Source organism: Pseudomonas allokribbensis, from assembly GCF_014863605.1.
GTDB classification, from domain to species: Bacteria; Pseudomonadota; Gammaproteobacteria; order Pseudomonadales; family Pseudomonadaceae; genus Aquipseudomonas; species Aquipseudomonas allokribbensis.
Map to the genome: position 1 here is coordinate 5,488,133 of NZ_CP062252.1, position 56,120 is coordinate 5,544,252.

General features: G+C 60.7%; 60 protein-coding genes, 2 tRNA genes and 1 pseudogene (2 of these 63 running past the window's edge). 39 read left to right on the forward strand and 24 right to left on the reverse strand.

Going from position 1 to position 56,120, the window contains the following annotated elements; genetic code table 11:
- Positions 1-185: the final stretch of a 1-acyl-sn-glycerol-3-phosphate acyltransferase gene (locus tag IF199_RS25120; protein ID WP_170929378.1), read on the forward strand. Its footprint begins 979 nt before the window's first position; the window shows 185 of its 1,164 coding nt (coding positions 980-1,164); its start codon lies beyond the left edge, outside the window; it ends in the stop codon at positions 183-185.
- A gap of 49 nt (positions 186-234) precedes the next feature.
- Here IF199_RS25120 and IF199_RS25125 read toward each other — a convergent pair whose 3' ends face one another.
- Positions 235-513, reverse strand: a complete 279-nt coding sequence (locus IF199_RS25125) for a hypothetical protein (protein WP_096822775.1) — start codon at positions 511-513, stop codon at positions 235-237.
- A 193-nt stretch (positions 514-706) separates the two neighbouring features.
- On the opposite strand from IF199_RS25125, the gene IF199_RS25130 reads away from it, so the two are divergent.
- On the forward strand, positions 707-913 hold the full coding sequence (locus IF199_RS25130) for a hypothetical protein (RefSeq protein ID WP_039766399.1): 207 nt from the start codon (positions 707-709) through the stop codon (positions 911-913).
- A 56-nt stretch (positions 914-969) separates the two neighbouring features.
- Here the strand turns inward: IF199_RS25130 and IF199_RS25135 are convergent, their stop codons facing one another.
- Positions 970-1,554 (reverse strand): YajG family lipoprotein, encoded by a 585-nt coding sequence (locus IF199_RS25135; RefSeq protein WP_096822774.1) that lies wholly within the window; start codon positions 1,552-1,554, stop codon positions 970-972.
- A gap of 191 nt (positions 1,555-1,745) precedes the next feature.
- On the opposite strand from IF199_RS25135, the gene IF199_RS25140 reads away from it, so the two are divergent.
- A complete protein-coding gene (locus tag IF199_RS25140) occupies positions 1,746-1,979 on the forward strand; it encodes a hypothetical protein (protein WP_085733640.1) in 234 nt (77 codons plus the stop codon).
- 737 nt (positions 1,980-2,716) lie between these two features.
- Positions 2,717-4,225, forward strand: coding sequence for a malate dehydrogenase (quinone) (gene mqo, locus IF199_RS25145; protein WP_192558968.1), 1,509 nt, complete (start codon positions 2,717-2,719; stop codon positions 4,223-4,225).
- A 75-nt stretch (positions 4,226-4,300) separates the two neighbouring features.
- Here mqo and IF199_RS25150 read toward each other — a convergent pair whose 3' ends face one another.
- The 3 genes from IF199_RS25150 to IF199_RS25160 all read right to left on the reverse strand — a co-directional run bounded on the left by IF199_RS25150 (position 4,301) and on the right by IF199_RS25160 (position 5,777).
- Positions 4,301-4,588, reverse strand: coding sequence for a PA4642 family protein (locus IF199_RS25150; protein ID WP_007951679.1), 288 nt, complete (start codon positions 4,586-4,588; stop codon positions 4,301-4,303).
- 63 nt (positions 4,589-4,651) lie between these two features.
- Complete coding sequence (locus IF199_RS25155) at positions 4,652-5,131, reverse strand: hypothetical protein (RefSeq protein ID WP_102621231.1); 480 nt, start codon at positions 5,129-5,131, stop codon at positions 4,652-4,654.
- Positions 5,132-5,219: 88 nt separating this feature from the next.
- Entirely contained in the window at positions 5,220-5,777 is a 558-nt protein-coding gene (locus IF199_RS25160; protein WP_096822770.1) for a hypoxanthine-guanine phosphoribosyltransferase, read from the reverse strand.
- A 165-nt stretch (positions 5,778-5,942) separates the two neighbouring features.
- On the opposite strand from IF199_RS25160, the gene upp reads away from it, so the two are divergent.
- Complete coding sequence (gene upp / locus IF199_RS25165; protein WP_007951682.1) at positions 5,943-6,581, forward strand: uracil phosphoribosyltransferase; 639 nt, start codon at positions 5,943-5,945, stop codon at positions 6,579-6,581.
- Positions 6,582-6,583: 2 nt separating this feature from the next.
- Positions 6,584-7,858 (forward strand): uracil-xanthine permease family protein, encoded by a 1,275-nt coding sequence (locus IF199_RS25170; RefSeq protein WP_096822768.1) that lies wholly within the window; start codon positions 6,584-6,586, stop codon positions 7,856-7,858.
- 47 nt (positions 7,859-7,905) lie between these two features.
- Here IF199_RS25170 and hemH read toward each other — a convergent pair whose 3' ends face one another.
- Together hemH and IF199_RS25180 are read right to left on the reverse strand one after the other, a co-directional pair.
- Positions 7,906-8,928, reverse strand: a complete 1,023-nt coding sequence (hemH, locus tag IF199_RS25175) for a ferrochelatase (protein WP_192558969.1) — start codon at positions 8,926-8,928, stop codon at positions 7,906-7,908.
- Between the two features lie 13 nt (positions 8,929-8,941).
- On the reverse strand, positions 8,942-9,844 hold the full coding sequence (locus IF199_RS25180) for a TIGR01777 family oxidoreductase (protein ID WP_096822765.1): 903 nt from the start codon (positions 9,842-9,844) through the stop codon (positions 8,942-8,944).
- A gap of 197 nt (positions 9,845-10,041) precedes the next feature.
- On the opposite strand from IF199_RS25180, the gene IF199_RS25185 reads away from it, so the two are divergent.
- The 12 genes from IF199_RS25185 to IF199_RS25240 all read left to right on the forward strand — a co-directional run bounded on the left by IF199_RS25185 (position 10,042) and on the right by IF199_RS25240 (position 20,063).
- A complete protein-coding gene (locus tag IF199_RS25185) occupies positions 10,042-11,028 on the forward strand; it encodes an NAD(P)/FAD-dependent oxidoreductase (protein ID WP_192558970.1) in 987 nt (328 codons plus the stop codon).
- Positions 11,025-11,240 (forward strand): TIGR02450 family Trp-rich protein, encoded by a 216-nt coding sequence (locus IF199_RS25190; protein WP_192558971.1) that lies wholly within the window; start codon positions 11,025-11,027, stop codon positions 11,238-11,240. Before IF199_RS25185 ends, IF199_RS25190 begins: the two co-directional genes overlap by 4 nt.
- A 111-nt stretch (positions 11,241-11,351) precedes the next feature.
- The gene (locus IF199_RS25195; RefSeq protein ID WP_192558972.1) at positions 11,352-12,305 is read left to right on the forward strand and encodes a YbgA family protein; all 954 of its coding nucleotides are present in this window, start codon (positions 11,352-11,354) and stop codon (positions 12,303-12,305) included.
- Entirely contained in the window at positions 12,305-13,246 is a 942-nt protein-coding gene (locus IF199_RS25200; RefSeq protein WP_192558973.1) for a MerR family transcriptional regulator, read from the forward strand. Before IF199_RS25195 ends, IF199_RS25200 begins: the two co-directional genes overlap by 1 nt.
- Positions 13,247-13,266: 20 nt before the next feature.
- Positions 13,267-14,712 carry a deoxyribodipyrimidine photo-lyase gene (gene phrB, locus IF199_RS25205; protein WP_192561006.1) on the forward strand — a complete coding sequence of 482 codons (1,446 nt, stop codon included), beginning with the start codon at positions 13,267-13,269 and terminating at the stop codon, positions 14,710-14,712.
- Positions 14,705-15,127 carry a nuclear transport factor 2 family protein gene (locus IF199_RS25210; protein ID WP_096822755.1) on the forward strand — a complete coding sequence of 141 codons (423 nt, stop codon included), beginning with the start codon at positions 14,705-14,707 and terminating at the stop codon, positions 15,125-15,127. Before phrB ends, IF199_RS25210 begins: the two co-directional genes overlap by 8 nt.
- Positions 15,124-15,906, forward strand: coding sequence for an SDR family NAD(P)-dependent oxidoreductase (locus tag IF199_RS25215; protein ID WP_192558974.1), 783 nt, complete (start codon positions 15,124-15,126; stop codon positions 15,904-15,906). Before IF199_RS25210 ends, IF199_RS25215 begins: the two co-directional genes overlap by 4 nt.
- The gene (locus IF199_RS25220) at positions 15,903-17,150 is read left to right on the forward strand and encodes an NAD(P)/FAD-dependent oxidoreductase (protein ID WP_192558975.1); all 1,248 of its coding nucleotides are present in this window, start codon (positions 15,903-15,905) and stop codon (positions 17,148-17,150) included. Before IF199_RS25215 ends, IF199_RS25220 begins: the two co-directional genes overlap by 4 nt.
- On the forward strand, positions 17,147-17,962 hold the full coding sequence (locus tag IF199_RS25225; protein WP_192558976.1) for a DUF1365 domain-containing protein: 816 nt from the start codon (positions 17,147-17,149) through the stop codon (positions 17,960-17,962). Before IF199_RS25220 ends, IF199_RS25225 begins: the two co-directional genes overlap by 4 nt.
- Complete coding sequence (locus tag IF199_RS25230) at positions 17,949-19,220, forward strand: SAM-dependent methyltransferase (protein ID WP_192558977.1); 1,272 nt, start codon at positions 17,949-17,951, stop codon at positions 19,218-19,220. Before IF199_RS25225 ends, IF199_RS25230 begins: the two co-directional genes overlap by 14 nt.
- Positions 19,213-19,704: a DUF2878 domain-containing protein gene (locus tag IF199_RS25235; RefSeq protein WP_102621221.1), complete on the forward strand. Its 492-nt coding sequence runs from the start codon at positions 19,213-19,215 to the stop codon at positions 19,702-19,704. The genes IF199_RS25230 and IF199_RS25235 overlap by 8 nt, the downstream gene beginning before the upstream one ends.
- Before the next feature lie 53 nt (positions 19,705-19,757).
- On the forward strand, positions 19,758-20,063 hold the full coding sequence (locus IF199_RS25240; RefSeq protein WP_192558978.1) for a YkgJ family cysteine cluster protein: 306 nt from the start codon (positions 19,758-19,760) through the stop codon (positions 20,061-20,063).
- A gap of 40 nt (positions 20,064-20,103) precedes the next feature.
- On the opposite strand, the gene IF199_RS25245 is transcribed toward IF199_RS25240, so the two are convergent.
- The 6 genes from IF199_RS25245 to hemA form a co-directional block, all read right to left on the reverse strand.
- Positions 20,104-20,622, reverse strand: coding sequence for an acyloxyacyl hydrolase (locus IF199_RS25245; protein WP_102621220.1), 519 nt, complete (start codon positions 20,620-20,622; stop codon positions 20,104-20,106).
- A 109-nt stretch (positions 20,623-20,731) separates the two neighbouring features.
- On the reverse strand, positions 20,732-21,523 hold the full coding sequence (gene murI, locus IF199_RS25250; RefSeq protein WP_096822741.1) for a glutamate racemase: 792 nt from the start codon (positions 21,521-21,523) through the stop codon (positions 20,732-20,734).
- Positions 21,516-22,271: a molybdopterin-synthase adenylyltransferase MoeB gene (locus IF199_RS25255; protein ID WP_192558979.1), complete on the reverse strand. Its 756-nt coding sequence runs from the start codon at positions 22,269-22,271 to the stop codon at positions 21,516-21,518. The genes murI and IF199_RS25255 overlap by 8 nt, the downstream gene beginning before the upstream one ends.
- Positions 22,265-23,095 carry a peptide chain release factor N(5)-glutamine methyltransferase gene (gene prmC / locus IF199_RS25260; protein WP_192558980.1) on the reverse strand — a complete coding sequence of 277 codons (831 nt, stop codon included), beginning with the start codon at positions 23,093-23,095 and terminating at the stop codon, positions 22,265-22,267. The genes IF199_RS25255 and prmC overlap by 7 nt, the downstream gene beginning before the upstream one ends.
- Positions 23,096-24,178: a peptide chain release factor 1 gene (gene prfA, locus IF199_RS25265; protein WP_096822736.1), complete on the reverse strand. Its 1,083-nt coding sequence runs from the start codon at positions 24,176-24,178 to the stop codon at positions 23,096-23,098.
- On the reverse strand, positions 24,175-25,461 hold the full coding sequence (hemA, locus tag IF199_RS25270; protein ID WP_007951716.1) for a glutamyl-tRNA reductase: 1,287 nt from the start codon (positions 25,459-25,461) through the stop codon (positions 24,175-24,177). Before hemA ends, prfA begins: the two co-directional genes overlap by 4 nt.
- Positions 25,462-25,643: 182 nt before the next feature.
- Here hemA and IF199_RS25275 point away from each other — a divergent pair, with 182 nt between their 5' ends.
- The 8 genes from IF199_RS25275 to ychF all read left to right on the forward strand — a co-directional run bounded on the left by IF199_RS25275 (position 25,644) and on the right by ychF (position 32,564).
- Complete coding sequence (locus IF199_RS25275; protein WP_192558981.1) at positions 25,644-27,368, forward strand: tetratricopeptide repeat protein; 1,725 nt, start codon at positions 25,644-25,646, stop codon at positions 27,366-27,368.
- A 3-nt stretch (positions 27,369-27,371) separates the two neighbouring features.
- Positions 27,372-27,989, forward strand: coding sequence for a lipoprotein insertase outer membrane protein LolB (gene lolB / locus IF199_RS25280; protein ID WP_096822732.1), 618 nt, complete (start codon positions 27,372-27,374; stop codon positions 27,987-27,989).
- A 2-nt stretch (positions 27,990-27,991) separates the two neighbouring features.
- Positions 27,992-28,843, forward strand: coding sequence for a 4-(cytidine 5'-diphospho)-2-C-methyl-D-erythritol kinase (gene ispE / locus IF199_RS25285; protein ID WP_096822731.1), 852 nt, complete (start codon positions 27,992-27,994; stop codon positions 28,841-28,843).
- A 37-nt stretch (positions 28,844-28,880) separates the two neighbouring features.
- A tRNA-Gln gene (locus tag IF199_RS25290) sits at positions 28,881-28,955 on the forward strand.
- Positions 28,956-29,002: 47 nt separating this feature from the next.
- Positions 29,003-29,944, forward strand: coding sequence for a ribose-phosphate pyrophosphokinase (locus IF199_RS25295; protein ID WP_003171603.1), 942 nt, complete (start codon positions 29,003-29,005; stop codon positions 29,942-29,944).
- Positions 29,945-30,085: 141 nt separating this feature from the next.
- Entirely contained in the window at positions 30,086-30,685 is a 600-nt protein-coding gene (locus IF199_RS25300) for a 50S ribosomal protein L25/general stress protein Ctc (protein WP_096822729.1), read from the forward strand.
- Positions 30,686-30,856: 171 nt separating this feature from the next.
- Positions 30,857-31,441 carry an aminoacyl-tRNA hydrolase gene (pth, locus tag IF199_RS25305; protein WP_007951726.1) on the forward strand — a complete coding sequence of 195 codons (585 nt, stop codon included), beginning with the start codon at positions 30,857-30,859 and terminating at the stop codon, positions 31,439-31,441.
- A gap of 22 nt (positions 31,442-31,463) precedes the next feature.
- Positions 31,464-32,564 (forward strand): redox-regulated ATPase YchF, encoded by a 1,101-nt coding sequence (gene ychF / locus IF199_RS25310; protein ID WP_096822727.1) that lies wholly within the window; start codon positions 31,464-31,466, stop codon positions 32,562-32,564.
- A gap of 63 nt (positions 32,565-32,627) precedes the next feature.
- Here the strand turns inward: ychF and IF199_RS25315 are convergent, their stop codons facing one another.
- Positions 32,628-33,845, reverse strand: coding sequence for an MFS transporter (locus IF199_RS25315; RefSeq protein WP_192558982.1), 1,218 nt, complete (start codon positions 33,843-33,845; stop codon positions 32,628-32,630).
- Positions 33,846-34,178: 333 nt separating this feature from the next.
- On the opposite strand from IF199_RS25315, the gene IF199_RS25320 reads away from it, so the two are divergent.
- From IF199_RS25320 to IF199_RS25340, 5 genes are all read left to right on the forward strand, one after another.
- Positions 34,179-36,236 (forward strand): methyl-accepting chemotaxis protein, encoded by a 2,058-nt coding sequence (locus tag IF199_RS25320; protein WP_192558983.1) that lies wholly within the window; start codon positions 34,179-34,181, stop codon positions 36,234-36,236.
- Between the two features lie 115 nt (positions 36,237-36,351).
- Positions 36,352-36,428 (forward strand) — tRNA-Met (locus IF199_RS25325).
- Between the two features lie 225 nt (positions 36,429-36,653).
- Positions 36,654-37,901, forward strand: a complete 1,248-nt coding sequence (locus IF199_RS25330) for an S-type pyocin domain-containing protein (RefSeq protein WP_192558984.1) — start codon at positions 36,654-36,656, stop codon at positions 37,899-37,901.
- 9 nt (positions 37,902-37,910) lie between these two features.
- A complete protein-coding gene (locus tag IF199_RS25335) occupies positions 37,911-38,180 on the forward strand; it encodes a bacteriocin immunity protein (RefSeq protein WP_011335930.1) in 270 nt (89 codons plus the stop codon).
- On the forward strand, positions 38,177-38,443 hold the full coding sequence (locus IF199_RS25340) for a bacteriocin immunity protein (protein WP_192558985.1): 267 nt from the start codon (positions 38,177-38,179) through the stop codon (positions 38,441-38,443). Before IF199_RS25335 ends, IF199_RS25340 begins: the two co-directional genes overlap by 4 nt.
- A gap of 75 nt (positions 38,444-38,518) precedes the next feature.
- On the opposite strand, the gene IF199_RS25345 is transcribed toward IF199_RS25340, so the two are convergent.
- Positions 38,519-39,625, reverse strand: a complete 1,107-nt coding sequence (locus IF199_RS25345; protein WP_192558986.1) for a DUF2817 domain-containing protein — start codon at positions 39,623-39,625, stop codon at positions 38,519-38,521.
- Between the two features lie 155 nt (positions 39,626-39,780).
- Between IF199_RS25345 and ggt the strand changes: the two genes are divergently transcribed.
- Both ggt and IF199_RS25355 read left to right on the forward strand, forming a co-directional pair.
- Positions 39,781-41,613, forward strand: a complete 1,833-nt coding sequence (ggt, locus tag IF199_RS25350; protein WP_192558987.1) for a gamma-glutamyltransferase — start codon at positions 39,781-39,783, stop codon at positions 41,611-41,613.
- A gap of 56 nt (positions 41,614-41,669) precedes the next feature.
- Positions 41,670-42,488, forward strand: coding sequence for a MerR family transcriptional regulator (locus IF199_RS25355; RefSeq protein ID WP_192558988.1), 819 nt, complete (start codon positions 41,670-41,672; stop codon positions 42,486-42,488).
- 79 nt (positions 42,489-42,567) lie between these two features.
- Here IF199_RS25355 and IF199_RS25360 read toward each other — a convergent pair whose 3' ends face one another.
- The 6 genes and pseudogenes from IF199_RS25360 to IF199_RS25380 all read right to left on the reverse strand — a co-directional run bounded on the left by IF199_RS25360 (position 42,568) and on the right by IF199_RS25380 (position 46,885).
- Complete coding sequence (locus IF199_RS25360; RefSeq protein ID WP_102621208.1) at positions 42,568-42,789, reverse strand: helix-turn-helix domain-containing protein; 222 nt, start codon at positions 42,787-42,789, stop codon at positions 42,568-42,570.
- Between the two features lie 7 nt (positions 42,790-42,796).
- The gene (locus IF199_RS25365; protein WP_192558989.1) at positions 42,797-43,357 is read right to left on the reverse strand and encodes a DUF2975 domain-containing protein; all 561 of its coding nucleotides are present in this window, start codon (positions 43,355-43,357) and stop codon (positions 42,797-42,799) included.
- A gap of 93 nt (positions 43,358-43,450) precedes the next feature.
- On the reverse strand, positions 43,451-44,050 hold the full coding sequence (locus IF199_RS25370; RefSeq protein WP_192558990.1) for a flavin reductase family protein: 600 nt from the start codon (positions 44,048-44,050) through the stop codon (positions 43,451-43,453).
- An 87-nt stretch (positions 44,051-44,137) separates the two neighbouring features.
- On the reverse strand, positions 44,138-44,569 hold the full coding sequence (locus IF199_RS30705) for a methyl-accepting chemotaxis protein (RefSeq protein WP_371858594.1): 432 nt from the start codon (positions 44,567-44,569) through the stop codon (positions 44,138-44,140).
- Between the two features lie 108 nt (positions 44,570-44,677).
- Positions 44,678-45,454 (reverse strand): annotated as a pseudogene (locus tag IF199_RS30710) (PAS domain-containing protein); the annotation flags it as partial.
- 117 nt (positions 45,455-45,571) lie between these two features.
- A complete protein-coding gene (locus IF199_RS25380) occupies positions 45,572-46,885 on the reverse strand; it encodes an MFS transporter (RefSeq protein ID WP_192558992.1) in 1,314 nt (437 codons plus the stop codon).
- Between the two features lie 200 nt (positions 46,886-47,085).
- Between IF199_RS25380 and IF199_RS25385 the strand changes: the two genes are divergently transcribed.
- The 4 genes from IF199_RS25385 to IF199_RS25400 all read left to right on the forward strand — a co-directional run bounded on the left by IF199_RS25385 (position 47,086) and on the right by IF199_RS25400 (position 52,357).
- Positions 47,086-48,504 (forward strand): short-chain fatty acid transporter, encoded by a 1,419-nt coding sequence (locus tag IF199_RS25385; RefSeq protein ID WP_096822678.1) that lies wholly within the window; start codon positions 47,086-47,088, stop codon positions 48,502-48,504.
- 155 nt (positions 48,505-48,659) lie between these two features.
- The gene (locus IF199_RS25390) at positions 48,660-50,360 is read left to right on the forward strand and encodes an acid phosphatase (RefSeq protein WP_192558993.1); all 1,701 of its coding nucleotides are present in this window, start codon (positions 48,660-48,662) and stop codon (positions 50,358-50,360) included.
- A gap of 119 nt (positions 50,361-50,479) precedes the next feature.
- Entirely contained in the window at positions 50,480-51,652 is a 1,173-nt protein-coding gene (locus IF199_RS25395) for a hypothetical protein (RefSeq protein ID WP_192558994.1), read from the forward strand.
- Between the two features lie 180 nt (positions 51,653-51,832).
- Positions 51,833-52,357 (forward strand): SET domain-containing protein-lysine N-methyltransferase, encoded by a 525-nt coding sequence (locus IF199_RS25400; RefSeq protein WP_096822673.1) that lies wholly within the window; start codon positions 51,833-51,835, stop codon positions 52,355-52,357.
- An 8-nt stretch (positions 52,358-52,365) separates the two neighbouring features.
- Here IF199_RS25400 and can read toward each other — a convergent pair whose 3' ends face one another.
- Positions 52,366-53,010: a carbonate dehydratase gene (can, locus tag IF199_RS25405; protein ID WP_096822671.1), complete on the reverse strand. Its 645-nt coding sequence runs from the start codon at positions 53,008-53,010 to the stop codon at positions 52,366-52,368.
- A gap of 141 nt (positions 53,011-53,151) precedes the next feature.
- Here can and IF199_RS25410 point away from each other — a divergent pair, with 141 nt between their 5' ends.
- Entirely contained in the window at positions 53,152-53,559 is a 408-nt protein-coding gene (locus tag IF199_RS25410; RefSeq protein WP_096822670.1) for a serine kinase/phosphatase, read from the forward strand.
- 46 nt (positions 53,560-53,605) lie between these two features.
- Here the strand turns inward: IF199_RS25410 and rimI are convergent, their stop codons facing one another.
- Together rimI and IF199_RS25420 are read right to left on the reverse strand one after the other, a co-directional pair.
- Positions 53,606-54,058 carry a ribosomal protein S18-alanine N-acetyltransferase gene (gene rimI, locus IF199_RS25415; protein WP_192558995.1) on the reverse strand — a complete coding sequence of 151 codons (453 nt, stop codon included), beginning with the start codon at positions 54,056-54,058 and terminating at the stop codon, positions 53,606-53,608.
- On the reverse strand, positions 54,051-54,803 hold the full coding sequence (locus IF199_RS25420; RefSeq protein ID WP_192561007.1) for an energy transducer TonB: 753 nt from the start codon (positions 54,801-54,803) through the stop codon (positions 54,051-54,053). Before IF199_RS25420 ends, rimI begins: the two co-directional genes overlap by 8 nt.
- 231 nt (positions 54,804-55,034) lie before the next feature.
- Here IF199_RS25420 and mksB point away from each other — a divergent pair, with 231 nt between their 5' ends.
- On the forward strand, positions 55,035-56,120 hold the 5' portion of the coding sequence (gene mksB, locus IF199_RS25425; RefSeq protein WP_192558996.1) for an Mks condensin complex protein MksB. It continues 192 nt past the right edge of the window; 1,086 of the gene's 1,278 nt are visible here — the first part of the coding sequence; it begins with the start codon at positions 55,035-55,037; the stop codon falls past the right edge of the window.

Consider the following 56,120-nt stretch of genomic DNA (forward strand, 5'->3'; position numbering starts at 1 on the left):
CTGATCCGCAACTGAATGTGCCGAAGGCTGCCGAGGTGTTCGGCGCCGAGGAACTGGCCAAGGCCCAGGAAGAATGGCAGAACCGGTTGGACGCCTGCCCTGAGGAGCACCGTCCATATCTGGTGCTGCAATACGCGACGCCGGTGCGCAATCAGTACCGGGTCAAGGCTGGTTTGCCGCTGTAAGCGGTTTCGGCCGGATACAAGAACGGCGCCTTCGGGCGCCGTTTTTCGTTCAGTAGCGGGTACTGATCCAGGACACCAGCAACGCCAGGCCCAGACAGGCAAAGCCGAAGCGGTAAAAGAAGCGATTCATGCGCAGGGTCGCCCAATCCAGCACCGGCTCCTGATCGGGTCGGCTTTGACGCTGGGCCGCGATACTGGCCATCGCTCGTTGTTCACGGCGCCGGGTCGCGTGCAGCAGCCAACTGCCCGGGAAAGCCAACAGCAGGGCCAGCAGGTTGATCAGTTTGGCGGGATGGGCGGTAAACAGCGTCATCAAGTGCAGCGACATCACAGACCTCAATCTAAACCGGAATGGCGAACGCCAGACCGACGACCGCGGCGCGGATTCTACCGAAACCCTCCCCCGCAGCCCTACCCTTTACGACAAATAACGCAGCAATCGACCGATGGCTGTCCTGTGTCACGGCATCGTCATTTGTTTCGGCCACCCTGCGCGCCTCGAAACGTAAACGGAATGCGACATGCTTCACGCGGAAAACCAGGATCGCCTGTACCTCATCTCCCCGTCCGACGAACAACAGACCCTCGTCGGCAGCCTGGCCTTCAATGTTCAGGACCGTCACTGGCTGGTGTATTGCGCCCTCGGCGGGCACCAGCATGCGGACTTGCCCGAGACCGACCTGCTGACCGGCGTCAGCGTTCTCGACTTCTATTCGCAAGCCGCCTGAACGAAAAAAGCCCGGGGCCATCAATGGCCCCGGGCTTTTTCACATCAACCGAAAACTTATTCGGCTAGGATCTGACCCACGGTCGGATCCTTGAACAGACGGGTCAGCGCATCGCTCAGCACATCGCTGACCAGTTTGGTGTTGGTTTCCTGATTCGGCGCCATGCCGAAACGCTGGTCCAGCGACGCGCCGTAACGGCCGCTGTAGCGACGGTTGCCGCTCTGCACGTCGGAACGGAAGGTCGCACCGATGGTGGCCTCGGTCACGTACATGCCTTCTTTCGGCGACTGGTATTTCAGTTCAGTCAGGGTCACGGTCAGTTGTGGAGCATTCATCGCACCGTTGGACGGGGTGAAGCCCAGCAGACGCACGGCCGCTTCGGCCTGAGCCTGCAACTTCGGCAGGATCTGCTCGCGCTGTACGGTGATGGCGCTGGTTTCCGGGTACAGGCCACCGCGGGTGCCCAGGGTTGGCGACGGACGACCGTCGACCACGCGGACCACGACAGGCTGGCCGTGGCCGACCGGTGCCAGCTGAGTGGTCAGCTTCGGTTCCGGGCTCAGTTGTTGCGGGCTGTGGGCGCAGCCAACCAGGGTCAAACTGGTCACAGTGATCAAACCGAACAACAGGCGTTGCAACATGCTCTTCTCTCCAGAATCAGGCACAGACAGGCCCGCAGTATAGCGGTGGGCCACGGCGGGTCACCAGCACTGAAATCTCTGACAAACCCCGGTGCACGCGGTTCCTGTCACAGATTGTTCACCGCCCTTACATGTTCGCTTCACGGTCTTTTGACAATCTTCGTCACAGATCTCCAGAAGGAACACACACCATGCGCTATCTGATCTCGTTGTTCGCTCCACGTCCGCTGCACCGCAGCTTCGCCCTGCTCGACCACAACGGCCATTGCCAGGCTTTCAAACAGTGCAGCCTGCAGCCAATGGGTGACGGTTGGGTCGAAATCGAGGAAATCCGCCTCAACTGGTTGCACCAGCCTCTGCCTGCCAGCGCCCGGGTCGAACAGCACCGCCCTCGCGCACGCGCCCAGGCGATGTTGAGCATCTGACCGGATGCCTAATAAAAGTCATTAAACTCGACCAACTCCCCGCATTTCTTCGATACAATCTCCCCCCGATTATAAGGACGTCTCCTGATCGGGCCCCGCAACAGCGTCAATGCGCGTGCATTGGCATCAAAATCGCCCACAGAGAGCCGCCCACACAGATCGAGTGAAGCTGGCGTGCTTGCTGTTTCCCTGGCAAATCCCCGCTTTTCGCGAATCTGCAGAGCTGTCATGACGCTCGGTCACTGAGTTGTTTGCCCGTTTTGCCTGCCCATGTATCGCGTGGCGGCAATCCTTCCGGGCACGGTGCCAGGCCCGGACAGCCCTTTTTTGAGGTTCACGTCTTCAAAAGAGCGTGAAAAAAACGGGTTTTCACAACTTCACAAGAGTGTGGCGAGCAAATGAATAGTTTTGCGTCTGAACATGCACCATTAGCGTCTGAAACAGCCCAACGACACAGGAACGGGTACGCCTCGAATACCGGAGCCTGAAGCCTGTCCGCTACGGATTTGGTTGCACAAACGGATGTCTCGACCATAAGTCGAATTGCCAGCCCCGTGCTGAAATGAGTTCATGTGACTCTTGAAGCCAGGCCGCACGCATCCGTCGAAGTTGCGAAAAATTGCGAAGATTCGGACATGGCAAACCTGGCCATGGGTTCCTGGGGCGCAACTGACCTGCCCCGGATACCTGGCAGCCATGCCGACAATTTGGTGCTGCAGATTTTGGAGACGCGTTAAATGGCGCATAACGAAGCAGTCGACGTAGTTCTGGTTGGGGCCGGCATCATGAGTGCCACCCTTGCAGTCCTGCTCAAAGAGCTCGACCCGGCGATCAAGCTGGAAGTCGTCGAGCTGATGGATTCCGGTGCCGCGGAAAGTTCCAACCCGTGGAACAACGCCGGTACCGGCCACGCCGGCCTGTGCGAGCTGAACTACACGCCGCAGGCTGCCGACGGCACCGTCGACATCAAGAAAGCCGTGCACATCAACACCCAGTTCGAGGTGTCGAAGCAGTTCTGGTCGTACCTGACCAGGAAAGGCACGTTCGGCTCGTGCAAATCCTTCATCAGCCCGGTGCCGCACCTGAGCTACGTCGAAGGCGAAAAAGGCGTTTCATTCCTCAAGGAACGCTTCAACGTACTGCACAAGCACCACGCCTTCGCCGACATGGAATACACCGAAGACAAGGCGAAGATGGCCGAATGGATGCCATTGATGATGCCGGGGCGTCCGCAAGACCAGGTGCTCGCCGCCACCCGCGTGATCAACGGCACCGACGTCAACTTCGGCGCGCTGACCAATCAGTTGCTCAAGCACCTGACCAGCGCTCCGGATGCCCAGGTCAAATACTGCAAACGCGTGACCGGTCTGAAGCGTAACGCCAATGGCTGGACCGTCAGCATCAAGGACGTCAACAGCGGCAGCAGCCGCGAAGTCGACGCCAAATTCGTGTTCCTTGGCGCCGGTGGCGCGGCCCTGCCGCTGCTGCAAGCCTCGGGCATCGAAGAAAGCAAAGGCTTCGGCGGCTTCCCGATCAGCGGCCAGTGGCTGCGTTGCGACAACCCGGAAGTGGTCAAGCATCACCAGGCCAAGGTCTACAGCCAGGCTGCGGTAGGTTCGCCTCCGATGTCGGTGCCGCACCTGGACACCCGCGTGGTCGATGGCAAGAAGTCTCTGCTGTTCGGGCCATACGCCGGTTTCACCACCAAGTTCCTCAAGCACGGCTCCTTCATGGACCTGCCGCTGTCGGTTCGCGCCGGCAACATCGGCCCGATGCTGGCCGTGGCCAAGAACAACATGGACCTGACCAAGTACCTGGTCAGCGAAGTGATGCAGTCGATGGAACAGCGTCTGGAATCCCTGCGTCGTTTCTACCCCGAGGCGAAAGCCGAAGACTGGCGCCTGGAAGTGGCCGGCCAACGGGTGCAGATCATCAAGAAAGACCCGAAAAAAGGCGGCATCCTGCAGTTCGGTACCGAACTGGTGGCCGCGAAGGACGGCTCCCTCGCCGCCCTGCTCGGCGCTTCGCCAGGTGCTTCGGTGACCGTTTCGATCATGCTGGAACTGATCGAGAAGTGCTTCCCGGCCAAGGCCAAGGGTGAGTGGGCTGCCAAACTGGCGGAAATCTTCCCGGCCCGTGAAAAGGTCCTGGAAACCGACGCTGCGCTGTATCGCAAGATCAACGCGCACAACAACGTCGCGCTGGAACTGGTTGCAGCCAGTAACGAGACCGAAAGCTACGCCTGATTCGGCTCCATGAAAAACGCCCCGCACTCAGTGAGTGCGGGGCGTTTTTTTATGCCTCGGGAAAACCGCGGGCAATCAGCCGCGTGCCTTCTCGATCAGCTCGATGTATTCCGGTGCGTTGCGTTGATCGCGGATCTGGTCGACGAAGGTCTTGCCGTGCTCGTCTTTACCGTCCACGTCATAACCGGCCGCAACGAAGAAGGTCAGGAAGCGCTCGAAATCGTCGATGCGCAGGCCACGGTAGGCCTTGACCAGTTTGTGCAGCGACGGCGAGGTGGCGTCGACCGGCTCAAAATCGAGGAACAGCTTGATCTGCTCATCGCCGATCTCGTCACCAATCACTTGCTTCTTATCTTTACGCATTGCCGACTCCAGCTCGCAGACATTTCACGGGGCGGGCAGTTTACCCCCGCCCGGGCACAGGGCTCAACGCGCACGCGTGCTGCCGGTGTGCAGATCGGCCCAGATGTGGCCGTTGGCGTAGGTCAGGAACTGGCAGTACACCGTTTCGTTGCGCAACAGATCGATCACCACCCGGTACTGAGCCAACGGATAGAAGAGCGTCAGGGTCTTGCTCTTGTCGTCATACACCGGTTTTTTCAGGCTTTTGCTTTCGCCGTCAAAACTGACCAGTACCTGGTTGATCGTCGCGCCCTTGTTCAGCGACTTGCCCTTGAGGCGAATCATCAACGGCGATGTGACCGGAATCGGCTGCTGGTTGGACTGGCGCTGGGCGCCGACCACCACGGAATAGTCGGTGACCTGCAACAGTTGCTGCTGCTCGGGTTCGGCATCGCGCAGGGTCAGGTCGTCGGGCGGCAGGAATTGGCTGTGCATCGGGGCGGCGGCCAGGGGCAGGCTGAGGGTCAGCAACAGGGCGGCGCAGCTGCGGATCAAGAGGCTCATGACAGGCTCCGGAGGGCGGGGCCGAGCACTTTAGCAGTCTTTAAAAGCAAAAGATCGCAGCCAGGGGCTGCGATCTTTCAGGGGACTCTTACATGCCTTTGACGGCGAAGATCCCGTTGGCGTTGCGCCAGTAGCCTTTGTAGTCCATGCCGTAACCGAAGATGTAACGGTCGACGCACGGCAGGCCGACGAAATCGGCTTTCAGGTCAGGACGGGCCTTGCGGTCGTGGTCCTTGTCGATCAGCACGGCGGTGTGCACTTTGCGCGCGCCAGCGTGTTTGCAGAAGTCGATGATCGCGCCCAGGGTGTGACCTTCGTCGAGGATGTCGTCGATGATCAGCACGTCGCGGTCGATGAACGAGACTTCCGGCTTGGCTTTCCAGAACAGGTCGCCGCCGCTGGTTTCGTTGCGATAGCGGGTGGCGTGCAGGTAGGACGCTTCCAGCGGGAACTGCAGATGGGTCAGCAGCTTGCCGGAGAAAATCAGCCCGCCGTTCATCACACAGAACACCACCGGGTTGCTCTCGGCCAGTTGTTCGTTGATTTGTGCACCGACGCGGGCAATGGCAGCCTCGACTTCAGCTTCGGTGTACAGGCAGTCAGCCTCTCGCATGATTTGACGGATATGCTCGAGATCAGCGGACATGGCGCTCTCCAAGGGGGGTCTGTTTCGGAAAAGCGGGCAAAGGTACGCATCCCGCACGGCCGAATCAAGCATTTGTGGACTAACGTACTGTATGTCCTATAGGACATCACCCTCGGATAGATTAATCTAGGCCGGTTTTTTTGCCCGCCGCCGGAGCCTTTCCCCATGTCCATCCAAGAGATCCGCCATCCGCTGATCCGTCACAAACTTGGCCTTATGCGCCGTGCAGACATCAGCACCAAGAATTTCCGCGAGCTCGCTCAGGAAGTCGGTGCCCTGTTGACCTATGAAGCTACCAAAGACCTGCCGCTGGAAACCTACGATATCGAAGGTTGGTGCGGCACTGTGTCGGTCGAGAAAATCGCCGGCAAGAAGATTACCGTCGTGCCGATCCTGCGTGCCGGCATCGGCATGCTCGAAGGCGTGCTGAGCCTGATCCCGGGCGCCAAGGTCAGCGCCGTCGGCGTTGCCCGTAACGAAGAAACCCTGCAGGCCCACACTTATCTGGAAAAACTGGTTCCGGAAATCGACGAACGCCTGGCCATGATCATCGACCCGATGCTCGCCACCGGCAGCTCCATGGTTGCGACCATCGACCTGCTGAAAAAGGCCGGTTGCAAGGACATCCGCGCGATGGTGCTGGTTGCCGCGCCGGAAGGCATTGCCGCTGTCGAGAAAGCTCACCCGGACGTGATCATCTACACCGCGTCCATCGATCAGAAACTCAACGAGCACGGTTACATCATTCCTGGGCTTGGCGATGCCGGTGACAAGATCTTCGGCACCAAGCAGAAGGACGCGTAACCATGCAGCAAGAGTTCAACGATCCGCTCTGGCGCACGGTGCTGTCCGGCGCACAGATGCTGTTCGTGGCTTTCGGCGCCCTGGTGCTGATGCCGCTGATCACGGGTCTTGACCCGAACGTGGCACTGTTTACCGCAGGTCTTGGGACGATTCTGTTCCAGATCGTCACCGGGCGTCAGGTGCCGGTGTTCCTGGCGTCGAGCTTTGCCTTCATCACCCCGATCATTCTCGCCAAGGGCCAGTTCGGCCTCGCCGCGACCATGGGCGGCGTGATGGCGGCCGGTTTCGTCTACACCTTCCTTGGCCTGGCCGTGAAGATCAAAGGCACCGGGTTCATCGACCGTCTGCTGCCGCCGGTGGTGATCGGTCCGGTGATCATTTCCATTGGCCTGGCCATGGCGCCGATTGCCGCGAACATGGCGATGGGCAAGGCCGGTGACGGTTCGGAGCTGATCCATTACCAGACCGCGATGATGATCTCGATGCCGGCATTGCTGACCACGTTGATCGTGGCGGTGTTCGGCAAAGGCATTTTCCGCCTGGTACCGATCATTTCCGGCGTGCTGGTGGGTTTCGCCATGTCCTTCTATTTCGGTGTCGTCGACACCGCGAAGATTGCGGCAGCCCCGTGGTTTGCGATCCCTCACTTCACTGCGCCCGAGTTCAACTGGCAGGCGATCCTGTTCATCGTCCCGGTGGCGCTGGCCCCGGCCATCGAGCACATCGGCGGCGTGATTGCCGTCGGCAGCGTGACCGGTCGCGACTACCTGAAGAAACCGGGCCTGCATCGCACCCTGCTGGGTGACGGTATCGCCACCACGGCCGCCGGCCTGTTCGGCGGTCCGCCCAACACCACCTACGCCGAAGTGACTGGCGCGGTGATGCTGACCAAGAACTACAACCCGAAAATCATGACCTGGGCGGCGATCTTCGCCATCAGCCTGGCGTTCATCGGCAAGTTCGGTGCCCTGCTGCAAAGCATTCCGGTGCCGGTGATGGGCGGGATTCTGTGCCTGTTGTTCGGTTCGATCGCGGCGGTGGGGATGAACACCCTGATCCGTCACAAGATCGATCTGGGCGAGGCGCGCAATCTGGTGATCGTTTCCGTCACGCTGGTGTTCGGGATTGGCGGTGTGCTGGTCGGCACCGGCACCGGTCCGGATGACTTCGGCCTCAAAGGCATCGCGCTGTGCGCGGTGGTGGCGATTGCGCTGAACCTGATCCTGCCGGGCAACGACAGCTGGAAACACAAGAAGGCAGATGAGCCGCTGCTCTAAGCCTTGAGCGTTGGTCGTTCCCACGTTGCGTGGGAACGACCATGTTTTCAGAGAGCCAGTGGCGCCCGCTCACAAAGCGTCGCCAATGCCTTTGCCCATTGCGGGTCATCGTTCAGGCACGGCACCAGCACCAACTCCTCCCCTCCCGCCTCGCGGAACTGTTCCTTGCCGCGATCGCCGATCTCTTCCAGGGTTTCGATGCAATCGGCAACAAACGCCGGGCACATCACCAGAATCTTCTTCACGCCGCTCTTGGCCAACTCATCCAGCCGCGCTTCGGTGTAGGGTTCGATCCATTTCGCCCGGCCCAGCCGCGACTGAAACGACACCGACCATTTACCGTCCGGGATGCCCATGCGTTTGGCAAACTCGGCCGCCGTGCGCAGGCACTGACCGCGATAACAGGTCGCAACCACCTCCGGCGGTGCACCGGCGCAGCAATCGCCGCCGCCCTCGAAACTGTGCCCCGGATTGAGCTTTTTCAGGTGCCGCTCCGGCAAACCATGGAAGCTCAGCAGCAGGTGATCATAATCCTGCCGCAAGTGCGGTCGGGCACTCTCCACCAGCGCATCAAGGTATTCCGGCTGATCGTAGAACGGCTGCAATACCGACAGTTGCACATCGAGTTTCTTCTCGCACACAACTCGCTTGGCTTCTTCGATCACGGTGGTCGTGGTGCTGTCGGCGAACTGTGGATAAAGCGGCGCGAGAGTAATGCGCTTGTGCCCCGCCGCGACCAGCCTCAGCAGGCTTGTCTCAATCGATGGCTCGCCGTAACGCATGGCCAGTTCCACCGGGCCGTGGGTCCACTGCGCCTTCATCTGCTGTTGCAGGCGACGGCTGAGCACCACCAGCGGCGAGCCTTCATCCCACCAGATCGAGGCGTAGGCATGGGCCGACTGCTCGGGGCGCTTGATCAGGATCAGCGACACCAACAGACGCCGCACCGGCCACGGCAGGTCGATCACGTACGGGTCCATCAGAAATTGATTGAGGTAGCTGCGCACGTCGGCCACCGAAGTGGAGGCCGGCGAACCCAGGTTGACCAGAAGCAAGGCGTGATCGGTCATGCAACGTCCTATTTCAGAGGCGGCTGGAGAGATCGTCCAGGGCCGCGCGTAAATCCGTGAAGCGGAAACTGAATCCGGCTTCCAGCAAGCGTGCCGGCGTGGCCCGTTGGCCACCCAGCAACAGCAATGACATCTCGCCGAGCCCGACCTTCAAGGCGAGGGCCGGCATCGGCATGAACGCCGGGCGATGCAGCACGCTGCCCAGCGTCTTGGCGAATTCGCGATTGCGCACAGGTTTCGGTGCGCACGCATTATAAGGACCGCTGGCCTGATTGCGGTGCAGAAGAAAATCAATCAGGGCGATTTGATCGTCGATATGAATCCACGACATCCACTGCCGACCATTACCCAAAGGCCCGCCCAGTCCGAGTTTGAACGGCAGCAACAGGCGCGACAAAAAACCGCCCTCGGCCGACAGCACCAGCCCGGTTCGCACCAGCACCACGCGAATGTCCATCGCTTCGGCGCGTTGCGCGGTTTCCTCCCAGGCAATGCACAACTGACTGGCGAAATCGTCGATCACCGGTGGCGAGTCTTCGGTCAACTCGCGTTCGCCGCCGTCACCGTACCAACCCACCGCCGAGCCCGAGATCAGCAGTGACGGTTTCTGCCCGCGATTTTCCAGCCACGTCAGCAACGTTTCGGTGAGCGTGATGCGACTGCTCCACAACACGGCTTTACGCCGATGGGTCCACGGCCGGTCGGCAATCGGCGCGCCGGCGAGGTTGACGATCACGTCGACCGGCTCGTCGCCAAAGTCCTCCAGACGCGCAATGCCACGCACTGGCGCTCCACAGATTTTCGCGACTTTTTCCGCGCGACGACTCAGCACGGTCAAGCGATGTCCCTGCCCCAACCAGTGCCGGCAGAGCTGACGTCCGATCAATCCAGTACCGCCGGTCAGCAATATGTGCATGACATCTTCCTCGCGTGGCGTTTTACCCCGATCCCTAGTCTATTTTTATAAGCAGGGATCTTTTCTATCGGGCAGGCTCTATTGTTTAACAATAGGCCAAGCTGTCAGAACGAAAACGCTGGAAGTTATACCAAAAAACAAAATTGTACAGGTTTCATCCACGGCGTAGTCTGTACAGAAAGGTAAACGAGGCCCCTATGACTGTACCTATCGCAATCATTGGCACCGGCATCGCCGGACTCTCCGCCGCCCAGGCCCTGACAGAGGCCGGGCACAGCGTTCAGTTGTTCGATAAAAGCCGTGGCAGCGGCGGGCGCATGTCGAGCAAGCGCAGTGACGCCGGCTCGCTGGACATGGGCGCGCAGTATTTCACCGCCCGAGATCGACGCTTCGTCACCGAAGTCCAGCGCTGGCAAAGCCAGGGCTGGGTCGCCGAGTGGACGCCGCAGCTCTACACCTATCATGGCGGGCAACTGAACCTGTCGCCGGACGAGCAGACCCGCTGGGTCGGCACACCGCGCATGAGCGCCATCACCCGTGGCTTGCTCGACGGCCTGGAAGTGCACTTCGCCTGCCGGATCACCGAGGTCTATCGCGGCGAAGAACACTGGCACCTGCAAGATGCCGAAGGCTTCACCCACGGGCCGTTCAGCCATGTGGTGATCGCCACCCCGGCCCCACAGGCCACCGCGTTGCTGGCCGCTGCACCGAAACTCGCCGGGGCCGCTGCAGGCGTGAAGATGGACCCGACCTGGGCCGTCGCCCTCGCCTTCGACACGCCGCTGGATACGCCCATCGAAGGCTGCTTCGTGCAAGACAGCCCCCTCGACTGGCTGGCCCGCAACCGCAGCAAACCGGGGCGCGACAACACGCTCGACACTTGGGTCCTGCACGCCACCAGTGCCTGGAGCCGGCAGCATATCGATCTGCCCAAGGAGGCCGTGATCGAGCAATTGCACGGTGCCTTCGCCGAGTTGCTGCACAGCGCCATGCCCGCGCCCACCTTCAGTCTCGCCCACCGCTGGCTCTACGCCCGCCCATCCACCAGCCATGAATGGGGCACGCTGGCGGATGCCGATCTGGGGCTTTATGCATGCGGCGACTGGTGCCTGTCAGGCCGGGTCGAGGGCGCGTGGCTCAGCGGTCAGGAAGCTGCACGTCGTCTGCACGAACACCTGCAGTGAACCGCTTCAATCCGCGCAAACTGCTGCTGTCGAAATGGACAGCAGCCCTCCCGCAAAACCGTGAAAAGCATTTTCTGATAACCAGACTATTCTGCGACGAGGATGGCACGGTGCTAGAGATTGAATTACAGGCTGTGTTGACCCGACACAGCACGCAGTTGGACTGGCACGCATTGCAGGACGATGCGCACTGGAAAATGGGCTGGCTCTAGTTCTCGCCAAAATCCTGTACAAATAAATTGACTTGTACACCCTTGAATCTATGCTGAAGGAATGTTGTACAGAATAATTATTTTGTACAAATTCAGATTCGAGGTGCCTCCATGTCCGAACCGTCCCCACCCAAGATCGCCATCAGCGCCTGCCTGATGGGGGCCGAAGTGCGCTACAACGGCGGACACAAGGCATCGCGACTGTGCACCCGCACCCTCACTGAGTATTTCCAGTTCGTCCCGGTCTGCCCGGAAGTCGCGATCGGCCTGGGCATTCCCCGCGAGCCGATTCGCCTGGTGGGTGACCCGGATCATCCCCAGGCTCTCGGCACTGTTCATCGCGAGGCCGACGTCACCGACGCGCTGTCCGCTTATGGCCAGAAAATGGCCACCGAACTCGATGACATCTGCGGCTACATCTTCATGCAGCAATCGCCGTCCTGCGGGCTGGAGCGGGTCAAGGTCTATCACCACAACGGCGCGCCGATCGGCAGCGGGCGCGGGATCTACGCCCAGGCCTTCTGTGTCCGGCACCCAGATCTACCGGTGGAGGAAGCCGGACGATTGAACGATCCGGTCCTGCGGGAAAATTTCATCACTCGGGTGTTCGCCTACAGCGACTGGCAACAGGTGCTCGAACAAGGCCTGAGCCGCCGCGCCCTGACCGACTTCCACTCACGTTACAAATACCTGCTGATGGCCCACAACCCGGTGCAATACAAGGCGCTGGGCAATCTACTGGGCAACATGAGCGGAATCGATCCCGTGGCGCTCGGCCCGCGCTACTTCAGCCAATTGATGGCGGCGCTGAGCACCTGCGCCACGCGCCGCACCCACAGCAACGTGTTGCAGCACATCAGTGGCTACCTGAAACGGGCCATCAGCACCGAAGACAAACAGGAAATGCAGCACGTCATCGGCCAGTACCGCCACGGCATCGTGCCGCTGGTGGTGCCGCTGACGCTGCTCAAGCATCACTTTCGCCAACACCCCGATCCGTACATCGCGCAACAGGTTTACCTGCAACCGCACCCGGAAAACCTCAGCCTGCGAAACGCCATTTGATGAACGACTCACCCGACACCAGCGCCCGCGAAGACCTCGGCGCCGACTTCAAGAAAGCCCTCGACGACGGCTGGCTGCCGATCCGCGAGGTCGCGCGCCAGACCGGCGTCAACGCGATTACCCTGCGCGCCTGGGAACGCCGTTACGGATTGATCGTGCCCCAGCGCACGCCTAAAGGTCATCGCCTGTACTCGGCCGAGCACGTGCAGCGCATCCAGACCATCCTCACCTGGCTGAACCGGGGCGTTGCGGTCAGTCAGGTCAAACCGCTGCTCGACACACCGCAAGCCTTCAACGAGCCGCTGGAAAACGAATGGCAGCCGTTGCATCAAGCCGCACTGCAGGCGGTCATCCAATTGAACGAACGCAGCCTCGACGACAGCGTCAACCAGGCCATGGCGTTGTACCCGCCGCGAACCCTGTGCGAGCAATTGCTGATGCCGTTGCTGGCGGAACTCGAACAGCGCTGGCAGGGCCAGTTCGGTGCGCAGATGGAGCGGGTGTTCTTTCACGCCTGGCTGCGTAGCAAATTTGGCGCACGCATCTACCATAACAACCGTCAGTTGCGCGGTGCGCCACTGCTGCTGGTCAATCATTCGGACTTACTGCTGGAGCCGCACCTGTGGCTCTGCGCCTGGTTGATCAGCAGTGCCGATTGCCCGGTGCAGGTGTTTGACTGGCCGCTGCCGGCCGGGGAACTGGCGTTGGCAGTCGATCATCTGCAAGCCCGTGGCGTACTGCTGTATTCCAGCAAAGCCATGAACCTTGCGCAGTTGCCGAAGCTGTTGAATGGCGTCAGCTGCCTGAAAATGATTGCCGGACCAACGGTGTGCATCCACCACGCCGAGTTGTCCGTAAGAACCTCCGAGATCGCTGATCTGTACCTGGCCGAAGATCCTCTGGCGGCGCATCAGGTGCTGATAGAGCGAGAGTTGATTTGATGAAGACTGTCGAGAACACCATGCAATTGATCTGGCTGCGCAGCGACCTGCGCCAACATGACAACACCGCCCTGACGGCCGCCGCCGAGCGTGGCCCGACCGTGGCCGTGTACCTGTTGAGCCCCGAGCAATGGCAGGAACATGACGACGCCCCGTGCAAGATCGATTTCTGGCTGCGCAACCTGCGGGAGCTGAGCAAAAGCCTCGCAGCACTGAACATCCCGTTGTTGATCCGCAGCGCCCCGCGCTGGGATCAGGCGCCAGCGGTGCTGCTTGAGCTGTGCCGGCAATTGAAGGTCGAGGCCGTTCACGCCAACGAGGAATATGGCATTCATGAAAGCCGCCGCGATGCAGCGGTTGCACGAGCCTTGCAAGCCGAAAGCATCACGTTTCATAGCCACCTTGATCAGTTGCTGTTCCAACCCGGCAGCGTGTTGACCAAGACCGACACCTACTTTCAGGTGTTCAGCCAGTTCCGCAAAGTCTGCTATGAACGTTTGCATCGCTCGATGCCGGCGCTGATAAAGGCGCCGTCGGCGCAGGTCCCGCTGAATATCGACAGCGATCCGCTGCCCGAGTCCATCGAGGGTTTCCCGACACCCGGCCAGGCCCTGCGCAACCTGTGGCCCGCCGGCGAAACCGAGGCCCAACGACGCCTCGACACCTTCGCCGACGTGCAGATCGACTATTACAAGAGCGAACGCGACTTCCCGGCCAAGCCTGGCACCAGCCAGCTCTCGGCCTATCTCGCGGCGGGTGTGATCTCGCCGCGCCAGTGCCTGCATGCCGCGCTGCAAACCAATCAGGGCGAATTCGAAAGCGGCAAGGTCGGCGCCGTCACCTGGATCAACGAGCTGCTGTGGCGCGAGTTCTACAAACACATTCTGGTGGGTTACCCACGGGTCTCCCGCCATCGCGCGTTCCGCCCGGAAACCGAAGCCCTGGCCTGGCGCGATGCGCCGCAGGAACTGGCGGCCTGGCAGCAGGCACGCACCGGCCTGCCGATCATCGACGCGGCCATGCGCCAATTGCTCGAAACCGGCTGGATGCACAATCGCCTGCGGATGGTGGTGGCGATGTTCCTGACCAAGAACCTGCTGATCGACTGGCGTGAAGGCGAGCGTTTTTTCATGCGCCACCTGATCGACGGCGATCTGGCGGCGAACAACGGCGGCTGGCAGTGGAGCGCTTCAACCGGCACCGATGCAGCGCCGTACTTCCGGATTTTCAACCCGGTCAGCCAGTCGGAAAAATTCGACAGCGAAGGCCTGTTCATCAAACACTGGCTGCCTGAACTGGCCGGACTGAACAAGAAGGAAGTGCACAACCCGGCGAGCGCTGGCGGGCTGTTCAGGGTGGCGGACTATCCACCGCCGATCGTCAACCTGAGCACCTCGCGGGAGCGGGCACTGAGCGCGTTCAAGAACCTGCCGTCACGCCAGGCGGCCGGAGGCGGGCATGAGTGAATTTCTGCGCCGTTTCGCCCGCCAGTTTGCGCAGTTGAACAAAGACAACCTGCACAGCCTGGACGCGCTCTACAGCGAGGACATTCATTTCACCGATCCCTTGCACGAGGTGCAGGGGCTGACGCAATTGCGCAGCTACTTCAGCGAGTTGTACGCGAATGTCAGTGAGCTGCGGTTCGACTTCCACGGTTTCGACCAGATCGGCGACTGCGAAGGTTACCTGCGCTGGGTCATGAGTTACCGCCACCCGCGTCTGGCGGGCGGACGATTGATTCGCGTCACGGGCTGCTCGCACCTGCTCTGGCGCGACAAGGTTTATCGCCACCGGGATTACTTCGATGCCGGGGCGCTGCTTTATGAACATCTACCTGTATTGGGCCGGGTGATTGCCTGGCTGAAAAGGAGACTGGGATGAGTCGTTCAACTCCACGCCGTTATTGGCTGACCGGCGCCAGCAGTGGCATCGGCGCAGCGCTGGCGGAAGAGATTCTGAAAACCGGTGCACACCTGGCGGTCAGTTCCCGTCAGGTCACACCACTCAAAGTGCTGTCGCAACGCTATCCGGGCCAAGTGCTGGTGCTGCCGGGGGATTTGACCAACAGCCAGACCGTGCGGGAAATCGGTGAACAGATCGCGATGGACTGGGGGGCGTTGGACAGCGTGATTCTCAACGCCGGCACCTGCGAGTACGTCGATGCCCAGCAGTTCGACGCCTCGATCATCGAGCACGTGGTGCGCACCAACCTGCTCGCCAGCAGCTACTGCATCGAAGCCGCCCTGCCCTTGCTGCGCAAGGGAACCGCGCCGCATCTGGTAGGCATGGCCAGTTCCGTCACTTACGTGCCATTGCCTCGGGCCGAGGCTTACGGCGCGTCGAAGGCCGGGTTGCGGTATCTGTTCGAGTCGTTGCGCATCGATCTGGCGGACGAAGGCATTGAAGTCACGGTCATCAGCCCGGGCTTTGTCGAAACACCATTGACCGCCAAAAACGATTTCCCGATGCCATTGAGCTGGCCTGCGGAAAAAGCGGCGAGTCACATCTTCGGCAGACTCAAGGAGCGGCCTCTGGAGATAGCCTTTCCGGCGCTGTTCATGGCTGCGCTCTGGCCATTGTCGAAAATGCCGGCGCGGGTACAACTGGCGATTGGCAAACGCATGGTGCGGCGCAGCCCGCCGCTCAGGGATCTGACGTGAACATCGCCATTGTCGGCAGCGGGATCGCAGGCCTGACCTGCGCCTACCTGCTCAATCGCCGACATGACGTGACGGTGTTCGAGGCCGGCGACCGGGTCGGCGGCCATACGCACACAGTAAAAGTGACGGTGGATGGGCGTGATTACGCAGTGGACACCGGGTTCATCGTGTTCAACGACTGGACGTACCCGAACTTCATTCGCTTGCTCGGCCAGTTGGGCGTAACCGCCAAGGCCACCGAGATGAGCTTTTCGGTGACCGACCCCGACACCGGCCTGGAATACAACGGCAACAACCTCGACAGCCTGTTCGCCCAACGCAGCAATCTGTTGTCGCCAGGGTTCTGGGGCATGCTGCGTGACATCCTGCGTTTCAATAAGGAAGCCCGGCGCGACCTCGCCGAACAGCGGATAACCACTGACACCACGCTGGACGATTACCTCAAGGCCGGCGGCTACGGCGAGCGCTTCATCCTGCATTACATCGTGCCGATGGGCGCGGCGATCTGGTCGATGCCCATGGCCCAGATGCTGAATTTTCCGTTGCAGTTCTTCGTGCGGTTCTTCGAGAACCACGGTTTGTTGTCGGTCAGCAATCGTCCGCAATGGCGAGTGATCGAGGGCGGCTCGAGTGCTTACATCGCGCCGCTGACCGAGTCTTTCAAAGAACGGATCCGCGTGAACTGTCCGGTAAACCGGATCGATCGCAACGAACACGGCGTGGTTATCCACAGCCCCGCCGACATCGAACACTTCGACAAAGTCGTGCTGGCCTGCCACAGCGATCAGGCATTGCGTCTGCTGGCCAATCCCGGCAGTGCCGAGCGGGAGATTCTCGGTGCCCTGCCCTACGCCGACAACGAAGTGGTGCTGCACACCGACACCCGCCTGTTGCCGACGCGCAAACGGGCCTGGGCCAGCTGGAACTATCGCCTCGGCGGGGCCGGCCATACCCAGGCGGCCGTCACTTACGACATGAATATCCTGCAAGGCATCCAGAGCGACGCCACGTTCTGCGTCAGCCTCAACCAGAGCGCCGGCATCAGCCCGTCCAAAGTGCTTGCCCGTTTCACCTATGCCCATCCGCAATTCAGCCTCGCAGCGGTGGCGGCACAACAGCGCTGGGCCGAACTCGACGGAGCACAACACACCCATTATTGCGGCGCCTATTGGGCCAACGGTTTTCATGAGGACGGCGTGGTCAGCGCTTTACGCGTGGCCGCCGCGTTCGGAGAAAGCCTGTGAACAGCGCGCTCTACAGCGGCTGGATCGCCCATCGGCGATTCGCTCCGCGCCGTCATGAATTCCGCTACCGGATCGGGCTGATCTATCTCGACCTGACTGAACAGGACGCCGTGCTGAACCTGTCGCCCTTGGCGGGCGCGAACCGGTTTGCCCCGTTCTCATTTCGCGAGACCGACTACCTCAAGACCTTCACCGGTCGTGGTGTGCGGCTGATCGATGCCGTGCGCCTGCTGGTCGGTGAGGCCCTCGGTCACGAGCCGCAGGGTTCGATCTGCCTGTTGACCCAGCCGCGCAGTTGGGGCCTGGCATTCAACCCGGTGAGTTTCTTTTACTGCCACGAGGCCGACGGGCAACTGGCGGCGATTCTCTGCGAAGTCAGCAACACGCCGTGGCGTGAGCGCTATCACTATGTGCTCCCGGCTCAAGCGCCGACCAACGTACGCGACTTCCACCAGCATTTCGCCGTGGCCAAGGCGTTTCACGTTTCGCCTTTCCTGCCGCCGGATCTGGAATACCGCATGAGTTTCAGCCCCGCCGCGCAAACCCTGGGCGTGCACATGGCCGACTGGCAGGGCGAGCAAAAACTGTTCGACGCCACGCTCAACCTGAAACGCGAACCTCTTGATCGACGCAACCTGCACCGGCATCTGTGGCGCTTTCCCTGGATGACCGCCAAGACCGCCCTCGCGATCTATTGGCAGGCCCTGCGATTGCTGCTCAAGCGCACCCCGCTGTTTCCCCATCGGACGGCCGACGACAGCTTTCGAACCGCCACTGCGTCTCCCGAGGAGCACCGCCATGAAATCCTCTAGCGTTTCGGCCAGAGCCATCCCGTTCAGTACGTACGGCATCACCGGTTCGCTGCTGCGCCGTGGAGTTCTTCGTCAGCTCGCACAGCTCAAGCATGGGCAACTGGTGGTGATCGAGGACGGCGAACGCCAGGTCTTCGGCACGCCGGGCAGTGCGTTGCTGGGCGAGATTCATGTCCTTGATGCGGCGGCGTGGGGCATGGTCGCGGGCAACGGTTCGATCGGTGCGGGTGAAGCCTTCATTCATGGTTACTGGAGTTCGCCGGACCTGACGGCGGTAGTGCGGGTCTTCGTCAGCAACCTTGAGGTGCTCGATGGCATGGAGGGCGGACTGGCGAAAATCGGCCGGCCGCTGGTGCGCGGGCTGCACTGGCTTAACCGCAACACACGCAAGGGCTCGCAGAAAAACATCGCCGCGCACTACGACCTCGGCAACGATCTGTTCGAGCAGTTTCTCGACCCGACCATGATGTACTCGGCGGCGCAGTTCCTGCGTCCCGACGACAGCCTGGAACAGGCGCAGTTGAACAAACTGGAGCGGATCTGCCAGAAACTCGCGCTCGAACCCGGCGACCACCTGCTGGAAATCGGCACCGGCTGGGGCAGCATGGCGCTGTACGCCGCGCAGCACTATGGCTGCAAAGTCACCACGACCACGCTGTCCAAAGAGCAATACGCGTTCACGGCCCGGCGCATCGAAAGCCTCGGCTTGCAGGATCGAGTGACACTGCTGCTCAAGGACTACCGCGACCTCACCGGCCAGTACGACAAACTGGTATCGATCGAGATGATCGAAGCGGTCGGCCATCGCTTCCTGCCGACCTACTTCAAGCAATGCGCGCACCTGCTCAAGAGCAACGGCCTGATGCTGCTGCAAGCAATCACCATTCGGGACCAGCGTTACGAGCAGGCGAAACGCGGCGTGGATTTCATCCAGCGTTACATCTTCCCCGGCGGCGCCCTGCCCTGTGTGCAGAAGATGCTCGAAATCGTCAGCCGCGACACCGACATGAACCTGCTGCACATGGAAGATTTCGGCCTGCACTACGCCCGGACCCTGCGCCTGTGGCATGAGAACTTTCGCCATGCCCACGGCCGTCTGAGCGAATTGGGCTACGACGATTATTTCCTGCGGCTGTGGGAGTTTTATCTGTGCTACTGCGAGGGCGGCTTCCTCGAACGCACCATCGGCACCGCGCAATTGCTGTTGGCCAAACCGGCGGCCATGCCGGCACCGTTGCTCGGGCGCTTCGATGCTTGAGCGGATCGCCAACGCCGTTCTGTTCCAGGTCGGCTGGCTGGCCTGCGTGCTCGGCGGCAACAGCCTGTGGTTGCTGGTGGCGCTGGCGGTGCTGGTGATTCATCTGCGCTGGATCAGCAGTTGGGCGGCGGAGGGTCGACTGATTCTCAGCGTGGTGATTCTGGGTACGGCCGTGGACAGTGGCTTGCGCGGCCTCGGGGTGTTCGAGTTCAAGGATCTGTCGCCGCTGATTCCGCTGTGGCTGATGTTGCTGTGGGCGCTGCTCGCCACGACGTTACGCCATTGCCTGCAATGGAGCGCCCGGCCCTGGTGGCTGGCGGCTCTGCTCGGAGCCGTCGGTGGTGCGTTGTCGTATTGCGCCGGTGGACGACTGGCCGGAGTGCAATTTCCCTACGGCGAGTTACCGACCTTGATCGGCATCGGTCTGTTGTGGGCGCTGCTGTTTCCGTTGTTGCACCAACTGTCCGGGCGTCTGGAAGACTGATCGTCTGTCAGAGCTTTCACACGCATACCGGGCACTGCCGTACACTGGCGCCCATGAAAACCATTCCCCTCCAGCCAATCGACGAGCCTGCAGTCACCTGTTCGACCTGCGCGGCCTGCTGCTGTCAGCTCGAAGTGATGCTGATCACCGACACCGGCGTGCCCGAGCGCTATATCGATACCGACGATTGGGGTGGTGAAGTGATGTTGCGCCTGGACGACGGCTGGTGCGCGGCACTGGATCGCGACACGATGATGTGCACGATCTACGAAAAACGCCCGCTGATCTGCCGCGAATTCGAAATGGGCTCGCCGGAGTGCATCGAAGAACGCCAGGGGATTGCCACGGCGTATCGCTGAAGACAAAAAAGGAGCGCCGGGCGCTCCTTTTTCATGGGTGTTACAACGGCATCGTGTAATGCAACGAGTAGCTTTCTACCCCGTCGTTGTTGCTCGACATGCCGGCGTTGGAATAGTGAGTCGCGCGAATCCCCACCTCGTGCCCGCCATGGAAGCGCAAACCGAAACCGAAACGGTCTTCGAACTGGAAGGCCTGGCCGATCTTGTTGCCTTCGTATTCGGTGTTGGAAAACACCGCAGCGCCGATGCCGGCCTCGACGTACGGCTTGATCGACTCGCCGGAAAACTCGTAAACAAACACCGGCGAGAACGACAGGCTGTTGTTGCTGGAGCCCTTGTCGCCTTCCCAGTAGGTGTAGGCGCCACTCCAGTAACCGGTCAGGCGACCGACATCGCTTTGCAGCCAGCTCTTGTCCCAGTCGAAATTCATCCCCAGGCGATACGTCATCGTTGAATCGCTGGTGGCCCCAACCCCGAATTCCACACCCGCGGCTTGCGCGGTAAAACTTTGCCCCATCAGTGCGGCCGCAATCGCGGCCAAGCAGAATAGTCGCTTCACTTGAAACATCCTTTTCCGAACGGTCGTATGGTTTTTAGTTTGCTTGACGCTATAGAAATCGGCGTTTGAACAGAAGTTCAGCTGATTTTTCAGTTATGACGCAACTTTTTTACAAACCGAAGCTTTGCACATCGCCGGGCAATTGTCCCAGCAATGGCAGGATGTTTTTCAGGGATTGCGGATCGGCACTGGTCCAGAATTTCGCGGGGCGGTTCGGGCCCTCGGCGAGCAATTCGCGCTCGGCCAGCAGACGCTGAAGTTGCCGGGCCACGGCGGCGCCGGTGTCGATCAGGCTGATGTCGTCGGGGAGCATCGTCTTGAGCATCGGCTTGAGAAACGGATAGTGGGTGCAGCCGAGAATGATCGTGTCGCAGCCTGCGCCCAGCAGCGGTTCGACGTAGTGCTGAAGCAACTGACGCAGCGCTTCGCTGTGCAGGTCGCCGTTTTCGATACGCTCCACCAGTCCCGGGCAAGGTTGGGTAATGACCCGAATATCGGTGGCAAAACGATCGAGCAAGGCCGCGAATTTCGCGCTCTGCAAGGTGCCGGTGGTGGCGAGTACGCCGACTACTCCGCTGCGAGTGGCGGCAGCAGCCGGTTTGACTGCCGGCTCCATGCCGACAATCGGCCAGTCGGGGAAGTCACGCCGCAGGTCAGCGACGCCGGCCACGGTCGCGGTGTTGCAAGCGATCACCAGCGCCTTGGCGCCCTGCTCGCGGAAAAAACCGGCCATCACGCTGCAACGCTCGCGAATGAACTCCGGGGTTTTCTCGCCATAAGGAATGTGGCCGCAATCGCCGAGGTAGAGCAGCGATTCATTGGGCAGCAACTGTTGGATTTCCGCCAGCACCGACAGGCCGCCGACGCCGGAGTCGAATACGGCGATCGGCGCCTCACGCATGGTGCGAACCACAGACACTGCACCCCGGGTCACGCTTGACCCGCAGTTCACGGAAGCGCGAGCCCAGTGCATCGATCAACAGCAGGCGACCCACCAGTGGCTCGCCGAATCCTGCCAGCAACTTCAACGCTTCCAGCGCTTGCAGGCTGCCGACCAGGCCAACCAGAGGACCGACCACGCCGGCCTCGCTGCAGGTCAGTTCGGCTTCGCTGCCGTGACCGTACAGGCAGTGGTAGCACGGACTTTCGGCACGACGCGGGTCGAACACCGAGAGCTGCCCTTCGAGGCGGATCGCCGCGCCGCTGACCAGCGGTTTGCGCGCAGCCACACACGCAGCGTTGACTGCTTCGCGAGTGGAGAAATTGTCCGAACAGTCGAGCACCAGATCCACCGCAAGCACGGCAGCAGCGAGGGAGTCCTCGTCCAGTGCCTGACGATGGGGCACCAATTTGATTTCAGGGTTGATCGCGCTCAGGCGCTTGAGCGCCGAGTCGACCTTGGTCATGCCGACGCTGTCGGTGTCGTGGATAATCTGGCGTTGCAGGTTGGTCAGGTCGACCGTGTCGAAATCCGCCAGATGTAGCTCGCCGACGCCCGCCGCCGCCAGGTACAAGGCCACCGGTGCGCCGAGACCGCCGAGGCCAACGATCAGGACACGGCTGTCCTTAAGCTTCAACTGGCCATCGATGTCGATGTGTTGCAGCAGGATCTGCCGACTGTAGCGCAACAATTCCTGATCATTCAGCACGGCAGGCGCCCCAGGCTGATCCGTTGATGGCCGCCCAGATCGGTGCGGCTGTGGACTTCTTCTAAACCTTGCGTCAACAGCAGATCGCGTACGACTTCGGCTTGATCATAGCCGTGTTCGAGCATCAGCCAGCCACCGGCCTCCAGATGTGCCGGCGCCTGGGCAATGATCAGGCGTATATCGTCGAGCCCGTCGACGCCGGCCACCAGCGCGCTTTCCGGTTCGAAACGCACATCGCCTTCGGCAAGATGCGGATCGGCCACGCGGATATACGGCGGGTTGCTGATGATCAGCTCGAAACGCTTGCCTTCGAGGGCACTGAACCAGTGACTGCTCAGCACCGTGGCGTTGTTCAGGTGCAGGCGCTGACGGTTGCGTTCGGCCAGGGCCACGGCTTCCAGCACACGATCCACAGCGGTGACGTTCCACGCCGGGCGCTCGCTGGCCAGAGCGAGCGCAATTGCGCCGCTGCCGGTGCCGAGGTCGAGCACTTTGGCCGGGGTCGCCGGGAGCAATTCCAGTGCGGCCTCCACCAGCAATTCGGTGTCCGGACGCGGGATCAACGTGTGCGGCGCGACTTCCAGATCGAGCTTCCAGAAACCCTGCTGGCCGAGAATGTAGGCCACCGGTTCACCGCTGCGACGACGCTGCAGATATTCGGCGAAGACCAACACGGCTTCGCTCGGCACGATGCGCTCGGGCCAGGTGTGAAGAAAACTGCGCGACTTGCCCAGCGCCGCGGCAAGGAGCAGTTCGGCGTCCAGGCGCGCGGTGGGCGAGTCCGGCAGTTCGGCGGCGCGCAACAGGCTGGCGATGATGGTCATTTATTCACCTATCGCTGCAAGTTGGTCGGCCTGGTATTCGGCCAGCAACGGCTCGATCACCGCTTCGACGCCACCGGCGAGGATTTCGTCGAGGGAATACAGGGTCAGGTTGACGCGATGGTCAGTGACCCGGCCCTGGGCAAAGTTGTAGGTGCGGATGCGTTCGGAGCGGTCACCGGAACCCACCAGCAATTTACGCTCACTGGCGATGGCGTTGGCCGCCGCTGCGGTCTGCTGGTCGTTGAGCTTGGCCGACAGCCAGGCCATCGCCCGTGCACGGTTCTTGTGCTGGGAACGTTCTTCCTGGCACTCGACCACGATGCCGGTCGGCAAGTGGGTGATACGGATCGCCGAGTCGGTCTTGTTGACGTGCTGACCACCGGCCCCGGAGGAACGGTAGGTGTCGACGCGCAAATCCGCCGGGTTGATCTCGATCGCTTCCTGCTCGTCCGGCTCCGGCAACACAGCCACGGTGCAGGCCGAGGTGTGGATCCGGCCCTGGGATTCGGTGGCCGGCACACGCTGCACGCGGTGGGCACCGGACTCGAACTTCAGCTTGCCGTAGACGTTGTCGCCTTCAACCCGGGCGATGACTTCCTTATAGCCGCCGTGCTCCCCCTCGTTCTCCGAGAGGATTTCCACCCGCCAGCCACGCCGCTCGGCGTAACGCGAATACATGCGGAACAGGTCGCCAGAGAAGATCGCCGCCTCGTCACCACCGGTGCCGGCGCGGATTTCGAGGAACACGTTGCGCCCGTCGTTCGGGTCCTTAGGCAGCAGCATGCGCTGCAAGGTGGCTTCCAGTTCGATGAGTTGCTCTTTGGTTTCGCGGACTTCTTCCACGGCCATTTCACGCATGTCCGGGTCGCCGTCCTTGAGCAGCGCCTGGGCGCCTTCCAGGTCGGCCTGGGCTTTGAGCAGCTGTTTATAGGCTTCGACGACCGGCTCGACTTCGGCGTATTCCTTGGAATAGGCGCGGAATTTGGTCTGGTCGGAAATGACTTCGGCGTCGCCAAGCAGCGCCGTCAGTTCCTCGAAACGGTCCTGGAGGATATCCAGCTTATTGAGCAGTGACGCTTTCATTGCGGTTTTTTATCCGAAAAGCTATCCGGTGAGCCCTCGAGGGCAAAGAGTTCCTGGGCCATGGCCAGCGCATCGAGGCGGCCTTCGGCAGAAAGCTTTTTCAACTGTACGCTCGGGGCGTGCAGGAGTTTATTGGTCAGGCCACGGGCCAACTGGCCCAGCACGTCTTCGGCGTTGCCACCGTTGGCCAGCAGGCGCAGGGCCTTTTGCAGCTCTTCGTCGCGCAGGCGTTCGCTCTGTTGACGATAGGCCTTGAGCACATCGACCGCCGCCAGTTCACGCAGGCGCACCATGAAATCGTCGGCACCGACCGAAACCATCTCTTCGGCCGCTTGCGCTGCGCCCTGGCGGCTCTTGAGGTTTTCGGCGACCACTTCGTGCAGATCGTCGACGCTATAGAGGTAAACGTCGTCGAGTTCGCCGACTTCTGGCTCGATGTCACGGGGAACGGCGATGTCGACCATGAAGATCGGTTTGTGCTTGCGCAGCTTCAGCGCACTTTCCACCGCGCCCTTGCCAAGGATCGGCAACTGACTGGCGGTGGAACTGATGACGATGTCGCTGCGCACCAGTTCGGCCGGGATGTCCGAGAGCAGCACCGCGTGGGCGCCGAACTGTTCGGCCAGCAGGCTGGCGCGCTCCAGTGTGCGGTTGGCCACCACAATACGCTTGACCCCCAGCTCATGCAGATGGCGGGCGACCAGGGTGATGGTCTCGCCGGCGCCGATCAGCAGGGCCTGGCTGCGTTGCAAGTCGCTGAAAATCTGTTTGGCCAGGCTGACGGCGGCAAACGCCACGGACACCGGGTTTTCACCGATGGCGGTGTCGGTGCGCACTTGCTTGGCAGCATTGAACGTTGCCTGAAACAACCGGCCCAACAACGGCCCGATCGTGCCGGCCTCGCGGGCCACGGCGTAGGCCGATTTCATCTGGCCGAGGATCTGCGGTTCGCCCAGCACCAGCGAATCGAGCCCGGAGGCGACCCGCATCATGTGACGAACTGCCGCATCATCTTCGTGCACATAAGCACTCGCGCGCAGCTCATCGAGGCTTAAATGGTGATAGTCGGCCAGCCAGCGCAGCACGATATCGGCCGAAAGCTGATCCTGTTCTATATACAGTTCACTGCGATTGCAGGTGGAAAGGATCGCAGCTTCGCGGCTGTCGGTGAGTCGGCAGAGCTGCTGCAAGGCCTCCACCAGCTGCTCAGGGGTAAAGGCCACGCGCTCGCGGACGTCTACTGAAGCAGTCTTGTGGTTGATACCGAGTGCAAGGAAGGCCATTCAAGGTCGCTGATGGTGACGTGAAGCCGGCAATTGTCCTACTTCGTCAGATTCAGAACAACTACCGCTGACTATTGTCCCAATTGTCCGCCCCTATAATGGCCACAATCGAGACTCGGTTATGTTTGGCCGAAGGCTTGTGTCATGATGATCCGACCGCAGGTTAGTCGTCCTCTTCCTATATGAATAGATCTTCCGCGTTGCTCCTTGCTTTTGTCTTCCTCAGCGGCTGCCAGGCCTTGGCCCCCGTTTCGCACGATGGCACCTCATCGGTCGAAGACACCACGCCAGCCCCTGAAAAGCCCAAGGTTTACAGCTCGTTCAGCGAAGAAACGGTGTTCAGCCTGCTGAGTGCCGAACTCGCCGGCCAGCGCAATCGCTTCGACATTGCCCTGGACAACTACGTGACCCAGGCCATCAACACCCAGGATCCGGGTGTTTCCGAGCGGGCGTTCCGCATTGCCGAGTACCTGGGCGCGGATCAACCGGCGCTGGATACCGCGCTGATCTGGGCGAAAAATGCCCCGGATGACCTCGAAGCGCAACGCGCCGCCGCCGTGCAACTGGCTCGCGCCGGGCGCTATGACGACTCGATGGTCTATATGGAGAAAGTCCTGCAGGGCAAGGGCGACACCCATTTCGACTTCCTCGCGCTGTCGGCCGCCGACACCGATCAGGAAACCCGCAACGGTTTGATGAAGAGCTTCGACCGTCTGTTGCAGCGTCACCCGCACAACAATCAGCTGATTTTCGGCAAGGCCTTGCTGATGCAGCAGGATGGCGACACCAAAGGTGCGCTGACCCTGCTCGAAGACAATCCGCCAGATGACGGCGAAATCGCCCCGATCCTGCTGCGCGCCCGCCTGTTGCAAGGGCTGAACCGTGGCGACGAGGCCCTGCCGCTGCTGCAGAAAAACATCAAGAAGTACCCGGACGACAAGCGCCTGCGCCTGACTTACGCGCGGATGCTGGTGGAACAGGACCGGATGGACGACGCCAAGGTCGAGTTCTCGACCCTGGTCCAGCAATACCCGGAAGACGACGAACTGCGTTACTCGCTGGCACTGGTCTGCCTGGAAGCCAAGGCCTGGGACGAGGCCAAGGGTTACCTGGAAGACCTGATCGCCCGCGAAAGCCATGTCGATTCCGCACACCTGAACCTGGGCCGCATTGCCGAAGAACGCAACGACCCGCAAGGCGCGCTGATCGAGTACGCCCAGGTCGGACCGGGTAACGACTATCTGCCGGCACAGCTGCGTCAGGCCGATATTCTGATGAACAACGGCAAGACCGCCGAAGCCCAGAGCAAGCTGGCCGCCGAACGTGATGCGCAGCCGGATTACGCGATCCAGTTGTACCTGATCGAGGCCGAGACCCTGTCCGCCAACAATCAGGGCGACAAGGCCTGGAAAACCCTGCAACAGGCGTTGCTGCAATACCCGGATGATCTGAATCTGCTCTACACCCGGGCAATGCAGGCGGAAAAACGCAACGACCTGGCACAGATGGAAAAAGACCTGCGCCTGATCATCAAGCGCGATCCGGACAATGCCATGGCCCTCAACGCCCTCGGCTACACCCTGTCCGACCGCACCACCCGCTACGCCGAAGCCAAGGCGCTGATCGAACAGGCCCACCAGATCAATCCGGAAGACCCGGCGGTACTCGACAGCCTCGGCTGGGTGAATTTCCGCATGGGCAACCTGGATGACGCCGAGAAGTACCTGCGCCAGGCCCTCGAGCGCTTCCCCGATCACGAAGTCGCCGCTCACCTTGGCGAAGTCCTGTGGACCAAGGGCAATCAGCGCGAAGCGAAACAAATCTGGGGCAAGTTCCTCAAGGATCAGCCCGACAGCACCATTCTGCGCAGCACCATCAAGCGCCTGACCGGATCCGAGACTCTTTAACTCATGTTTTTGCGCCACGTTATTGTTTTCAGCTTCATCGCCCTGCTCGCCGGTTGCGCGGGTTTTGGCGCTCGCGAATCGGTCGAGGGCCATGGCAGCCCGGCACAATGGGCCGCTAACAAACAGCAACTGACCGGCCTCGATGGCTGGCAGATCGACGGCAAGATCGGTATCCGCGCCCCGAAAGACTCGGGCAGCGGCACGCTGTTCTGGCTGCAGCGCCAGGATTATTACGACATCCGCCTGTCCGGCCCGCTGGGTCGCGGCGCTGCGCGGTTGACCGGTCGCCCGGGCAAAGTCTCGCTGGAAGTCGCCAACCAGGGCCGCTATGACGCGCAGTCCCCGGAAGTCCTGCTGGAAGAACAGCTCGGCTGGAAATTGCCGGTATCGAACCTGGCCTGGTGGGTTCGCGGCCTGCCGGCTCCGGCCAGCAAGAGCCGCCTGACCCTCGATGGCGACAGTCGCCTGGCCAATCTGGAGCAGGACGGCTGGCAGGTCGAATACCTGGGTTATGCCGAACAGAATGGTTACTGGTTGCCCGAGCGGATCAAATTGCACGGCACCGATCTGGACGTGACGCTGGTCATCAAGACCTGGCAACCGCGTAAATTGGGGCAATAAGCATGACCGCTCCACGCCTGACGCTGCCTTCTCCGGCCAAACTCAATCTGATGCTGCACATTCTCGGTCGCCGTGAAGACGGCTATCACGAGTTGCAGACGATTTTTCAGTTCCTCGACTACGGCGACGAAATCACCTTCGCCGTGCGCGACGATGGCGTGATTCGCCTGCACACCGAATTCGACGGCGTGCCCCACGACAGCAACCTGATCGTACGGGCGGCGAAAAAACTTCAGGAACAATCCGGTTGCGCCCTCGGCATCGATATCTGGATCGACAAGATCCTGCCGATGGGCGGTGGCATCGGTGGCGGCAGCTCGAATGCGGCGACCACCCTGCTCGGCCTCAATCATCTATGGCAGTTGGGCTGGGATGAAGATCGGCTGGCAACACTGGGCCTGAGCCTGGGTGCCGACGTCCCGGTTTTCGTGCGCGGGCACGCGGCTTTCGCCGAAGGTGTCGGCGAGAAACTGACCCCTGTCGAGCCCGTCGAACCGTGGTATGTCGTGCTCGTTCCGCAAGTATCTGTTAGTACGGCAGAAATTTTTTCAGATCCGTTGTTGACACGTAACACGCCGCCCATTAAAGTGCGCCCCGTTCCCGAGGGAAACAGTCGAAATGACTGCTTGCCGGTGGTAGCAAGGCGTTATCCAGAAGTACGTAACGCATTGAATTTGTTAGGTAATTTTACCGAAGCAAAACTCACCGGAACTGGAAGTTGTGTGTTTGGGGGCTTCCCAAGCAAAGCTGAAGCTGATAAAGTCTCGGCCCTTCTGACAGAGACCCTTACAGGGTTTGTAGCGAAAGGAAGCAACGTTTCGATGTTGCATCGCAAGCTGCAAAGTCTGCTCTAAAGGAACCAAGTGCCCGGCACTTGCAAGCAACAGATACAGGGGCGTCGCCAAGCGGTAAGGCAGCAGGTTTTGATCCTGCCATGCGTTGGTTCGAATCCAGCCGCCCCTGCCATTTTCCTATACTCATCCAGGTATACCCTCAGCCTTCAGGTACTGCGCGTGTCCAAGATGATGGTCTTTACGGGGAACGCTAACCCCGATCTGGCTCGGCGTGTTGTACGTCAGCTGCATATCCCTCTCGGTGACATCTCTGTCGGTAAATTCTCCGACGGCGAAATTACAGCCGAGATCAATGAAAACGTTCGCGGTAAAGACGTTTTCATTATTCAGCCGACTTGCGCTCCGACCAACGATAACCTGATGGAACTGGTAGTGATGGCTGACGCCTTCCGCCGCTCCTCGGCTACTCGTATCACTGCTGTTATTCCTTATTTTGGTTATGCCCGTCAGGATCGCCGTCCGCGTTCCGCACGTGTGGCTATCAGCGCGAAAGTCGTCGCTGACATGCTTACCGTAGTCGGCATCGACCGTGTTCTCACGGTTGATCTGCATGCTGACCAGATTCAGGGTTTCTTCGATATTCCGGTAGATAACATCTACGGCTCCCCGGTTCTGGTGGATGACATCGAAGATCAGCGCTTCGAGAACCTGATGATCGTGTCCCCGGACATTGGTGGCGTCGTGCGAGCACGTGCCGTTGCCAAGTCCCTGGGCGTGGATCTCGGGATCATCGACAAACGCCGTGAGAAAGCCAATCACTCTGAAGTGATGCATATCATCGGTGATGTCGAAGGGCGTACCTGCATTCTGGTCGATGACATGGTCGATACCGCCGGCACTCTGTGCCACGCGGCCAAGGCCCTGAAAGAGCATGGCGCAGCCAAGGTCTTTGCCTACTGCACACACCCTGTGCTGTCGGGTCGGGCCATCGAGAATATCGAAAATTCCGTGCTGGACGAGCTGGTGGTCACTAACACCATCCCGCTGTCCGCTGCAGCACAAGCCTGTGCACGTATCCGTCAACTGGATATCGCACCGGTTGTTGCCGAAGCGGTTCGCCGCATCAGCAATGAAGAATCGATCAGCGCGATGTTCCGTTAAGGGCCCTGCCCTTCTCGAAATGTCTCGTTGACGAAAAGCGCCCCGCCCCGGCATTCCTGCCGGGGCGGGGCTTTTTTGCCCATACCGTGTTCGGCGCTGGTCGCAAACGCCACTCGGTCATGGCTATTTTGGAGATACAAAATGAACGATTTTACTCTGAATGCTGAAGCGCGTTCCGACCTGGGGAAAGGTGCGAGCCGCCGCCTGCGTCGTCTCGCCGCCCTGGTTCCAGCTGTTGTTTACGGTGGCGACAAAGCCCCTGAATCCATCAGCATGCTGGCCAAAGAAGTTGCCAAACTGCTCGAAAACGAAGCGGCTTACAGCCACATCATCGAGCTGAACGTTGGCGGCACCAAGCAAAACGTGATCATCAAAGCTCTGCAACGTCACCCGGCCAAAGGCCACGTGATGCACGCTGACTTCGTACGCGTTGTAGCTGGCCAGAAACTGACCGCTATCGTTCCTGTGCACTTCATCAACGAAGCTGCTCCAGTGAAGAAAGGCGGCGAAATCTCGCACGTTGTTGCCGAGATCGAAGTTTCCTGCCTGCCGAAAGATCTGCCTGAGTTCATCGAAGTCGACCTGGCTGACGCTGAAATCGGTTCGATCATTCACCTGTCGAACATCAAAGCCCCTAAAGGCGTTGAGTTCGTTGCTCTGGCTCACGGTAACGACCTGGCTGTTGCCAACGTCCACGCTCCACGTGTTGCTCCAGAAGCTGCCGAAGGCGCAGCAGAGTAATTCACTCTGTGAAGCCGGAGTGAGCAGGTAACATCGCGGACTGGAACGTAGCGAGAAAGCGGGCGAGAACGCGGAGTTTACATCCATGGTAAATGAGCATTTTTCGTCCACTTTCGCCGCCTTCCCTGATCGCGGCGATGTTATCCACCACTCCAAGGAAGGGCCCCTATCGTGACTGCCATCAAACTGATCGTTGGCCTGGGAAATCCAGGCGCTGAATACGAACAGACCCGGCATAACGCAGGGGCCCTTTTTGTTGAGCGCATCGCCCACGCACAGAATGTGAATCTCGTGGCCGATCGCAAGTATTTCGGCCTGACCGGGCGGTTTTCGCATCAGGGTCAGGATGTTCGTCTGCTGATTCCCACCACCTACATGAACCGCAGCGGCCAGGCCGTGGCGGCACTCGCCGGTTTCTTCCGCATCAAGCCTGAAGAAATCCTGGTGGCGCACGACGAACTCGATCTGCCTCCGGGCGTCGCCAAACTCAAGGTTGGTGGCGGTCATGGCGGTCACAACGGATTGCGCGACATCATTGCGCAATTGGGCAATCAGAATACGTTCCACCGCCTGCGGCTTGGCATCGGCCACCCGGGCGTCGCCAGTATGGTTTCAAATTTCGTCCTGGGTCGTGCGCCACGCGCCGAACAGGAAAAACTCGATGCCAGCATCGACTTTGCCCTCGGCGTGCTGCCGGATATCCTCGCCGGTGAATGGAACCGTGCGATGAAAAACCTGCACAGCCAGAAGGCCTGACTCTTATCCGAGGGGAAACACCATGGGATTCAATTGCGGCATCGTCGGCCTGCCTAACGTCGGCAAGTCCACCCTGTTCAACGCCCTGACCAAATCCGGGATCGCGGCCGAGAACTTCCCCTTCTGCACCATCGAGCCGAACAGCGGCATCGTGCCGATGCCGGATCCGCGTCTGGACGCCCTGGCGGCCATCGTCAATCCGAAGCGCATCCTGCCGACCACCATGGAATTCGTCGACATCGCAGGCCTGGTAGCCGGCGCCTCGAAAGGTGAAGGCCTGGGCAACAAGTTCCTGGCCAACATCCGCGAAACCGACGCGATCGCTCACGTGGTGCGCTGCTTCGAAGACGAAAACGTGATCCACGTTTCCAACAGCGTCGACCCGAAACGCGACATCGAAATCATCGATCTGGAACTGATCTTCGCCGACCTCGACAGCTGCGAGAAGCAACTGCAGAAAGTCGCGCGCAATGCCAAGGGCGGTGACAAGGACGCGGTCGTTCAGAAAGCCCTGCTGGAGCAACTGATCGCTCACTTCACAGAAGCCAAGCCTGCGCGCAGCCTGATGAAGAACATGAGCGCCGATGAGAAAGCGGTGATCAAAGGCTTCCACCTGCTGACCACCAAGCCGGTCATGTACATCGCCAACGTCGCTGAAGACGGTTTCGAGAACAACCCGCACCTGGACGTGGTCAAGGCCATCGCCGAAGAAGAAGGCGCCATGGTCGTTCCGGTCTGCAACAAGATCGAAGCGGAAATCGCCGAGCTGGACGACGGTGAAGAGAAAGACATGTTCCTCGAGGCCCTGGGCCTGGAAGAGCCTGGTCTGAACCGTGTGATCCGCGCCGGCTACGAAATGCTGCACCTGCAGACCTACTTCACCGCCGGTGTCGAAGAAGTCCGCGCCTGGACCGTCCGCGTCGGTGCCACCGCACCACAAGCTGCTGGCGTGATCCACACCGACTTCGAGAAAGGCTTCATCCGCGCCGAAGTGATCGCCTACAACGACTTCATCCAGTACAAGGGCGAAGCGGGCACCAAGGAAGCCGGTAAATGGCGCCTGGAAGGCAAGGATTACATCGTCAAAGACGGCGACGTGATGCACTTCCGCTTCAACGTGTAAAAGCTGCACCCAAGAAAAAGCCGCGTTTCATACGCGGCTTTTTTGTGCCTGAAATTCAGCCCGTCAGGCCTTTTTGGTTCTTGGCAGGAAGATCGCCAGCACCCCAAACAACGGCAGGAACGAGCACAGGAAGTACACGTACTCGATGCCGTGAATGTCCGCGAGATGCCCGAGCAACGCCGCACCAATCCCACCAAAGCCGAACATCAACCCGAAGAACACGCCGGCAATCATTCCGACGTTGCCCGGCACCAGTTCCTGCGCGTACACCACAATCGCCGAGAACGCCGAAGCCAGGATAAAGCCGATCACCACGCTCAGAACAGTGGTCCAAAACAGGTCGACATGCGGCATGAGCAGCGTGAATGGCGCAACGCCAAGGATCGAGAACCAGATCACCGCCTTGCGCCCGATCTTGTCGCCGATCGGCCCGCCGAAGAACGTGCCCGCCGCCACCGCGCCGAGGAACAGGAACAGGTGCAACTGGGAACTGGCCACCGACAGGTCGAACTTTTCGATCAGGTAGAACGTGAAGTAACTGGTCAGACTGGCCATGTAGAAATACTTGGAGAACACCAGCAGCCCGAGCACCACCAGCGCGCTGGTCACCCTGCCCTTCGACAGTCCATGAGTGGCGGCTTGGCCAGCCTTGAGCTTGAACAGGTTCAGGTGATGGGCGTACCAACGGCTGATGCGGTACAGCACGAACAGCGCAAACACGGCGAACAGCCCGAACCACGCCACATTGCCCTGCCCAAAGGGAATGATGATTGCCGCCGCCAGCAACGGCCCGAATGCCGAACCGGCGTTACCACCGACCTGGAAGGTCGATTGCGCCAGACCGAAGCGCCCGCCCGACGCCAGACGCGCGATACGAGAAGCTTCGGGGTGGAAGGTTGACGAACCGATGCCGATCAGCGCCGCCGCCAGCAGAATCAGCGGGAAACTGCCGACCATTGACATCATCACAATGCCGATCAGCGTGCACACGGAACCGGCCGGCAACAGCCACGGTTTCGGGTGCCGGTCAGTGTGGTAACCGACCCACGGTTGCAGCAGCGAAGCGGTCAATTGGAACGTCAGGGTGATCAGGCCGACCTGGGTGAAGGTCAAGCCATAGTTGGCCTTGAGCATCGGATAGATCGATGGCAGCACTGACTGGATCAGGTCGTTGATCAAATGCGCCAGCGCCACCGCGCCGATGATGCGCATCACCAGAGGACTGCTTTGTGGAGGAGCGGACGCCGACGCAGCGGCGGTCTGAACGTTGCTGATAGCCATGGGAGTTTCCGTACAGCAGATGGGTGCACACGGGCAGGTGCGTCAATGTGCCATTTTTCGGTGCGCCAGCGCCATCCCCTTAGCCAGCTAACGAACTATTCATTCATCGCCGCGCAAGTGATAGCGCAAAGCCATGGTCTGATTCTTGCCTTGCTTCTCCGCTTGAACGCGGCCCCCTTACAAAGGGGATCGAGAATGGGAAGTTTTGCTACAGAGTCTGCCTACAGAGCGGACGAGAGTGGACTTTCGAAGCCTTTTAGCAGGGCACTGATCGCGCTCGCAACGAACGCGATGCACGCCAATGGTGCGTGGTGTCCAGAGGAGTCATGGGGCATGCAGGCTTTCTTATCACCGGGGATCAAATTGCTGGGGCGGTTTGGCTTCGCGCGTAAATTCCAGTTGTTGTTTCTGCTGTTCATTCTGCCGTTGGCCGGTAGCCTGTTGATGATCGGCCAGGACTATCGCGACAAGCTCAACCTGATTTCCGGCGAACGTGCCGGTGTGCGGCAGTTGCTCGCCCTCGATGCGCTCGACAACCTGCTCGCCGCCCAGCGCGACCGCGCCGCCCGCTGGCGTGCCACGGAAACCAACCGCCAACCGACGCCCGCGACTCTCGCCGCGATGGCCGCATTCGATGGCGTGCAACCTGCCGTCGCCCAAGCCACACTGGATCTGGGTAATGCGTTGAAAGCCGAAGGCGCGGAAGGTGAAACATTGGCTCGCTATCAGGCCCTGCAAACCGCACTCGGTGGTCTGGACTCCAAGAGCCTGGCCGGCGTCGGCTGGTGGCCGGACGGTTACGATCGCTTCACCAACGCCCTCAGTGCCCTGCAAGCGTTGCGCGAACAAATCGCGATGGACAATCGCCTGATCCTCGCGCCATGGCTGGAAACCTATCTGCTGACACAGATTTCCACTCAACATGCACCGGACCTGATCGAACGGGTCGGCCGACTGGCAGCCGTTGGCCAGGCGTCTGTGGTGTCCGGGCAGTTCACCCTGCAAAGCCGCCTGCAACTGCGTGACCTGCGCAGTCGTATCGGCGATGCTCGCGAGCAGCTTGTAAAAACTGCTGGCCTGCTCGAAGCGCGTCTCCCGCCGGCCCTGCAAGGCTGGACCGGGCAATACCACGATAGCCTCAAGCAGCTGGATGCCGGGTTGAAAGTGTTGGATGACGGCGTCTTCGGCGGCAGTATCAATCTCAAACCGGAAGACTTCGAGCGCAGCCTCGATGCCCTGCTCGGTAACCTCGCCACGCTGCGCCAACAATCGCTGGTATCGCTGGATCAGCGCCTGGACGACTACCACGGCTCGGCGATTCGTCAGTTCATCGTTGTGGCGACGGTCTTCGGTTGTCTGCTGCTGGCAGCACTCTATCTGTTCGTCTGCCTGCAAGCCTCGATCCGTCGCAGCGCCAGCGGCATTACGGTGCTCGCCGAAGCCTTGCGCGACGGCAATCTGAGCCTGCAAGTGCCGGTCGTGGGCCGAGATGAACTGGCGTCGATCAGCACCGCGCTCAACGTGGCCGTGGTGCAATTGCGCAACAGCCTGCTGGGCGTCGATCACGAGACCTCGCAACTGAGCAACGCAGTGCGCAGCCTCAACGATCACTCCAGTGGCGCTCTCAGCGAAGTCGAAGCGCAGCAATTGCAGATCAGCCAGATCGCCGCCGCAGCCACGCAATTGGCGGCGACCTCCCAGGGCGTCGCGCAGAGTTGTGAACAGGCCTCCGGCAGCGCCCAACACACCCGCCGCATCGCCGCCGACAGCAGCCGCGACAGCCAGCGCACCACGGCGAGCATTCAACAACTCAACCAGCGCCTGAATGAGACTGCTGCAGCGCTAGGCCGCGTCAGCGAGCAAGGCCAACAGATTCAATTGGTGGTCGATACCATTCGCGGCGTCGCCGAGCAAACCAACCTGCTGGCGCTCAACGCCGCCATCGAGGCCGCTCGTGCCGGTGAACAGGGTCGCGGTTTTGCTGTGGTTGCCGACGAGGTGCGCAGCCTCTCGCAACGCACGCAATCGTCCACCGCGCAGATCGCCGGCACCGTCGACAGCTTGCGTGCGACGGTGAATGAAGCGGTAAGCCTGATGGAAGCCGCGTGCGGCCAGGCGCAATCGGATGCCGAAGCCGTCACCGGGCTGGGCGAACGCCTGGGAGAAATCGCCAGCGCCGTGCAGAGCGTCACCGACACCCTCGCGCAAATCGCCACGGCGGTCGAGGAACAGGCGAGCACCGCCGATGAAGTCAGCGGCAATATCCAGCAGGTCGATCAAGCGGCGGTTCGTCTGCTCGAAGGCGCGCGGGCCGTGAACCTCGCGGCGGACACCTTGAGTCAGGGCAGCCACGCCTTGAGTGCGAATACCGGCAGATTTCAGCTGCGATGAAAGCCCTCCCCGCCCCGTTTTTCGGTGCGGGAGGATAAGCGGTTGAAAATAAGAAGAAATATTTTAAATTTACGCTTGACGCTTTTCCATTTCAGGGGAATAATGCGCGCCACTTGGCTACATAGCTCAGTTGGTTAGAGCATAGCATTCATAATGCTGGGGTCCGGGGTTCAAGTCCCTGTGTAGCCACCAAGTACTAAAAACGGCTTACCGAAAGGTAGGCCGTTTTTTTATGCCCGGAGAAAAGTGGCCTACCTCAGTGGGCCGGCCTGATTCCGTAGGAACAGAGCGCGAAAGGCGTACGAAGAGGATTATTCGTTCGATCAGGCCCCTGTATCTCGGCAAGTCGGTTTGATCGCTCTCCCGATTGACCGACAAGCTCCCCCGTCTCGTTCCAAAGACAGACAGGGAGTTGTCATGGACCTGGACAAGTACCTTTTCGACGATGAATGGCATCGAAAACGCCCGAACGGCGGTGTCTCATGGGCCGCCTGGTTTCCGCCCCGAGAGCCGGAACCCGTCTACGTTCCAACAGATGAATGGCCAACCCCAAAGCCCCGCGACGATCTGGTATTTGCCAAGTCCTGCACACCGGACAACTGGTGTCGAACGGATGCCGGCACAACACCTGAGCCCGCCTCCAGCTTCGGCAAGATCATGGTGGCGGGCGCCATACGCTTTCCCGCAGCCAGTAAGGTCGTAGCGAAAGCAATCGGCGCCGATCTGGCCTTGGGGCGCATGGCGGGCGGTGGAATTCTGCAGCAACGTCTCAACTGGGCCATACGGGGCGCAGGCGGGCCGGCCAGTGTGTTCATCCTCGGGATGCTGCCGGCCAGAATGGGCGACGGCACCCTTTATACCGACGAACAATTACGCACCCTACCCCGCGCCACCACTCGCGTACGCTTCCAGTTTCGGCGTGACATCGACGGGGTGATGCAGATCTATGGCATTCACTCTGGCGATTCGGGCGACGACTCCGTGCGTACCGTAAAAGTCGAGTGGAACAACGACAAGACCGCCATGGAGGCCAAGCTCAACGGCATCACGATTTTGTGGACGCCGCAACGCGGGCCGCTGGGATCGATGCCGCCGCTGGTTCATCCGGAGCACGGCGAAGTACTGAGTACGATCCTCGTCCACCCGATCGCTGCGAACACCGACAGCCAGATAGAAATCCTGCCCGGCAAAGACATCACCGCCGAGGATTGTATTCTGGTGTTTCCGGCGGAGACCGGGCTGAAGTCGTTGTATGTGGTGTTTTCGAAACCGGCGAGATTGATGCCGGGGACAGTGACGGGGATTGGTGAGGATGTTTCCGGTGTATGGCTTGACCATGCCCGGGGGGGATCTGGCGCGCCAATCCCAACCAGCATTGCCGATTCGCTAAGAGGGCGTGAATATTCCAGCTTTGATTCATTCAGGCGCGCCTTCTGGGCCGAAGCATCAAAAGATACCAGGCTAGCCGGGCAACTCAGCGAAGATAGCCTGGAGCGTATGCGCAACGGAAAGGCGCCTCGCGCCCGATTAGCTGATGCGGCTGGTAAGAGAATCTCTCACGAAATTCATCATGTGGAACTGATATCTCAAGGCGGCGAGGTCTATAACGTTGACAACCTGAGGGTCCACACTCCTAAAAATCACGTCGAAATACACCAGGATTGAGGCAACTGCATGAGCGACCCCTTCATCAAAAGCAATTTCTCTGATTACACCGAACAAGACTTCGTTGAGTTCATTGACGAGATCAGAAAGGAAGACAAGGCACCTACAGATGACCGTGCAGATATTCTATTGCTGCACTTCAACAAGATCGTTGGGCATCCGAGCAAGATGGATCTTATCTACTACCCTGAGCCAGGTGCTGACACGTCGTCCTCTGGCATAGCCCGTACAATCGCGACATGGCATGAAGCAAACGGACTGCCTGGCTTCAAGAAGTGAAGATCTATGAAAAAAACATTTCTGACTACACAGAAGCCGAGTTCATTGCGCTGTTGAAAGAGCTCGCTAAAGAAGATGAAGAAGCCGAAAACGATGATCGGGCTGACTTGTTACTGCTGCACTTCGAGAAAATCAGCGAACACCCAGCTGGATCGGATCTGATCTATTACCCGGAGCCGGGTGCGGATAGCTCCCCTCAGGGTGTAACGCAAATTGTGAAAGGCTGGCGCGCCACCAACGGGCTGCCAGGCTTCAAGCAGTAAACATCTGGCACTCATAGTCCAAGGCTGCGCATTACCTAATAGTCAAAACGGCTTACCAAAAGGTAAGCCGTTTGTTTATCCCTCGCCCACTAACGCAGCCAGCCCCTTCGACCATATTTGCCGCGTGCGCAAACCGACCATCGCCCGCCAGTCCGGATCGGCCGGATAGAACTGCTCCAGCAGATTCTGTTTGATCTTGCGCCCCGTCGCATCCAGCGGATCGCCATGCAGATGCAGCCAGTGATCGTCGCGCAAGTAGCGATGCACGTCCGGCCCCGGATAAGTCCCGCACTCGATCACGAACGGCATCAACTGCATATTCGGCAGCGCGTTAAGCAACGCCTGCGAGGTGTAACCGGTAGCGGTTGCCGCGACACCGGTTTCGCTCAAAGTCTCGGCACCGGTATGCAGCGTGTAGAGCCACGGGCCGTAGATCGATTGCGCCCGGGCCAGTGCCGGATACGGTGCCTGAGTAATCGTCAGCAGCATTGGATGACCGTACTCGCCAGCGCCGGTGTGCAGGTCGAAACACATCACGGTTTCAGCACCGGCCAGGTGGTTCTCGATGATCTGATGCAGCGTGCGATTCGACCAGCTCGGGGCAAAGCCTCCGAAAAACAGCCCATCGGGATGACTGTGCTGGCCGCCCTCGACAATCGACATCACCGCCGGCCAGCCGTGCTCGGCGATTTGCCCATCGAGCAAGGCATCGGCGCACTGCCGCTCGGGGCCGTTCAAATCGGTGCAGGCGTAGATCTCATGCAGCGCGGCGTAGGCCTGGTTGTCCGGAAGCGGTTGATTGAAATCCAGATGATTACGATTGAGGTCGATGTTGTCTTCGTTGACCCGTCGCAACCATGCGGTGCCCCACGGATTGATCAGGTGAATCATCACCACCGCCACATCCTTCGGCAGCGAGCCCGGAGTGAAATGCTTCAACCAGTCGATCTGACATTCCGAACCGTAGTAGCCCTCCACTCCGTGAGTGCCGCTGAGCGCCACCAGACGCCGTTTGGCCTGCGGATCCCCCAGCACCGCCACATCGGTGCTCAGCGGCTCGCCAAACGGCCCGCAGCGCGGATGTGCGTAGGAGGTGAGCGTCGCACCGGCCGCGGTGGCGGCGGCAAGAAACTGTTCGCGCTGATGGCGGTAGCTGGACTGGGTCGGAAACTCGCTGTGCATAGTGGCCTCTTGTTGATTGTTCTGGCTTCACGCTTGGCCCTGACCCTACAGAAAATTCGCCAAGGCATGAAGGACAAACATACCGACGGTTTGCGTCCTGCACGGTCGGCCGATACAGTCCGTCAGACTTTTATCCCACGGACGGAGAGCCCCGCGTGTTTCCAGCCCTGCCCCTGAAACGCTTTCGCCTGCCGGCCCTGACGCTGATCGTCAGCGCCTTCACCCTCACCGCCTGCAATGCACCACCCTCCTCGACCTTGCCGCTGGCGCCGGAAGCCGCCTCTGGTTACCGCACCGACCTGCAAGCCAGCCATGCCGAAAAACACATGGCCGCCGCTGCCAATCCGCTGGCTGCCGAAGCCGGTCGCGAGATGTTGCGTCAGGGTGGCTCGGCCATCGATGCCGCCATCGCGATGCAAGCCGTGTTGACCCTGGTCGAACCGCAGTCCTCCGGGATCGGCGGTGGCGCGATGATCGTGCTGTGGGATGGCAAGCAGGTGCGCACCTACGACGGTCGCGAAACCGCACCGTCCGGCGCGACCGAGAAGCTGTTCCTGCAGGCCGATGGAAAACCGATGCCGTTCCCGCAGGCGCAGATCGGCGGACGCTCTGTCGGCACACCGGGTGTGATGCGTGCGCTGGAGCTGGCGCACAAACAACAGGGCCGCTTGCCGTGGGCGACATTGTTTGCACCGGCAATCAAACTGGCCGAACAGGGCTTTGCGATCTCCCCTCGCCTGCATTCGCTGCTGGAATCCGACCCGGTGGTGCGTCGTTCGCCGGACATGGCCAGGTATTTCTTGAACAACGACGGCAGCGTCAAAGCCGTTGGCACCCGACTGCAAAACCCGGCGTTGGCCGCCGTGCTCAAACGCATCGCCAACGAAGGTGCGGACGCTCTGTACAAAGGCCCGATCGCCGAAGAAATCGTGGCCAAGGTTCAGGGCCACGCCAACCCCGGCAGCCTGTCACTGAACGACCTTCAGCACTATCAGGCCAAGGAGCGCGCACCACTGTGCACCGACTACAAGCGCTGGCAGGTTTGCGGGATGCCGCCGCCGTCATCAGGCGGGATTGCGGTGGCGCAGATTCTCGGCACCTTGCAGGCGCTGGAAACCCGCGACCCACGCCTGTCCCTGACACCGCTCAAACCCGTGAAGACCGATAAGCCGGCGGGCCTCGAACCGGCGCCACAAGCCGTCCACCTGATCGCCGAAGCCGAACGACTGGCCTACGCCGACCGCGCGCAATATGTAGCCGATACCGACTTCGTACCGGTGCCGGTCAAAGGTCTGGTCGATCCGGGTTATCTGGCCAGCCGCGCGAGCCTGATCGGCGAACGCAGCATGGGTACCGCCAAGCCCGGTACCCCACCGGGCGTGCAGGTTGCCTACGCACCGGATCGCTCGCCGCTGCGCATCTCAACCTCGCAAGTGGTGGCGGTGGATGACTTCGGTGGCGCGGTGTCGATGACCACCACCATCGAAGCGGCATTCGGCTCGCACCTGATGGTTCAGGGCTTTTTGCTTAACAACCAGATGACCGACTTCTCGTTCATCCCCGAAGAGAACGGACAGAAAGTCGCCAACCACGTGGAACCCGGCAAACGCCCTCGCTCGTCGATGGCACCGACCCTGATCTTTGATCGCAGCAGCGGCGAGTTCGTCGCCACCGTCGGCTCTCCGGGCGGCTCGCAGATCATCGAATACGTGGCCAAAACCACCGTCGGCCTGCTCGACTGGAACCTCGACCCGCAAAGCGCCATCAGCCTGCCCAACTTCGGTAGCCGCAACGGTCCGACAGAACTGGAACAGGGCCAGTTCACCCCGGCACTGATCCAGGCGCTCAAGGACAAGGGCCATTCCGTCAGCGAAATCGACATGACCAGCGGCACCCAGGCCATCGTGCGGGTCAAGGATGCGCAGGGGAAGGCAACGCTGGTCGGTGGGGCGGATCCTCGGCGTGAGGGGGAAGCGTTGGGGGATTGAGCTTGCCCTTGGGGCAAGCTTTAACCTCGAGTCCGAGCAGCCAACAGGAGAGGTTCATGCTTACCATCGGACAAATGGCCCGCAGCCACGGGCTCACCACCAAGACCTTGCGTCATTACGACAGCATTGGATTGTTCAGCCCGGCAGTCACCGGGCGTGACAACGGCTATCGCTATTACCGCCCGGAGCAGATTGTCACGCTTGGGCGGATCATCTGGCTCAAACAATTGGGCATGGCGCTGGAAGACATTCGTACCCTTGCCTCAGGTGGAGGCCTGGACAGCGTCATCAACCTGCGCGAGTCCCTTGAAAACCACGCTCGGCAGTTGAAGGCCGATATCCAGCGTAGCGAAAACATCCTGGGACAACTGACCCGCTACCTCGCGCAACCGGATCGTGAATTACCCGCCATGCAGACACCTCAGCGCATTGCCTGCCCCGAGTTGCGCATCATGGGGATGTCCTGGCAGCAGGAAGATGAAGGCACCATCGCCCAGATGTGGCAGCGCTTCGTACCACGGGAAGGTGAGATCGATCGGCTGCACGACCCGATCGGCACCTTCGGTGTATGCCAACCGCTGGAGGACGGCCAGTGGCGCTATATCGCCGGACTGCCGGTGGGTGCCGATGCGCCTCTGGTCGCAGGCATGGTCGAGCTGCGGATACCGGCGCGTGACTATGCCCGCGTTGAACACCACGGCACCGTCACCACGTTGCCGGAAACCTTCCGCGCCGCCTACAGCGAATGGCTGCCCGCTGCCGGCATGGCACCGGCCGAAGGCATCGAGTTCGAATACTGCGGAGAACGTTTCTTCGGCCCGATGGACCCGCGCAGCGTGGTTGAAATCTACATTCCGTTGCACGACCCGGATTGATCCTGGAGCCTGCTGCGACAAACTTCACTGACCATCCCCGTGTTGCCAGAGCAGCACCTGCGCCTGGCAACCGGAACCCTCAGGCTTCGCCCTCCTCATCCGCCACCCGAACCAAAAGATCGCCGGGCTGACAGTTGAGGTACTCGCAGATGGCATCCAGCGTCGCCAGTCGCAGCCCTTTGACCTTGCCCTGTTTCAGCAGCGACAGGTTGGCCTCGGTGATGCCGATCGCCGCTGCAAGGTCTTTGGATTTGACCTTGCGCAACGCGAGCATCACATCCAGTTGAATCACGATAGGCATGTCGACCTCATATAAACGTGCGGTTTTCCCGGTCCACTTCGCTTGCTTGCGACAGGATCCGCGCAATCACCGCGATACACGCGGCCAGGAACAATGCGACGAACGAAGCAGCCGTGATACTCAGGGTGAACAGCCGCTCACCGACCGGCGCATTCTGGGTGACCCACAGGCTGAGCATCGGCTCACAGAGGAAATCCAGCAGCACCCAGATCGCCACGGCTCGCCCGACCTTGCCCAGATGACCGGCCGTTTCACGGGCGAAATACTCACCCCGCCCATAGCTCTGAAACAGCCGGCGCAAATGGTTCAAGCCAGACGCCAGCGCCAGCAGGGGAATACTCGACAGCACGATCCCGCCCAGCTTCTGCCACCATGGGAACAGCGTTGCGGTGTCGACCATTTGTGACAGTTGACGCTCGCTCAGCGCAAACCCCAGCCCCCAGCCCTCCTTTTCCGCCAAGGGTGGGTAAACCCACAACACAGCATTGAGCAGCAGCATTGCGACGATCAGGATTAACGTCATCGTCGCCATGCGCCGACTGAATCGAACGAGTCCGTTGGTGGTCATGGGAAAGCCTCACAAGAATGAATGTGAGCGTTACCCTAACGACTAAAATTATCGAATAACAATAATTAATTGCTGCAAAACATTAATAACCCATCATGCGTCCAGATTTTTACCGACCACCGGATCGCCGATTTTCAGAAAATTCCCACCAGCCACATGGTGCAGCGTGCGCAGTTCATCATGCCCTTCAAAATGCCAACGTCCGTCGCTGAAGACTCGCGAATCAGCCTTCGCCGCGATCACCTCTGCCAGGAACAGATCGTACTGTTCATGATTGCGCGGCTCCGGCAGCAACCGACACTCGAGCCACGCCACGCAGCCTTCGAGCAGCGGCGCCTCGATCTGCTCGCCAGCGAAAGTCTGCAAGCCATGGGCCTGAAACTTGTCCCGGCCCTGATCACGATTGATTTCGAGGCCCGAAGTCGAACCGACGGTCTGCACAATGTCGGCCTGACTCACGCAAGGAACGTTGAGAACGAAGGTGCCGGACGCTTCGAGCAATTGCCGGGTCCAGGTCGACTTGTCCAGCACCACCGCGACTTTCGGCGGTTCGAAATCCAGCGGCATGGCCCAGGCGGCAGCCATGATGTTGCGCTGCCCGTCATGGGCGGCGCTGACCAGCACGGTCGGCCCGTGATTGAGCAAACGGTAGGCTTTGTTCAGGGGAACCGGGCGACGGAAGGATTCGCTCATGGGATCTGCTCCGGGAAAAAGAGCCGATTGTAGCGGGATAAAAACAGCGAAGGGATCGCCTTGGACAATCCCTTCGCCTGACAGGCATCAGCTGGACAACTGGTTGGCGAACTGGCCGACCGCGTTCACTACTTTCTGCGCGCCATCCTGGATCTCGACGATCACCGTACCGGCCTCTGCCGCCAGCGCCAGCCCTTGCTCGGCCTGAAGCTTGCCGTCGGTCATCAGCGCCACGGCGTTGCGCGCCATGTCCTGGTTCTGACGCACCACACCAACGATTTCCTCGGTCGCCTGGCTGGTGCGCGAGGCCAGTTGCCGCACTTCGTCGGCCACCACCGCAAAACCACGGCCCTGCTCGCCTGCACGGGCAGCTTCAATGGCGGCGTTGAGCGCCAGCAGGTTGGTCTGCTCGGCAATGCCGCTGATGGTCTTGACGATGGTGCCGATCACCTGCGATTGCTCGTTCAGCGCTTCGATGCCTTCGCCGGCGGTCTGCATGTGCCGCGACAGGTCGCGCATCACGTTGACCGCTTCGGTGACCACACGGGTTCCGCGCTGGGCGGTGCTGTCGGTCTGCAAGGACGTGCTGTAGGCGATGTTGGCGGCCTCGGCGACGGCTTGCTCCTGATTGACCTGATCGGTGATCACGGTGGCGAACTTCACCACTTTGTAGAGTTTTTCGTTGGCGTCGAGTACCGGGTTGTAGGACGCCTCCAGCCAGACGACCCGGCCATGGTGATCGACGCGCTTGAATCGTCCGGCAACGTACTCGCCATTGTTCAAGCGGCGCCAGAAGTTTTGGTACTCGGCGCTGTTGTACTCATCCGGTTCGCAGAACATACGGTGATGTTTGCCCTTGATCTGCGCCAGGCTGTAGCCCATCCCCTGGAGAAACCGGTCGTTGGCACTCAGCACGTTACCGTTGAGGTCGAACTCGATCACCGCCGTCGAGCGCACCAGCGCGCCAATCAGGTTCTCGTGTTCGCGGGAGGCTTCGATGGTGCGGGTCAGGTCGCTGGAGAAAATCGAGAAATGCTTGATCCGTCCGTCCGATGAGCGGATCGGCTGAACGATCGAACGCAGCCACGCCTCTTCGCCATTGCCGCGCGACAGACGCACGGCACCGGCGAAATGCTCGCCCCGGGTCAGTGCAGACTTGAAGCGGTGATGAAATTCGTCGGACTTCACATGGGCCGGCACGATGTCTTCGATCGCGCGGCCGACCAGGTCATGGCTCTTGTAGAGCATTTCATTGAGGAAGTTCTGGTTGACCGATTGAATCCGTCCGTCGGGCTCAAGGGTCAGCACCAGCATCTCGCTTTCCAGGCTCTCCTTCACTTGCAGAAGGCTGGAGAGTTCTTCACGAAGAGCCGCCAGCTCTTGCTTGAGGCGTTTGTTGAACATGGGAAAGCACCGATGGACTAGATGGAAAGCGGGGTTACAGCCTAACCATCGGCCTTGGAAATCTTTTCTGAAGTGCGTTTGAGCCTTGTCCTACAAAAATAGTTACGCCTCGGGAAATCAGGCTGTTCCAGCCACCGGACAATGTCCTGCGCGCGGCATCCGCGAGCCGAAATACGCCGCACTGGCGATGCCCACCGCGCCCATCACCGCACAGAACATCACGCAGATCCATGGGCTCCATGGCATCAGACCAATCAGCAGCAATGGTGTGACACTGGCCCATGCGGCGTAGGCAATGTTGTAGGTGAAAGAGATGCCCGACACGCGGATACGTGCCGGAAACAGACTGACCATTACCGACGGTACGGCGCCGACCACGCCACAGCAAAGCCCTGCGATGGCGTAGGCCAGACCGACCCAGTCACCGCCGACAATCAGGCAGGTGTAGAGCACGCCGATGCCCAGAGGCAACAACAGGCTGTACAGCATGACGGTGCGCCAGGCGCCGATGCGGTCGACCAGCCCGCCGGCAATCACGCAGCCGATGTTCAGGAAGACGATGCCCAGGGCACTCAATGCAAAGGTATGGCCGGCGGTCATGCCGAAAGTCTTTTGCATCATGGTCGGGGTGATGACGACGAACACCACCACCGCCGAAGTCAGGACGCAGGTCAGGAGCATGGCCGGCAGCATCGCCAGACGATGCTCGCGCAGTACCGTACGCAACGGCAGTTCGACCCGAGCCTCACGTTGCGCTTCCATGGCCATGAACACCGGGGTTTCGCTCAGCCAGCGACGCAGCCAGACGCCGATCACACCGAACACGCCACCGAGCAGAAACGGATAGCGCCACGCGTAATCAAGCACTTCGGCGGGGGTGAAGACTTGTGCCAGGAAGGTCGCGGTCAGTGCGCCGATCAGGTAACCAAACGTCAGCCCGGCCTGCAGAAAGCCCAAGGCGTAACCGCGATGCCCGGCCGGCGCGTGCTCGGCCACGAACACCCAGGCGCTCGGCACTTCACCGCCCACCGCCGCACCTTGCAGGATGCGCAGCGCCAGCAGCAACAACGGTGCGAAATAACCGATCTGTGCATAAGTCGGCATGATCCCGATCAGCAGGCACGGCAGCGCCATCATCAGGATGCTCAGGCTGAAGACCTTCTTGCGTCCCAGCCGGTCGGCGAAATGCGCCATCAGGATCCCGCCCAGCGGGCGCGCCAGATAACCGGTGACAAAAATCCCGAAGCTTTGCAGCAGACGCAGCCACTCAGGCATTTCCGGCGGGAAGAACAACTGGCTGAGGGTCAGGGCGAAGAACACGAAAATGATGAAATCGTAGATCTCCAGCGCCCCGCCCAAGGCTGCAAGGCCGAGGGTCTTGTAGTCGGAACGGCTGAATGGCGCCGGTCGGGCTTCGGAGTTGGCAGTCATGGCAAAGAACTCTGACACAAGCAAAAAACAAGGCGCCCATGGTCTACGCAAACGGGCCGATGGACAACCCGTTAGACCATAGTCTGATTCGGCAAAACACGGTCACAAAAATCCGCCGGTTGATTTACTGTTGGCACCTGTCCAGACGGGCCGGCCAAGCCCCGAAGACCACAATAAACATAAAAATCCGAGGTACTCCCGTGGCCGTTGATATCGAAGATAGCCGCTCTGCGCGCTTTGCCTTGCGCTGCTCAAGCTTTGCCGAACGCTGGTTTCCCGACTCCTGGGTGTTCGCCGCACTGGCGGTGATCATCGTGGCGCTGGCCACCCTGGCCATGGGTGCCAAACCCACCGACGCTGCCATGGCGTTCGGTGACGGTTTCTGGAGCCTGATCCCTTTCACCATGCAAATGGCTTTCGTGGTCATCGGCGGTTACGTGGTGGCAAGCTCGCCGCCGGCCGTGAAGCTGATCGACCGTCTGGCAAAGATCCCGAAGAACGGCCGCTCCGCCGTGGCCTGGGTCGCGCTGATCTCAATGGTCGCGTCATTGCTCAACTGGGGCCTGTCGCTGGTATTCGGCGGTCTGCTGGTGCGCGCCCTCGCCCGTCGCACCGATCTGAAAATGGATTACCGCGCCGCCGGTGCCGCTGCCTATCTGGGCCTTGGCGCCGTGTGGGCGTTGGGCTTGTCGTCGTCTGCCGCACAGTTGCAAGCCAACCCCGCCAGCCTGCCGCCGTCGATTCTGTCGATCACCGGGGTGATTCCATTCACCCAGACGATTTTTCTCTGGCAGTCGGGCGTGATGCTGCTGGCGCTGGTGGTGATCTCGATCATCATCGCCTACGCCACCGCACCAGGTCCGAACTCGGCACGTGATGCCAAGGCTTGTGGCATCGACCCGGCCTTCAACCTGCCGCCCCTGCAACCGCGGACCCGGCCCGGCGAATGGCTGGAGCACAGTCCGCTGCTGATCATCGTGCTGGTGCTGCTGGCGGCCGGATGGCTGTTCCACGAGTTCTCGACCAAACCTGCGATCACCGCGATTTCCGGGCTCAACACCTACAACTTCCTGTTCATCATGCTTGGCGCGTTGCTGCACTGGCGCCCGCGCAGCTTCCTCGATGCGGTGGCGCGAGCGGTGCCGACCACCACCGGCGTGCTGATCCAGTTCCCGCTGTACGGCTCGATTGCCGCGCTGATGACCACGGTCAAGGGCACCGACGCCCAGACCCTGGCCCACCACATCTCGACCTTCTTCGTCAGCATCGCTTCCCACGACACCTATGCGCTGCTGATGGGCGTGTACTCGGCGATTCTCGGTTTCTTCATTCCGTCCGGAGGCGGCAAGTGGATCATCGAGGCGCCGTACGTGATGCAGGTGGCCAACGACCTCAACTATCACCTGGGCTGGGCGGTGCAGATCTACAACGCCGCCGAAGCCCTGCCGAACCTGATCAACCCGTTCTACATGCTGCCGCTGCTGGGCGTACTGGGGTTGAAGGCGCGAGACCTGATCGGCTTCTCGTTCGTGCAACTGCTGGTGCACACGCCGCTGGTGCTGCTGTTGCTGTGGGCGCTGGGGACGACGTTGGCGTATACGCCGCCGGTGATGCCATGACGCGGAGTCATCTTCAGGCGTAATTCTCATGAGGGAGCTAGCGTACTGGCTCCCTCATTTGTTTCTGCGCCTTGGAAATGTCACCCAACCGTCACATTCCCTTGCTAGCGTCCGCCCGAAACATACTGAAACAATTAAGCAAAACGGACTTCGACATGAACGACGACACAGACGGCAAAGATCCCTCCTCGCCAGAATCCGACAATCCCACCGACACCAGCCGTCGCCGTTTTCTCGGCGGTGTCGCCGTCCTGGGCGTGGGCGCCACGCTGGCAGGGTGCGGAAATGCCAGTGATCAGCCGGGCAAACCCGAGGAGCGCCCGCTCTCGCCTGCCGAGCTGGACAAGGCCCTGCGCGATCAGGTGAAGACCGTTGTGGTGATCTACGCCGAGAACCGCAGCTTCAATAACCTGTTCGGTGATTTCCCCGGTGTCGAAAAGCCGTTGTCGGCGCTCAAGCCTGCCGACTATCAACAGCGTGACCGCGACGGCAGCCTGCTGCAGACCCTGCCGCCAGCCTGGGGTGGTGTGTTGCAGATCGGCCCGCAGACTCTCGATGGCGTGACCTATCCCAGCGCGGTCCAGTTCCAGGAAAACCTGCCCAACGCGCCTTTCGCCCTCAAAGGCCCGAACGCCGAGGACTTGCCGCTCGGCCTGGTGACTCGCGACTTGTGGCACGTGTTCTATCAGAACCAGATGCAAATCAACGGAGGCAAGAACGACGGCTTCGTTGCCTGGGCCGACGCCGGTGGTCTGACCATGGGTCACTACGCCCAGAGTCGCTACTCCCTGCGCCTGTGGGACGTGGCCCAGGAATTTGTGCTGTGCGACAACTTCTTTCAGGGTGCATTCGGCGGCTCGTTCCTCAATCACCAATACCTGATCAGTGCCACTGCGCCGTTCTACCCGAACGTCGCCAGTTCGGTCGCCAAGAGCCAGATCGCTGCGCTGCAAAGCGACGACCCGGCCGACCCGCGCCTCAAGCCGCTGGAGCAATCCCCGGCCAGCGCCATGACCGGCCCGCCGCAGTTTGGCCCAAGCGCGCTGACCCCGGACGGTTACGGGGTCAATACCCTCGCCCCGCCCTACTGGCCGACGTGGATTCGCGACCCGGAGCGTCCGGCGTATTCCAAAGCCGATCTGCCAAACGTCCTGGTGCCCCAGACCCACGAACACATTGGCGACAAGCTGTCGAAGAAGAACGTCGACTGGGCGTGGTACGCCGGTGCCTGGCAAGCGACGCTGGATCAGTACAAGGATTCCGGCGGTATCCCGAAAATCCCCAACTTCCAGTACCACCACCAGCCGTTCAACTACTTCCAGCAGCAAGGTCCGGAGCATCCCGAAGAGCGCAGCAAACGCCTGCGCGACGCCGGTCTGGGCGATGAATCGAGCACCAACAAGTTCTTCGCCGATGCCGAAGCGGGCAAGTTGCCGGCCGTGAGCTTCTACAAACCCCAGGGCAACCTGAACATGCACGCCGGTTACGCCGACGTGGCCTCCGGCGACCGCCACATCGTCCGGGCCCTGAAAGTGCTGCGGGAAAGTCCACAGTGGAAAAACATGGTGGTGATCGTGACCGTCGATGAAAACGGCGGCTGGTGGGACCACGTCGCGCCGCCCAAGGGCGATCGCTGGGGGCCGGGTTCGCGAGTACCGGCGCTGGTGGTTTCACCGTTTGCCCGCAAAGGCACGGTGGATCACACGGTCTATGACACCGCTTCGATCCTGCGCCTGATCACCCGGGTGTTTCAGTTGGAGACTCTGGCGGGTATCAAGCAGCGTGACGATGCAATGACCGGCCGGGGTCAGAAGCCGATGGGCGACTTGACCAACGCCCTGCATTTCAAGGTCTGAGGACAGGTCCTGCGGTACAGCTCAAAAAACTGTGACTGACGGCTTCTCGCCATCACCCGGCTGATCCAATATGTGGCGCACCCGACCAACGGGGAACCCACGCTGAAAAGGATCTGAGCATGTTCAAACTCGCAGGACTTACCCTCGCTGCGCTCACGCTGAGCGCAGCCGCCCACGCCGATGTCGACCTGAAACTGGGCAGCACCGAGCGCGTCACCCGCCTCTTCGCCTATCCCAACAATTGCAGCGTGATCTGCTTTCGCAACTGGACGCTTGAGCAGACTGTCGCCCATTACCTGACTCAAAGTGTGCAGCGCGATGGTTATGCCAACGCCAAGGTGCTGGTGAAAACCGACAACCATCAGCTTTACGCCGAGATCAGCGGCGTGCCGAAAGGCTATGACAAGCCGCTGGCCGCGCTGCTGGATGCCGGCGACCTGGCCTACACCGGCGCCAGCAAGCTCAACGCCGATGGCAAATGGGCGTACAGCTGGTATCTGTTCCTGCCACTGGGCATGGCTCTGGAAAACCGTAAAAGCGTCGAACTGCTGCACTTCCCGCCGGATTACTCGCTGACCCAGGCCCAGGATTACCTGCGCTCCAACACCACCGACCGCTGGGCTGCGCTGCTGACCGACAACGGCATCCCCGCCGACCAGACGCCGGGCTATCAGACCATCATCGACATCGCGCCGATTGCCGCGCCCGCCAGCGCCGGCAAGGATCTGGAAGGGGTCTACGACTACTTCAAGGACTACCAGACCACCATGGTCAAGGAAGTCAGTCAGAACGCCAAAGGCGCCACTCTGCCGATGGTCGCTTTCGGCGCGCCAGTGCGTAACTGGATCAAACAGCAATACGGCGCGACCGTGAATGTACTGGGCCTGGCCACCATCAGCCCAAGCGCAGGCGTGAACGTGCCGGTGCTGGGTTCCAACCACCCGAGTTACATCTGGTACGCCGCCGACCCGGCCAACTACACCGGCGACGACGCACAGGCCAAGGCCGATGCGGCAGGTTTGAAAGTGATGGGGCAAGACTTGAGCGCAGCCTGCTGGCAGGCCGGGATGGGCAGCAAACCGGGCACCGATCCGAAAACCTTGCTGAACAGTTGCACCCAGACCTGGCAAGTGACGCAGAAAACCAAGACCTGCGAACTGTTCTACACCTCGATCCGTAACGAAACCGCAGCGCAGGCAGCGACCACCTGCTCGACCCCGACGATCAAGACTCAGCTGCAACAGCTGAACGGTCCGTTGCCGGCCATGGCAGCACCGGCTCCCCACCTCTGATCGAACGCATGAAGTTCCCGTGTCAGCCTTGGCTGACTCGGGAAAGCGTCTATTTCGCCTGTCAGATCTGACAGTAGACCGCTAGTGTCATTTACGGGATTCTTGGATTCAAAGCTCGGACTCAAGGACTGACAGGATGTCAGTCTCGGCAATCGCGACACCTGGCCGACAAGGAACGTTATGAACACTTACGCACTGCAAAGTGGCTCCCCTCGCGACACCGAGGGCATTTATCCCTTCGCCGGACTCCCGGTTCGCCTCGGATTCCCCTCCAGAGCTGACTTCGAAATTGTTCAAGGCAGCCACGCCATGTCCATCGCCGTCGTGGCGCGCCGGGAATTCCTGCGTATTACCCGAATGTGCCGGGTCTCGGGGCAATTGCTGCCTTACCGCTGCCGGCAGACCCGGCAACTGCAGCCCGGTATTCATATCTACGATCCGCGCTTTTTCGGACTGTTCGAACACTCGTGCGACCCGAACGTGTTTCTCGACATGAGCGAATTGTGGCTGTGGGCACTGCGGGACATTAAACCCGGCGACCGGCTGACCATGGATTACACCGCCACCGAGGACAAACTGCTCAGGCAGTTCGTCTGCGGTTGCGGGTCTTCACACTGTCGCGGGTGGATCGTCGGCTACGACGAATCCCCCAATCTTGAAGGCCAGCGCTATTTGCAGAGCTGGCGTCGGCAAGGTTTGCGCTGACCGGAGAGTTACTGCGCTTCTACCGGACGCAAACGGTATTGCGGCGGCAGTTGCTCGAAACCGCTGATGGTCGTGTTCAAGCTCTTCCAGCGGCCATCCTTGATGCCGTAGATGCAACCGTGGATCGACAGGCTCTGCCCGCGATGCCAGGCGTTCTGGATGATGCTGGTGTGAGCGACGTTGGCAACTTGCTGGATCACGTTGAGCTCGCACAGGCGATCGACCTGCTCTTCTTCGGTCGGCAACTTGGCCAGTTCTTCACGTTTTTCGTAATACAGATCGCGGATCGACCGCAGCCAGCCATCGATCAGACCGAACTGGCGATCCTGCATCGACGCCCGCACACCGCCGCAACCGTAGTGGCCGGTGACCAGAATGTGTTTGACCTTGAGCACGTCCACCGCGTACTGGATCACCGACAGGCAATTGAGGTCGGTGTGCAGTACCACGTTGGCAACATTACGGTGAACGAACAGATCACCCGGCAGCATGCCGACGATCTCGTTGGCCGGCACCCGCGCATCGGAGCAACCGATCCACAGATATTCCGGCGTTTGCTGGCGGGCCAGTTTGGCGAAGAAATCCGGGTCTTCCTTGGTAATCGCGTCAGCCCAACGCTCGTTGTTATCAATCAGGTCTTGTAAGTCATGCATGCTGTAAGGCCTCAAGAAAGATGCGCTGCTTTGACAGACAACCGTCCGTCGGGGTCACGAAAGGATCGCAAGTGATTTCGTTGGAATTCTCGTGTGCCCGGTGAGTCCACCTCAGTAAGGCCCACAGTATGAGGATTTGCCATGACTGATTCACGACGTCCCTTCGATGCGGTGCAGCCGGAGCCCATCGATGATAACGAAGACCGCATGGGATCGGTGCATGAGCTGGACTTCGACGACGAACAGCCCAGCGCAAGGATCGGCGACGAACTGACGGAAACCGAGCGTGAACAGTTGATGCCCCGCGAGCGGGTGCGTGAGGCGGGCCTGACCGGTGCTTCGGTATCTGACCACGAGCCGACCGACGATGATCTGAGCCCGGAAACCCTGATCCACGAGGACGGCGCGCGGGATGCGGACGAGCCAGGATCAGGCAATCAGGCGGATTGGGACTTGAGCATTGTCGATGAGGACGACATTGGCGGCGGGGACGGGCTGGATGAAGCGGAAATGGCACGGCGCGATCCGATGGATGGCAAGCGCGGATGACCTGAAAGAACGCCATCGCGGGTTGACCCGCGATGGCGATCAACGCTTAATCCACCAGGGTGCAGGCCATGACCACAGCGTCTTCACGCCCGCCCACCGCCGGGTAGTAATCCCGACGCCGGCCGATTTCGTTGAAGCCATAGCGCTCATACAAGCGAAAGGCCGAGGTGTTGCTGTCGCGCACTTCGAGGAAACATTCCCGGGCATCTGCGGCATAGGCGCGAGACATCAGGTGTTCGAGCAATGCCAGCCCAAGGCCCCGGCCCTGATTTTCCGGTTTGACCGTGATGTTGAGCAGGTGCGCCTCATCCAGAATGATCTGCACCACGCCATGTCCGACTTGTTGCTCACCTTCGAACATCAGCCAGATCTGGTATTTGCCCAGCCCGTCGAGAAAGATCCCGCGAGTCCAGGGATGGCTGTAGGCCGCGAATTCAATCTTCAGTACGGCATCCAGATCGGCTTCGATCATCGGGCGGAACGTTACAGCGTCACTCATTCGATTCTTTCCAGCGCGCCATCAGCCGACGCATGGCTTGCCACACGGCGGCCTTGCGCTGTGGCTCTTCCATCAACAGTTCAAGCCCCGGCACGGCCCACGCCAGGCCAAGACCCTCGATTTGCAATTCGCGGTTGAACGCTTCGGCATCCGCTTCGCCGGCAAATCGCACCGCCGGCAGGCCGATCAGCCACAGGCAGGCGCACGGCGCCGCCTCCATTTGAACCGACAGGAAACCCTGGACGAAATCCCGGGCCGCTTCGGGCCCCTGATCCATGGTGCCGCGCACCAGCAATGGCCAGCGCACCGGATCACCGACGATCTGCGGCGCATCCGGCAGACCGGCGGCGCGCAGCATGTCCTTGAGCAACAGATACGCCGGATCGCGGGACTGGAAAGAATCGCCTGTGGGTAACTCCACCAACAGCAGGCAACGACCGGCCCGCAGCAATTGCAGAGTAAAACGCGGTGGCGGGACCGGCGCCGGTTTGACCACCACAGGCGTTTCGTCGACTTCTTCCACCGGCTTGGCGCCCGTGCGGGTGCTGGCCAGCGAAGGTCGCGGGACCTCGATCTTCGGCCGTTCGACCGAACGCGCGGCAGGCTGCACCGGCGCATCGGCCTGCGGTGCAGGTGCCACGAACACCGGGACCTCAGGCTCGGGCTCGGCAACGTCCAGCAGCTCGGGCCGTGACGGCGCGGCAAAGGGCAATTCGGTGCGCGGCAGCCAGTTGACCACCTGCATGGCGTTCAAATAGGCGCGGCGGCGGGACTCGATTAGCAAGGGTCGGCCACTTGTGGATAACTGAAGTGCGCTGATTCTACCGCCCTTCGCTCAAGATCGCCCGCTGTTGATCGATAGTCTTGACCGATACCTTGACGCAAAGAAAAGCGACAGCCCGTCCCGAGAGTGAATCGCATCCCGCGTGATGCAGTACAATCGCGGCTTTTAATCGCCAACCAGCCGGCCATTCCGATGATCGAACCCAAGCGCGTCTTGCGCGCCCTCGCTGAACACTGGGCACTTCTGGAGCCACTGTGCGAGCACTTCGACCAAGGCACCCTGAGCCTCAACGAACTGCGCACGCAACTGGCCGCCCAACAACTGGACAGCACGCCGCAGGACATCACCAGTCTGCTCGACGTGTGGATTCGCCTCGACATTCTGGTGCCCGTGGCCAAAAGCCCGAACCGTTTCGAGCTGAACGCGCAGATTCACGACTTCCTCGCCTACCTGCGTCGGGAACACCGACTCGGCCTGTGCCTGGAAATCGAAGCTTATTTGCGTCACCTCGAGCGTCTGGCCGGTTACATCCAGGATGCGTTCGACATTCGCGATGGCAATGATCTGGCGCGTCAGTTGCGCCTGCTCGACATGCGCGTGCGCGACGTTCTGAAGAAACTCGACAACGACGAACAGGCGCTGGTGGCCGTGGCCGAGCGGGCCAAGACCAGCGACCGGCAGATTCCGCTGCGTCAGCGTTACGCCGAAGTACTGGCGACCTGGGACGAATACGTCGAGCCGATGATTGATCTGGTGAACGCCGACGGCGCCTTCGAACAAGGCGTACGCAAGGTCGAAACCGTGCTGCTGAAGATGCTCAGCGAACAGCAGCGCCTCGGCCATCTGGTCGATGACGACATGCTGCTGCGCACCCACGCGCGCATCCTCGAGATGCAGACCAGCGCCCAGCTGACCCTGCGTCACGCTCGCGAACTGCTGCTGCCGTTGCGTGAAGAAGCTCGCCGGCACAACGCCGTAACCCGTGGCGCCGCCCTCGCCCTTGCCGCGATCCGCCGCAAAGGCATCGACGCCGTACCGCAAGCCGCGATGCCGCTGTTCACCCGGCCGCAAAGCACCTTCCTTGGCAGCGCCAGTCAGGTTGAAGCCTACGTCTATGCCCTGGCCCGTTTCGAGCCGAAACCGGCGCGCTTCCCCAAGGCGCACAAGACACAGAAAGGCGAAGCCCCGCGCGCACCGCGCACCGTGCGCGAAATGGTCGACCGTTGCGAAGAATCCCTGCCAATGCCGGATCTGATGACCTGGCTGCTGGAGCAGGAA

Coding starts and splice junctions, on each gene's coding strand:
- IF199_RS25125 (WP_096822775.1), bottom strand. CDS start 513: ATGTCGCTGCACTTGATGACGCTGTTTACCGCCCATCCCGCCAAACTG.
- IF199_RS25130 (WP_039766399.1), top strand. CDS start 707: ATGCTTCACGCGGAAAACCAGGATCGCCTGTACCTCATCTCCCCGTCC.
- IF199_RS25135 (WP_096822774.1), bottom strand. CDS start 1,554: ATGTTGCAACGCCTGTTGTTCGGTTTGATCACTGTGACCAGTTTGACC.
- IF199_RS25140 (WP_085733640.1), top strand. CDS start 1,746: ATGCGCTATCTGATCTCGTTGTTCGCTCCACGTCCGCTGCACCGCAGC.
- mqo (WP_192558968.1), top strand. CDS start 2,717: ATGGCGCATAACGAAGCAGTCGACGTAGTTCTGGTTGGGGCCGGCATC.
- IF199_RS25150 (WP_007951679.1), bottom strand. CDS start 4,588: ATGCGTAAAGATAAGAAGCAAGTGATTGGTGACGAGATCGGCGATGAG.
- IF199_RS25155 (WP_102621231.1), bottom strand. CDS start 5,131: ATGAGCCTCTTGATCCGCAGCTGCGCCGCCCTGTTGCTGACCCTCAGC.
- IF199_RS25160 (WP_096822770.1), bottom strand. CDS start 5,777: ATGTCCGCTGATCTCGAGCATATCCGTCAAATCATGCGAGAGGCTGAC.
- upp (WP_007951682.1), top strand. CDS start 5,943: ATGTCCATCCAAGAGATCCGCCATCCGCTGATCCGTCACAAACTTGGC.
- IF199_RS25170 (WP_096822768.1), top strand. CDS start 6,584: ATGCAGCAAGAGTTCAACGATCCGCTCTGGCGCACGGTGCTGTCCGGC.
- hemH (WP_192558969.1), bottom strand. CDS start 8,928: ATGACCGATCACGCCTTGCTTCTGGTCAACCTGGGTTCGCCGGCCTCC.
- IF199_RS25180 (WP_096822765.1), bottom strand. CDS start 9,844: ATGCACATATTGCTGACCGGCGGTACTGGATTGATCGGACGTCAGCTC.
- IF199_RS25185 (WP_192558970.1), top strand. CDS start 10,042: ATGACTGTACCTATCGCAATCATTGGCACCGGCATCGCCGGACTCTCC.
- IF199_RS25195 (WP_192558972.1), top strand. CDS start 11,352: ATGTCCGAACCGTCCCCACCCAAGATCGCCATCAGCGCCTGCCTGATG.
- IF199_RS25200 (WP_192558973.1), top strand. CDS start 12,305: ATGAACGACTCACCCGACACCAGCGCCCGCGAAGACCTCGGCGCCGAC.
- phrB (WP_192561006.1), top strand. CDS start 13,267: ATGCAATTGATCTGGCTGCGCAGCGACCTGCGCCAACATGACAACACC.
- IF199_RS25210 (WP_096822755.1), top strand. CDS start 14,705: ATGAGTGAATTTCTGCGCCGTTTCGCCCGCCAGTTTGCGCAGTTGAAC.
- IF199_RS25215 (WP_192558974.1), top strand. CDS start 15,124: ATGAGTCGTTCAACTCCACGCCGTTATTGGCTGACCGGCGCCAGCAGT.
- IF199_RS25230 (WP_192558977.1), top strand. CDS start 17,949: ATGAAATCCTCTAGCGTTTCGGCCAGAGCCATCCCGTTCAGTACGTAC.
- IF199_RS25235 (WP_102621221.1), top strand. CDS start 19,213: ATGCTTGAGCGGATCGCCAACGCCGTTCTGTTCCAGGTCGGCTGGCTG.
- IF199_RS25240 (WP_192558978.1), top strand. CDS start 19,758: ATGAAAACCATTCCCCTCCAGCCAATCGACGAGCCTGCAGTCACCTGT.
- murI (WP_096822741.1), bottom strand. CDS start 21,523: ATGCGTGAGGCGCCGATCGCCGTATTCGACTCCGGCGTCGGCGGCCTG.
- prmC (WP_192558980.1), bottom strand. CDS start 23,095: ATGACCATCATCGCCAGCCTGTTGCGCGCCGCCGAACTGCCGGACTCG.
- prfA (WP_096822736.1), bottom strand. CDS start 24,178: ATGAAAGCGTCACTGCTCAATAAGCTGGATATCCTCCAGGACCGTTTC.
- hemA (WP_007951716.1), bottom strand. CDS start 25,461: ATGGCCTTCCTTGCACTCGGTATCAACCACAAGACTGCTTCAGTAGAC.
- IF199_RS25275 (WP_192558981.1), top strand. CDS start 25,644: ATGAATAGATCTTCCGCGTTGCTCCTTGCTTTTGTCTTCCTCAGCGGC.
- lolB (WP_096822732.1), top strand. CDS start 27,372: ATGTTTTTGCGCCACGTTATTGTTTTCAGCTTCATCGCCCTGCTCGCC.
- ispE (WP_096822731.1), top strand. CDS start 27,992: ATGACCGCTCCACGCCTGACGCTGCCTTCTCCGGCCAAACTCAATCTG.
- IF199_RS25300 (WP_096822729.1), top strand. CDS start 30,086: ATGAACGATTTTACTCTGAATGCTGAAGCGCGTTCCGACCTGGGGAAA.
- ychF (WP_096822727.1), top strand. CDS start 31,464: ATGGGATTCAATTGCGGCATCGTCGGCCTGCCTAACGTCGGCAAGTCC.
- IF199_RS25315 (WP_192558982.1), bottom strand. CDS start 33,845: ATGGCTATCAGCAACGTTCAGACCGCCGCTGCGTCGGCGTCCGCTCCT.
- IF199_RS25320 (WP_192558983.1), top strand. CDS start 34,179: ATGCAGGCTTTCTTATCACCGGGGATCAAATTGCTGGGGCGGTTTGGC.
- IF199_RS25330 (WP_192558984.1), top strand. CDS start 36,654: ATGGACCTGGACAAGTACCTTTTCGACGATGAATGGCATCGAAAACGC.
- IF199_RS25335 (WP_011335930.1), top strand. CDS start 37,911: ATGAGCGACCCCTTCATCAAAAGCAATTTCTCTGATTACACCGAACAA.
- IF199_RS25345 (WP_192558986.1), bottom strand. CDS start 39,625: ATGCACAGCGAGTTTCCGACCCAGTCCAGCTACCGCCATCAGCGCGAA.
- IF199_RS25355 (WP_192558988.1), top strand. CDS start 41,670: ATGCTTACCATCGGACAAATGGCCCGCAGCCACGGGCTCACCACCAAG.
- IF199_RS25360 (WP_102621208.1), bottom strand. CDS start 42,789: ATGCCTATCGTGATTCAACTGGATGTGATGCTCGCGTTGCGCAAGGTC.
- IF199_RS25365 (WP_192558989.1), bottom strand. CDS start 43,357: ATGACCACCAACGGACTCGTTCGATTCAGTCGGCGCATGGCGACGATG.
- IF199_RS25370 (WP_192558990.1), bottom strand. CDS start 44,050: ATGAGCGAATCCTTCCGTCGCCCGGTTCCCCTGAACAAAGCCTACCGT.
- IF199_RS30705 (WP_371858594.1), bottom strand. CDS start 44,569: ATGCGCGACCTGTCGCGGCACATGCAGACCGCCGGCGAAGGCATCGAA.
- IF199_RS25380 (WP_192558992.1), bottom strand. CDS start 46,885: ATGACTGCCAACTCCGAAGCCCGACCGGCGCCATTCAGCCGTTCCGAC.
- IF199_RS25390 (WP_192558993.1), top strand. CDS start 48,660: ATGAACGACGACACAGACGGCAAAGATCCCTCCTCGCCAGAATCCGAC.
- IF199_RS25395 (WP_192558994.1), top strand. CDS start 50,480: ATGTTCAAACTCGCAGGACTTACCCTCGCTGCGCTCACGCTGAGCGCA.
- IF199_RS25400 (WP_096822673.1), top strand. CDS start 51,833: ATGAACACTTACGCACTGCAAAGTGGCTCCCCTCGCGACACCGAGGGC.
- can (WP_096822671.1), bottom strand. CDS start 53,010: ATGCATGACTTACAAGACCTGATTGATAACAACGAGCGTTGGGCTGAC.
- IF199_RS25410 (WP_096822670.1), top strand. CDS start 53,152: ATGACTGATTCACGACGTCCCTTCGATGCGGTGCAGCCGGAGCCCATC.
- rimI (WP_192558995.1), bottom strand. CDS start 54,058: ATGAGTGACGCTGTAACGTTCCGCCCGATGATCGAAGCCGATCTGGAT.
- IF199_RS25420 (WP_192561007.1), bottom strand. CDS start 54,803: ATGCAGGTGGTCAACTGGCTGCCGCGCACCGAATTGCCCTTTGCCGCG.